The organism is Streptomyces sp. NPDC031474 (assembly GCF_055581185.1).
In genome coordinates this window covers 55961-109000 of record NZ_JBVIJX010000026.1, presented here as the reverse complement: position 1 = coordinate 109000, position 53040 = coordinate 55961, and the positions used below count along the sequence as shown (strand labels likewise).

At 69.1% G+C, this 53040-nt stretch carries 51 protein-coding genes and 5 pseudogenes (1 of these 56 running past the window's edge); 38 read left to right on the top strand and 18 right to left on the bottom strand.

The window, feature by feature from the left end; all coding sequences use genetic code 11:
- Positions 1-98: 98 nt before the first annotated feature.
- A pseudogene (locus tag ACZ5SK_RS41495) lies at positions 99-823 on the bottom strand (transposase); the annotation flags it as partial.
- Between the two features lie 385 nt (positions 824-1208).
- Here ACZ5SK_RS41495 and ACZ5SK_RS41490 point away from each other — a divergent pair.
- Entirely contained in the window at positions 1209-2456 is a 1248-nt protein-coding gene (locus ACZ5SK_RS41490; protein ID WP_457495748.1) for an MFS transporter, read from the top strand.
- 270 nt (positions 2457-2726) lie between these two features.
- Here the strand turns inward: ACZ5SK_RS41490 and ACZ5SK_RS41485 are convergent, their stop codons facing one another.
- Positions 2727-2912 carry a hypothetical protein gene (locus ACZ5SK_RS41485; protein WP_468577504.1) on the bottom strand — a complete coding sequence of 62 codons (186 nt, stop codon included), beginning with the start codon at positions 2910-2912 and terminating at the stop codon, positions 2727-2729.
- Positions 2913-3124: 212 nt separating this feature from the next.
- Here ACZ5SK_RS41485 and ACZ5SK_RS41480 point away from each other — a divergent pair, with 212 nt between their 5' ends.
- Together ACZ5SK_RS41480 and ACZ5SK_RS41475 are read left to right on the top strand one after the other, a co-directional pair.
- Entirely contained in the window at positions 3125-3823 is a 699-nt protein-coding gene (locus tag ACZ5SK_RS41480) for an SDR family oxidoreductase (RefSeq protein WP_468577502.1), read from the top strand.
- A gap of 327 nt (positions 3824-4150) precedes the next feature.
- Positions 4151-4981 carry an enoyl-CoA hydratase/isomerase family protein gene (locus tag ACZ5SK_RS41475; RefSeq protein WP_468577501.1) on the top strand — a complete coding sequence of 277 codons (831 nt, stop codon included), beginning with the start codon at positions 4151-4153 and terminating at the stop codon, positions 4979-4981.
- A 412-nt stretch (positions 4982-5393) separates the two neighbouring features.
- On the opposite strand, the gene ACZ5SK_RS41470 is transcribed toward ACZ5SK_RS41475, so the two are convergent.
- On the bottom strand, positions 5394-6008 hold the full coding sequence (locus tag ACZ5SK_RS41470) for a TetR/AcrR family transcriptional regulator (protein WP_334581656.1): 615 nt from the start codon (positions 6006-6008) through the stop codon (positions 5394-5396).
- 130 nt (positions 6009-6138) lie between these two features.
- On the opposite strand from ACZ5SK_RS41470, the gene ACZ5SK_RS41465 reads away from it, so the two are divergent.
- From ACZ5SK_RS41465 to ACZ5SK_RS41455, 3 genes and pseudogenes are all read left to right on the top strand, one after another.
- Positions 6139-6978 (top strand): alpha/beta fold hydrolase, encoded by an 840-nt coding sequence (locus tag ACZ5SK_RS41465; RefSeq protein WP_334581658.1) that lies wholly within the window; start codon positions 6139-6141, stop codon positions 6976-6978.
- A 1481-nt stretch (positions 6979-8459) separates the two neighbouring features.
- Entirely contained in the window at positions 8460-9110 is a 651-nt protein-coding gene (locus ACZ5SK_RS41460; RefSeq protein ID WP_457495750.1) for a TetR/AcrR family transcriptional regulator, read from the top strand.
- A 215-nt stretch (positions 9111-9325) separates the two neighbouring features.
- Positions 9326-9547: pseudogene (locus ACZ5SK_RS41455) on the top strand (MmyB family transcriptional regulator); the annotation flags it as partial.
- Positions 9548-9797: 250 nt separating this feature from the next.
- Here the strand turns inward: ACZ5SK_RS41455 and ACZ5SK_RS41450 are convergent.
- Positions 9798-10028: a hypothetical protein gene (locus ACZ5SK_RS41450; RefSeq protein ID WP_334581663.1), complete on the bottom strand. Its 231-nt coding sequence runs from the start codon at positions 10026-10028 to the stop codon at positions 9798-9800.
- A gap of 206 nt (positions 10029-10234) precedes the next feature.
- Here ACZ5SK_RS41450 and ACZ5SK_RS41445 point away from each other — a divergent pair, with 206 nt between their 5' ends.
- From ACZ5SK_RS41445 to ACZ5SK_RS41420, 6 genes and pseudogenes are all read left to right on the top strand, one after another.
- On the top strand, positions 10235-10942 hold the full coding sequence (locus tag ACZ5SK_RS41445; protein ID WP_334581664.1) for an alanyl-tRNA editing protein: 708 nt from the start codon (positions 10235-10237) through the stop codon (positions 10940-10942).
- On the top strand, positions 10939-11514 hold the full coding sequence (locus ACZ5SK_RS41440; RefSeq protein ID WP_468418874.1) for a helix-turn-helix domain-containing protein: 576 nt from the start codon (positions 10939-10941) through the stop codon (positions 11512-11514). The genes ACZ5SK_RS41445 and ACZ5SK_RS41440 overlap by 4 nt, the downstream gene beginning before the upstream one ends.
- Positions 11515-11529: 15 nt before the next feature.
- Positions 11530-12588 carry a threonine aldolase family protein gene (locus ACZ5SK_RS41435; protein ID WP_334581665.1) on the top strand — a complete coding sequence of 353 codons (1059 nt, stop codon included), beginning with the start codon at positions 11530-11532 and terminating at the stop codon, positions 12586-12588.
- Positions 12589-12629: 41 nt separating this feature from the next.
- Positions 12630-12959 (top strand): annotated as a pseudogene (locus ACZ5SK_RS41430) (hypothetical protein); the annotation flags it as partial.
- A gap of 244 nt (positions 12960-13203) precedes the next feature.
- Positions 13204-13521 (top strand): hypothetical protein, encoded by a 318-nt coding sequence (locus tag ACZ5SK_RS41425; RefSeq protein ID WP_334581667.1) that lies wholly within the window; start codon positions 13204-13206, stop codon positions 13519-13521.
- 225 nt (positions 13522-13746) lie between these two features.
- The gene (locus ACZ5SK_RS41420; RefSeq protein ID WP_334581668.1) at positions 13747-14073 is read left to right on the top strand and encodes a hypothetical protein; all 327 of its coding nucleotides are present in this window, start codon (positions 13747-13749) and stop codon (positions 14071-14073) included.
- Between the two features lie 161 nt (positions 14074-14234).
- Here ACZ5SK_RS41420 and ACZ5SK_RS41415 read toward each other — a convergent pair whose 3' ends face one another.
- Complete coding sequence (locus ACZ5SK_RS41415; protein ID WP_334581669.1) at positions 14235-18047, bottom strand: nSTAND1 domain-containing NTPase; 3813 nt, start codon at positions 18045-18047, stop codon at positions 14235-14237.
- 262 nt (positions 18048-18309) lie between these two features.
- On the opposite strand from ACZ5SK_RS41415, the gene ACZ5SK_RS41410 reads away from it, so the two are divergent.
- The 7 genes from ACZ5SK_RS41410 (at position 18310) to ACZ5SK_RS41380 (ending at position 24630) form a co-directional block, all read left to right on the top strand.
- A complete protein-coding gene (locus ACZ5SK_RS41410) occupies positions 18310-18816 on the top strand; it encodes a hypothetical protein (RefSeq protein ID WP_334581670.1) in 507 nt (168 codons plus the stop codon).
- A gap of 67 nt (positions 18817-18883) precedes the next feature.
- The gene (locus ACZ5SK_RS41405; protein ID WP_334581672.1) at positions 18884-19408 is read left to right on the top strand and encodes a hypothetical protein; all 525 of its coding nucleotides are present in this window, start codon (positions 18884-18886) and stop codon (positions 19406-19408) included.
- A gap of 155 nt (positions 19409-19563) precedes the next feature.
- Complete coding sequence (locus ACZ5SK_RS41400) at positions 19564-20148, top strand: SigE family RNA polymerase sigma factor (RefSeq protein ID WP_334583748.1); 585 nt, start codon at positions 19564-19566, stop codon at positions 20146-20148.
- 254 nt (positions 20149-20402) lie between these two features.
- On the top strand, positions 20403-21218 hold the full coding sequence (locus ACZ5SK_RS41395) for an oxidoreductase (protein ID WP_334581673.1): 816 nt from the start codon (positions 20403-20405) through the stop codon (positions 21216-21218).
- Between the two features lie 295 nt (positions 21219-21513).
- A complete protein-coding gene (locus tag ACZ5SK_RS41390; protein ID WP_334581674.1) occupies positions 21514-22596 on the top strand; it encodes an SMP-30/gluconolactonase/LRE family protein in 1083 nt (360 codons plus the stop codon).
- Positions 22597-22654: 58 nt separating this feature from the next.
- Positions 22655-23245 (top strand): TetR/AcrR family transcriptional regulator, encoded by a 591-nt coding sequence (locus tag ACZ5SK_RS41385; protein ID WP_334583749.1) that lies wholly within the window; start codon positions 22655-22657, stop codon positions 23243-23245.
- A 770-nt stretch (positions 23246-24015) separates the two neighbouring features.
- Positions 24016-24630, top strand: coding sequence for a hypothetical protein (locus tag ACZ5SK_RS41380; RefSeq protein ID WP_457495753.1), 615 nt, complete (start codon positions 24016-24018; stop codon positions 24628-24630).
- Here the strand turns inward: ACZ5SK_RS41380 and ACZ5SK_RS41375 are convergent.
- The 5 genes from ACZ5SK_RS41375 to ACZ5SK_RS41355 form a co-directional block, all read right to left on the bottom strand.
- On the bottom strand, positions 24605-25321 hold the full coding sequence (locus tag ACZ5SK_RS41375) for a TetR/AcrR family transcriptional regulator (RefSeq protein ID WP_457495754.1): 717 nt from the start codon (positions 25319-25321) through the stop codon (positions 24605-24607). The two genes, ACZ5SK_RS41380 and ACZ5SK_RS41375, sit on opposite strands and share 26 nt — an antisense overlap.
- A gap of 40 nt (positions 25322-25361) precedes the next feature.
- A complete protein-coding gene (locus ACZ5SK_RS41370) occupies positions 25362-26117 on the bottom strand; it encodes an SDR family oxidoreductase (RefSeq protein WP_334581677.1) in 756 nt (251 codons plus the stop codon).
- Positions 26118-26540: 423 nt separating this feature from the next.
- Complete coding sequence (locus tag ACZ5SK_RS41365) at positions 26541-27836, bottom strand: replication-associated recombination protein A (RefSeq protein ID WP_457496007.1); 1296 nt, start codon at positions 27834-27836, stop codon at positions 26541-26543.
- A 100-nt stretch (positions 27837-27936) separates the two neighbouring features.
- A complete protein-coding gene (locus tag ACZ5SK_RS41360; RefSeq protein ID WP_457496008.1) occupies positions 27937-28305 on the bottom strand; it encodes an MmcQ/YjbR family DNA-binding protein in 369 nt (122 codons plus the stop codon).
- On the bottom strand, positions 28302-28697 hold the full coding sequence (locus ACZ5SK_RS41355) for an MmcQ/YjbR family DNA-binding protein (protein WP_334581680.1): 396 nt from the start codon (positions 28695-28697) through the stop codon (positions 28302-28304). The genes ACZ5SK_RS41360 and ACZ5SK_RS41355 overlap by 4 nt, the downstream gene beginning before the upstream one ends.
- Before the next feature lie 128 nt (positions 28698-28825).
- Between ACZ5SK_RS41355 and ACZ5SK_RS41350 the strand changes: the two genes are divergently transcribed.
- Positions 28826-29761 carry a helix-turn-helix domain-containing protein gene (locus ACZ5SK_RS41350; RefSeq protein WP_334581681.1) on the top strand — a complete coding sequence of 312 codons (936 nt, stop codon included), beginning with the start codon at positions 28826-28828 and terminating at the stop codon, positions 29759-29761.
- A gap of 498 nt (positions 29762-30259) precedes the next feature.
- On the opposite strand, the gene ACZ5SK_RS41345 is transcribed toward ACZ5SK_RS41350, so the two are convergent.
- Positions 30260-31183, bottom strand: a complete 924-nt coding sequence (locus ACZ5SK_RS41345; protein WP_334581682.1) for a helix-turn-helix transcriptional regulator — start codon at positions 31181-31183, stop codon at positions 30260-30262.
- Between the two features lie 174 nt (positions 31184-31357).
- On the opposite strand from ACZ5SK_RS41345, the gene ACZ5SK_RS41340 reads away from it, so the two are divergent.
- Both ACZ5SK_RS41340 and ACZ5SK_RS41335 read left to right on the top strand, forming a co-directional pair.
- Positions 31358-32704, top strand: a complete 1347-nt coding sequence (locus ACZ5SK_RS41340) for an aldehyde dehydrogenase family protein (RefSeq protein ID WP_468418869.1) — start codon at positions 31358-31360, stop codon at positions 32702-32704.
- Between the two features lie 415 nt (positions 32705-33119).
- On the top strand, positions 33120-34232 hold the full coding sequence (locus ACZ5SK_RS41335; RefSeq protein WP_457495663.1) for an alkene reductase: 1113 nt from the start codon (positions 33120-33122) through the stop codon (positions 34230-34232).
- 185 nt (positions 34233-34417) lie between these two features.
- Here ACZ5SK_RS41335 and ACZ5SK_RS41330 read toward each other — a convergent pair whose 3' ends face one another.
- Together ACZ5SK_RS41330 and ACZ5SK_RS41325 are read right to left on the bottom strand one after the other, a co-directional pair.
- Positions 34418-35440 carry an alcohol dehydrogenase catalytic domain-containing protein gene (locus ACZ5SK_RS41330; RefSeq protein ID WP_334581686.1) on the bottom strand — a complete coding sequence of 341 codons (1023 nt, stop codon included), beginning with the start codon at positions 35438-35440 and terminating at the stop codon, positions 34418-34420.
- 53 nt (positions 35441-35493) lie between these two features.
- Positions 35494-36930, bottom strand: coding sequence for a carboxylesterase family protein (locus tag ACZ5SK_RS41325; protein WP_334581687.1), 1437 nt, complete (start codon positions 36928-36930; stop codon positions 35494-35496).
- A 423-nt stretch (positions 36931-37353) separates the two neighbouring features.
- Between ACZ5SK_RS41325 and ACZ5SK_RS41320 the strand changes: the two genes are divergently transcribed.
- The 5 genes and pseudogenes from ACZ5SK_RS41320 to ACZ5SK_RS41300 all read left to right on the top strand — a co-directional run bounded on the left by ACZ5SK_RS41320 (position 37354) and on the right by ACZ5SK_RS41300 (position 41068).
- On the top strand, positions 37354-37806 hold the full coding sequence (locus ACZ5SK_RS41320; protein WP_468418878.1) for a type 1 glutamine amidotransferase domain-containing protein: 453 nt from the start codon (positions 37354-37356) through the stop codon (positions 37804-37806).
- The gene (locus tag ACZ5SK_RS41315; protein WP_334581688.1) at positions 37803-38108 is read left to right on the top strand and encodes a DUF1330 domain-containing protein; all 306 of its coding nucleotides are present in this window, start codon (positions 37803-37805) and stop codon (positions 38106-38108) included. Before ACZ5SK_RS41320 ends, ACZ5SK_RS41315 begins: the two co-directional genes overlap by 4 nt.
- A 656-nt stretch (positions 38109-38764) precedes the next feature.
- Positions 38765-39834 (top strand): annotated as a pseudogene (locus ACZ5SK_RS41310) (YbfB/YjiJ family MFS transporter).
- A gap of 36 nt (positions 39835-39870) precedes the next feature.
- Positions 39871-40491 carry an OsmC family protein gene (locus ACZ5SK_RS41305; RefSeq protein ID WP_334581689.1) on the top strand — a complete coding sequence of 207 codons (621 nt, stop codon included), beginning with the start codon at positions 39871-39873 and terminating at the stop codon, positions 40489-40491.
- 289 nt (positions 40492-40780) lie between these two features.
- On the top strand, positions 40781-41068 hold the full coding sequence (locus ACZ5SK_RS41300; protein ID WP_468577490.1) for a hypothetical protein: 288 nt from the start codon (positions 40781-40783) through the stop codon (positions 41066-41068).
- Between the two features lie 318 nt (positions 41069-41386).
- Here the strand turns inward: ACZ5SK_RS41300 and ACZ5SK_RS41295 are convergent, their stop codons facing one another.
- Positions 41387-41959 (bottom strand): helix-turn-helix domain-containing protein, encoded by a 573-nt coding sequence (locus ACZ5SK_RS41295; protein ID WP_334581691.1) that lies wholly within the window; start codon positions 41957-41959, stop codon positions 41387-41389.
- 63 nt (positions 41960-42022) lie between these two features.
- Between ACZ5SK_RS41295 and ACZ5SK_RS41290 the strand changes: the two genes are divergently transcribed.
- Both ACZ5SK_RS41290 and ACZ5SK_RS41285 read left to right on the top strand, forming a co-directional pair.
- Positions 42023-42931 (top strand): ornithine cyclodeaminase family protein, encoded by a 909-nt coding sequence (locus ACZ5SK_RS41290; protein WP_468577488.1) that lies wholly within the window; start codon positions 42023-42025, stop codon positions 42929-42931.
- Positions 42931-44058, top strand: a complete 1128-nt coding sequence (locus tag ACZ5SK_RS41285) for an aminotransferase (RefSeq protein WP_468577486.1) — start codon at positions 42931-42933, stop codon at positions 44056-44058. Before ACZ5SK_RS41290 ends, ACZ5SK_RS41285 begins: the two co-directional genes overlap by 1 nt.
- Positions 44059-44412: 354 nt before the next feature.
- On the opposite strand, the gene ACZ5SK_RS41280 is transcribed toward ACZ5SK_RS41285, so the two are convergent.
- Positions 44413-44835: a WHG domain-containing protein gene (locus tag ACZ5SK_RS41280; RefSeq protein ID WP_468577484.1), complete on the bottom strand. Its 423-nt coding sequence runs from the start codon at positions 44833-44835 to the stop codon at positions 44413-44415.
- On the opposite strand from ACZ5SK_RS41280, the pseudogene ACZ5SK_RS41275 reads away from it, so the two are divergent.
- Together ACZ5SK_RS41275 and ACZ5SK_RS41270 are read left to right on the top strand one after the other, a co-directional pair.
- A pseudogene (locus ACZ5SK_RS41275) lies at positions 44798-45268 on the top strand (transposase); the annotation flags it as partial. The gene ACZ5SK_RS41280 and the pseudogene ACZ5SK_RS41275 sit on opposite strands and share 38 nt — an antisense overlap.
- Positions 45258-45551 carry a DUF302 domain-containing protein gene (locus ACZ5SK_RS41270; protein WP_468577482.1) on the top strand — a complete coding sequence of 98 codons (294 nt, stop codon included), beginning with the start codon at positions 45258-45260 and terminating at the stop codon, positions 45549-45551. The pseudogene ACZ5SK_RS41275 and the gene ACZ5SK_RS41270, both read left to right, overlap by 11 nt.
- Positions 45552-45825: 274 nt before the next feature.
- On the opposite strand, the gene ACZ5SK_RS41265 is transcribed toward ACZ5SK_RS41270, so the two are convergent.
- From ACZ5SK_RS41265 to ACZ5SK_RS41255, 3 genes are read right to left on the bottom strand one after another with little or no spacing between them, the layout of a single operon-like run.
- Positions 45826-46530, bottom strand: a complete 705-nt coding sequence (locus ACZ5SK_RS41265; protein WP_334581698.1) for a GntR family transcriptional regulator — start codon at positions 46528-46530, stop codon at positions 45826-45828.
- A 36-nt stretch (positions 46531-46566) separates the two neighbouring features.
- Positions 46567-47070, bottom strand: coding sequence for a flavin reductase family protein (locus ACZ5SK_RS41260; protein ID WP_334581700.1), 504 nt, complete (start codon positions 47068-47070; stop codon positions 46567-46569).
- A gap of 26 nt (positions 47071-47096) precedes the next feature.
- Complete coding sequence (locus ACZ5SK_RS41255; protein WP_457495668.1) at positions 47097-47537, bottom strand: ester cyclase; 441 nt, start codon at positions 47535-47537, stop codon at positions 47097-47099.
- 301 nt (positions 47538-47838) lie between these two features.
- Between ACZ5SK_RS41255 and ACZ5SK_RS41250 the strand changes: the two genes are divergently transcribed.
- From ACZ5SK_RS41250 to ACZ5SK_RS41220, 7 genes are all read left to right on the top strand, one after another.
- Positions 47839-48465, top strand: a complete 627-nt coding sequence (locus tag ACZ5SK_RS41250; RefSeq protein ID WP_334581702.1) for an amino acid synthesis family protein — start codon at positions 47839-47841, stop codon at positions 48463-48465.
- Positions 48462-49013 (top strand): amino acid synthesis family protein, encoded by a 552-nt coding sequence (locus tag ACZ5SK_RS41245; protein ID WP_334581703.1) that lies wholly within the window; start codon positions 48462-48464, stop codon positions 49011-49013. The genes ACZ5SK_RS41250 and ACZ5SK_RS41245 overlap by 4 nt, the downstream gene beginning before the upstream one ends.
- 7 nt (positions 49014-49020) lie before the next feature.
- Complete coding sequence (locus ACZ5SK_RS41240) at positions 49021-49752, top strand: alpha/beta fold hydrolase (RefSeq protein WP_334581704.1); 732 nt, start codon at positions 49021-49023, stop codon at positions 49750-49752.
- Positions 49745-51232, top strand: a complete 1488-nt coding sequence (locus ACZ5SK_RS41235) for an aldehyde dehydrogenase (protein WP_334581705.1) — start codon at positions 49745-49747, stop codon at positions 51230-51232. The genes ACZ5SK_RS41240 and ACZ5SK_RS41235 overlap by 8 nt, the downstream gene beginning before the upstream one ends.
- A gap of 1 nt (position 51233) precedes the next feature.
- Positions 51234-51452, top strand: coding sequence for a tautomerase family protein (locus ACZ5SK_RS41230; protein WP_334581706.1), 219 nt, complete (start codon positions 51234-51236; stop codon positions 51450-51452).
- Positions 51449-52492 carry an LLM class flavin-dependent oxidoreductase gene (locus ACZ5SK_RS41225; RefSeq protein WP_334581708.1) on the top strand — a complete coding sequence of 348 codons (1044 nt, stop codon included), beginning with the start codon at positions 51449-51451 and terminating at the stop codon, positions 52490-52492. Before ACZ5SK_RS41230 ends, ACZ5SK_RS41225 begins: the two co-directional genes overlap by 4 nt.
- Positions 52493-52704: 212 nt before the next feature.
- A protein-coding gene (locus ACZ5SK_RS41220) for a purine-cytosine permease family protein (protein WP_457495670.1) crosses the window boundary here: on the top strand, positions 52705-53040 show its 5' end (the start). It continues 1095 nt past the right edge of the window; the window shows 336 of its 1431 coding nt (coding positions 1-336); its start codon is at positions 52705-52707; its stop codon lies off the right edge, out of view.

Sequence of the window (53040 nt, the reverse complement as noted above, 5' to 3'; positions counted from 1 at the left end):
GGATACGATCTAGACACTCGCATCCTCGCAGGTCAACGGCACCTTTCTGCTATCGGGACGTCAGCCCGCCCAATTCCGCTGAATACCCAGGGTTAAAGGCGGTTGGCGCGGGACGAGTAGGCCTTGTCCGCGGCGACAGCGCCGGGCCGCGTTCGAGGCCGGCCGACAGGCAGACCGACCCGTATCTGGTGCAGCACGCGGAGGAACTGCGGGCTGTCGGCGGCCTGCCCTGCAGTCAGTACGAGGGGCAGCGGACGGCATGTGCGGTCAGCGGCCAGATGAATTTTGCTCGTCAGTCCGCCCCGGGATCTGCCGAGCAGGGCCTGGTTCAGGCGGAGCCTGCGCCGTCGCCTGATGCGCCGTCGCTCTTCCTGCTGGGGGGCGTCCCCGCCGTCCTGTCCGTTCCGTCCCGGCGGGCCGCCCCCCTTTTGCCGGGCCCGCTCCTGTTCGGCGGCGGCTTCCTCAAGAGCGTCCATGACCTCCCTGTCGATGCGTATCCCTGCTGCGTCGTGGTGGGCGCGAGCGGTGGTGGAGTCCACGCTGACCAGGGATAAGTCCGACCCCCGGCGGGCGGCCTGGGCAATCACGCCTTCGAGGAGAGCCGGGAAGACTCCGGCGTCCCTCCAGACACGAAAGCGCCCGTAGACCGTCGGCCATGGTCCGAACTCGGAGGGCATCTCACGCCACTGGGCGCTGGACCGGAACCGCCAGATCACCCCCTCGAACTGTTCCCGCAGCCGCTCGGGGTACGGACCGTACTCGCCTATAGGCAGGTACGGCTCGATGAACTCCCTTGCTCGTCGGTGAGTTGCCTACGTGTCACACCCAGCGTCCTACCAGGTCCCGCCACCGCACAGGACCAGAACCCGAGAATGATCACGACCTCATACAGGCCCTAGTCGGCGTCCTAGACAGCCCAGCACAGCAGGTGCTGCATGCTGTGTGGGCCGGTTTCCTCGGCCCACTCGGCGATCGTCCAGTAGTTCTTGCGCAGCAGGTCCAACAAGCAGGCCCAGTACCAACCGCCTCTCCCACAGACGCTGCCACGGCTCCGTTTCAGACCATCATCACGGCTAGAAAGCGCTTGTTCCGTCGAGGCGATCACGGAAGAATGCAACGCTGATCTCGGCAGGGAGGGAATTGTGCGGCGTTCCACGCAGAGTGCTGTCGAAGATCCCAAAATCGATGCATCCCGTCCGAAGTCGGTCTTGGCCCGCAACCGTGCCTTCCTCTTCCTGTGGTCCGGGGAGTCGATCAGCCTGTTGGGTAGTGAGATCAGCGTCGTGGCGCTGCCGTCGCTGGCGGTCCTCGTCCTGGGTACTGGTGCCGTCGGGGTGGGCGCGCTCATGGCACTGCAGTGGCTGCCGTTCGTACTGCTCGCCCCCATCATGGGCGTCTTCACCGACCGGCTGCGTCGGCGGCCGTTGATGCAGTTCGCCAACGCCGCCCGTTGCGTCATCCTCGGCTCGCTGCCAGTGGCCGCTGTCCTCGGTCACCTCACCCTGGTGCACCTGTATGCCGCCGCGTTGCTCAAGGGCGTCTTCGATGTGGTCTTCCAGCTGGCGTACCAGGCATATATACCGCAGGTCCTCGACCGCGCCGACCTCGTCGAGGGCAACGTCAAGACCCAGTTGAGCAAGTCGATCGCGATGACGGTGGGCAGGTCTGCCGGTGGTGGCCTGGTGAGCCTGATCGGCGCTGCCCGGGCCGTCGCGGCTGACGCGGCGTCCTACTTCATCGCCGCCGTATTGCTGTTGTTCATTCGCGAGAAAGAGCCTCGGCCGACGCCCGCAGAGCGAGGTCTCGTCGCCACGCTCAGGGACATCCGGGACAGCGTCGCGCTGACCCTCGGCAACCGCGTGCTGCGGTCCCTCACGCTGACGCTGGCCTTCGGCAACATGGCGGTCTCCTCGACGCTCGCGATGATCATCGTGTACGCCTACCAGGATCTGCACTTCTCCGCAGGGCAGCTCGGCCTCGCACTGAGCCTGGGCAGCGCCCCGGTCCTCGTCGGCGCGGCGCTGTCCCGGCGGATCACCGCGAGGTTGGGAATGGGGCGCACGCTCGTCCTGACGCACGCGCTGCTCGGCCTGGCGTTCGCGCTCCTACCGACCGCCACACTGGGCGGCAAGCTGTTCGCGCTCGCGGTCGTCGCGGTGTCCCAGGGCATCTCCAGCTTCACCGGACCGCTGACCAACGTGGCCGCCATCACGCTCATCCAGAAGGCAACGCCCATTCACGCGATGGGACGCGTCAATGGCATCACGCTGCCGTTCATCTGGGGAGCCAACGCGCTCGGCCCTGTCGTGGGTAGCGCTGTCGCCGCGATGACGGGCAACGCGGTTGCTTTCGTCCTCGCAGCCGCGCTGGCCTGGGCGGCCATCGGGTGGATCTTCAGGGGGGCCGTCCAACGGCTCACCGACGATGTGCCGGACCAGCTCCGGATTTCCGTCTGATTGAGACGATACGCCAACTACTGTCCCAGGCAGGGCAAACCTTGGTGTCCGTCACGACCGGCAGGCGACAGCAGGACCTTCCGACGGGGACTGACCGGACACGCACTCTGTCCCTCCCCTCGGAGTGAGGGTCCCGGCGGTGTCCGTCGGGAAGGGCGGCTGGGGTCCCGGCGCGGATTCCGATCCAGACGGGCGCGTGGTCCGCGGAGTAGCGGGCGCCGAAGCCGCCGTGTGGCAGGATCTCGTCGATCATGGCGAGGCCGGCCCCGGTCAGAGGCACATCGACGGCGCCAGCGTTCTCCTCGATGCGTTGGACGCTGCGGGTGCCGGGGATCGGCACGATGCGCTCGCCCCGGGTGAACAGCCAAGCAGGGCCAGCTGGGAGACGGTGATGCCCTTGGTCGGCCAGGTCGCCGAGACCTCCAGGCCCTGGCTGCCGAGTGTCCGGTGCCGCATGACGCGCTCCTCAGATCAAGCCCAAATGCCCCTGCGACGTTCTGTCAAGGCTTCGGCAAGGTGCCCGGCGCGGCGTCGTTCACCAGGCGGATCGGTTGCGATCACTGACTCAGCCTGCTTACTATTACGATCGTAAGCTAATGAACCTGGGCCACATCAGGCCACGCCATCAGCGCTCTGGTCATCTCCTCTCCACTTCACCGGGAACCTTCATGGACCTCTCCGCCAGCACCGCCCTTGTCACCGGAGCGAACCGGGGCTTCGGCCGGGCCCTCGCCGCCGAACTGCTCAGCCGCGGCGCCACCGTCTACGCCGGCGCCCGCAACCCCGACCAGGTCGACCTGCCCGGCGCCAAGCCGATCGCGCTCGACATCACCGACCCCGCCTCCGTCGCGGCCGCCGCCAAAGCCACCGGCGACGTGACCATCCTGGTCAACAACGCGGGCTCCTCCACCGGCGCCGACCTGCTCACCGCCGACCTGGACGACATCCGCCTGGAGATGAACACCCACTACCTCGGCACCCTGACGGTGGCCCGCGCCTTCGCGCCCCAGATCACGGCCAACGGCGGCGGGTCCATGCTGAACGTCCTGTCCGGCCTGTCCTGGGTCAGCTTCCCGGAACTCGGCGCCTACTGCGCCGCCAAGTCCGCGGAGTGGTCACTCACCAACACGCTGCGCGTGCAACTCGCCGACCAGGGCATCCGGGTGGCCGGTCTGCATGTGGGCTACATGGACACCGACATGGTCCGTACCGTCGACGCGGCCAAGTCCGACCCGGCCGACATCGCGCGCATCGCTGTGGACGGCATCGCCGCCGGCGCCTACGAGATCCTCGCCGACAACGCCGCCCGCCAGGCACAGGCAGCACTGTCCGGGGGCGTCTCGGCGCTCTACCCGCAGCTCCCCTGAGGAACGCCCGCCCCTACCGGCCAACCGCGAGACACGTCCGCCAAGGGAACCGGAACGTCACCACCGCCCCCCTTCCCTCCGCGAAGACCTCGCTCGAAAGCGAGGAGTTCGAGCGGTGGCTCGCCATCAGCTCGAACGAACCGGATCCCACACCAGGCCGCTCAGGTGCAGGCGGGCCCGGCACAGCCGATGCGGCTCCGACTGGCGAGTCGGCGGCACCCGCCCCTCACCCGGCGCAACACCTCCGTGGTCGCCGGACGCGATCACGGCCACGCAAGCCCAAGCCCAAGCCCAAGCCCAAGCTCCCTACGAAATGGAAACCACGCCATGAGCCAGCCCAGCACGATCCGCCTTGAGCGGACGACTCCGCGGACCGCGAGGATCACGTTCTCGAATCCTCCCGTGAACCTGGTGGTTCCCGAGTCGGTCGTGACGCTGCACAAGATCGTCGCGGAGCTGGAGAGCGACCCGGACATCCAGGTCGTCGTCTTCGCCAGCGAACTTCCCGACTTCTTCATCAACCACTTCGACGGCGCCGCGGCCGCCGACCTTCCCTTGCCCCAGCACGAGGACGACAACCCGGTCTGGACGGACATGGTCCTGCGGCTGAGCAAGGCTCCGTTCGTCAGCATCGCGGCCATCCGGGGCCGTACCCGTGGCGCCGGCAACGAGCTGGCCCTCGCCTGCGACCTGCGCTACGCCAGCCGTGAGAAGGCGTTCTTCGGCCAGCCCGAGGTCGGCATCGGCATCGTCCCCGGCGGAGGCGGCGCAGAGCGGCTCCCGCGCTCCATCGGCCGCGACCGCGCACTGGAGGCGATCCTGACCAGCGCCGACTACGACGCCGAGCTGGCCGAGCGCTGGGGATGGGTCACCCGCACCCTGCCCGACGCCGAACTCGACGCCTTCGTCGATGCGACCGTCGCCCGTCTCGCCTCCTTCGACCGGCAGGCACTGGCTACCGCCAAGTCCCAGGTCAACCGGGCGACACTGCCGCCGGACGCCCACCTCGTCGCCGCTTTCGGCGAATTCGCGGGCACCCTGACGCAGCCGGGATTCGCCGCGCGTGCGGTCGGGCTCGGTGCACTGGCCGCCGAAAAGGGCCTCGACGTCGAATACCAGCTGGGCGACTACATCGGCCGGGTCAACGAAGCCCTCTGATCGCCCCGGCCGCGCCCACGACCGACCGCAGCGCCCCACAGGGCGCCCGTCGGCGCCGCGAGACCCTGGGCGGGTTCCATCCCCGGCCCACCAGGGTTTCCGCGGCGGCCGGGCACGCCTCGCCGGCAGCCCGGCCGTCGGCTCCCGGCCGGAAGGCCGCCGCACCCGCCGGGCTCCGACATGGAAGACGTGGCGGCTAATGCCCCACCGCGCACGGTCGTGACGTGCGATTCGACCGTTCTCGCGTCCGGTGCGGCGACTTCGTCGACGGCACATGAACAGCTCTCGGCAGCGGTGCAGACCATCTTTTGAGAGGGCTTCTACTGTGCTGCCGCACCGACGGCTCGGAATCGCAGGCTGTTGCCTCAGTGCCTGACCCCCGGGTGGTCGGCCCTGCGTCGGTCGGCTGTGGTCAGGCTTCTGGGCTCAGTGCCGCCGGCTGGTCACTGCTGCCGTGCGCCAGCGAGACGAGGATTTCCTTGCGGCAGACATCGAGGATTTCGTCCGCCAGCGGAGAATCGTCGGGGCATGCCCGCGACAGCATGATCGCTCCGATCGAATGGGCGAGCATGTCGATCACCATGGTGCGGGCCGCGCGTTGGTCCTGGTCCGCATCCCCCGGTGTGTCGCTCGGGGTCTGAAGGGCCGTCAGCAGATTCTCGATCCCGGCCGCGAACTCCGTCTTGATGTCCGCGGGCTGACGTGCGGCGTCGCCGCTGAGGGCCGCGATGGTGCAGCCGTCGCTGCGCCCATCGCGATGCTCCCGGGAGACGTAGCTCTCGACGAACTCGGCGGGGTCCACACCTTCTGCCCGTGCCGCGGTCTGCGAGAGCCCGCTCGCGGACGCTTCTGCCATCAGGCCCGCCTTGGAGCGGAAGTGCTTGTAGAACCCGCCATGGGTGAAGCCGGCGGTTGCCATCAGTTCCGCCACGCCGACACCGTCATAGCCGCGCTCGCGAAACAGCCTGGCGGCTGTCGCGACGATGTGCGCACGGTTCTGCTCTGCCTGTGCCCTGGTGACCCGCATGTCCAGCCCCCCTTCCACGGTCGACGCTCGACGGTCAAGCATACATAGATGTCGATCGACATCTATGAGGTTGACTTTTTAAATGACGATCGTCATCGTATTGTTCATCCCCACCAGAAAGGCTCAGGCCATGAGCGACACCCATGCGACCGCACCCACTCGGTACATCGAGGTCGACGGCGACCGATTCGCCTACCGCCGCTGGGGCAAGCCCTCCGGCGTCCCGATCTTCCTCGTCCAGCACCTCCGCGGGGGAATGGACCACTGGGACCCCCTGCTCACCGACGGCCTGGCCGAAGGCCGCGAGGTCATCCTGTTCAACGGGCGCGGCATCGCCTCCTCATCCGGCACGCCGCGCAATCGGATGGAGGACATGGCCGACGACATCGCCGCCGTCATCCGGGCGCTGGGGCTGGAGCAGGTCGATCTGCTCGGCTTCTCGATCGGCGGCTGGCAGGCAGAGGAAGTGACGCTGCGCCACCCCCAGCTGGTGCGCAAGCTCCTCCTGCTCGGCACCGGCCTGCGAGGCGGGGACCCGACGATGGACCCCAAGGTGCCCGAGGTGGCGCTGAATCCGGTCCCCACCGTGGATGACTTCCTCTTCTTGTTCTTCGGCCGCTCGGAAGCCGCCGTCGAAGCGGGCCGGGCCTTCTGGGAGCGACGCCACCAGCGGGCCGACCAGGACCCGCCGAGCTCGCTCGCCGTCGCGCAGGCTCAGCTCGAAGCGGCTACCGCCTACGGGGAACCGCTGCCGGGCGAGAATCCCTATGCCTACCTGAACGCGATCACCCAGCCGACGCTGGTCCTCAACGGCGAGAACGACGTGATGATCGCCTCGATCAACTCCTGGCACCTCGCCCAGAACATCCCCAACGCCCAACTGCTGATCTACCCCGACGCCGGGCACGGAGCGCACTTCCAGTACCCCGAGCGGTTCCTGAAGCACGCCCTTCAGTTCCTCGACGAGTAAGCAGCGGCGCGCGAAAGGCGAACGGCACGTCCTCGGCCTACGGTCTCGCGGCCATCGGCCTTCGGCGGCGAAGAAGTCAATCCGCACGGGCAGCAGTCGCGCTCGCCGAAGCCGGCCCGACCAGCACTCCCGGGGCCATGCCCCATCACCTGGGCGCCCCCGCACCCAAAGGTCGAGCGCGTACGAGCAGGCGCACCCCTGAACACCCCGGCCCCCGCCACCTTCTACGGCGGCGGCGCGGCCGGCCACCTTCGCCGACGGCCATGCCGGTCGAGACCGGCGAGTCGTGGCCGTCCGGCCCCGGACCGATGACGGCCGACGATCAGTACGACGGTCAGGACATCAATGCCTGGCATGAGGACGACGCCTGACTGCGCCCCGGATTCCAGGACGGGGGCTGGGCCGTAGCCCGCACCGCGGACTACGACAACGCCCAACCTCAGCCCCGACCCCGCGCCACCGGTACGGCGCACCGCCCACTTGCATCCGCAGCCGACCTGGCGCAACGCTTCCGGCGCCCTTCTTCTCAACTTCGGGCAGAACATCGTGGGCCGACACAAGCTCCGCGCGCGGAGTGGTCGGGACGGTCGTCACGGCGCGGCTCGCCGAGGTCCTCGAGGGCGGCGGGCTGTAGATACGGCACCTGCGTGCGGCCCTGGCAACCGACCACTTCACCTTGAGCGGCGGCGACATCTTCGCACCGACCATGACCTCCGCGGGTTCCGCTACGCCGAACTCACGGGCCGGCCGGAAGGCCTCCCGGTCGATGACGCGGCGAACGCCGTCGACATCAACGTCCGACCCACCCTCAACCTCGAACTGTCGCAGCGTTCACTCGTACTCCTGCACAACACCGGAATGCTGCCGCTGGACAAAGGGGGCAACCCCTGGCGGCGCCGTGCCGGCTTCCTCGGCGAGAGCACGCACGATCGCCGCCCTCAGCGCGCTCGCCGACGACCCACATGCCCAGCTGGGCAACTGGGCGGGCGCACCCGGACAGGTGGACTGGCCGCCCGACGAGCACCCCCCGCGAATCGACCACAACCGTGCTCGACATTTCAACGAACTCGCACCCGATGACCGAACCGCCGCCCGCCGTCGCGGTGGGCAGATCGGCCGGCTGATCCCCGATCCAGTCGGCCCTGCCCGCCGAGGCCGAACTGGCTGAGGCTGTGACGGTCGTATCCCAGGCGGACTACGTCGTCGCGGTCGTCGGCGACACGGTCGCCCTGACAGGGGAAGGCCGCTCCACGGCTCCACTGGAGCTCATGGGCAGTTCGATCGCGCTCCTCGACCTCCAGAAGCTCGACCGACCCCTCGTCGTCTGGGCCCGCGGGGCCGCGCCCTTGGCCGGCGCTCGCAACTGGGCCCCGGCCGCGAGAGCGCCAGAGTTCGAGGTCATTGAATTACGTTCACAATACAATACACTGGAGGAGCCGCTGGAGGGCGAGTGGCCCACCCGGCACGTAGAGGAGTGTGCGGTGCGATACGGGAGAGAGCACAAGCAGGCCACCAGGCAGAGGATCATCAAGACGGCCGGCCGCCGCTTCAAGGAGGACGGCATCGACAGCTCTGGCATCGCGGCACTCATGAGGGACGCCGGGCTGACCAACGGCGCCTTCTACGCCCACTTCACGTCCAAGGACGACCTGGTGGCCACCACGATCGCCGACCAGCTGGAGGCTCAGAACGCGAGCATCGTCGCGCACGCGGAACCAGGCCGCGCGGGCCTCGAACAGATCGTGCGCTGGTACCTGTCCCCCTGGCACCGTGACAGCCGCGACACCGGCTGCCCCTCCGCCGCCCTGCTCGACGAAATAGGGCGCTGCACGCACCCGACCAAGCAGGCGTACACCGACGGCGTACTGGGGGTCGCCGACGGCATCGCCGCCCGCCTGGCGCCGAACGACCCACTCTCGGTCCGCCCCATGGCACTCAGCTCGTACGCCATGATGGCGGGCACGCTCCAACTCGCGCGGGCCCTCGCCGACCCGCAGCTGGCCGATCAAGTCCTCGAACAGGGCATCCACAACGCTCTCACGCTGCTGGGCATCGAGCACACGGGTACGCCACAGCCCCGAACCGACCTGGCCAGAACGCACCCGTCACTGCGGGCCGCCCGTTGCGCCTGAGCAGCGCACCGCTTGACCCCACCGCGCCAGTTGCCCGCGCCAGAAGCCGACCCCCGCGCGACCTCACAGGCTGCCGCTCGGCGGACCGCCGGGGCCTGGCCGGTCTGCCCCGCGTCCACCATGGGCGAAGCGCCCCGAGAGGAAGGAGCCTGCTTGCGGTCTACCGACCGACCATTCGGCATTATGACCATAATTTCATTGCTGGCAGCCGCCCTCGGGAGGCCCGGGCGGAAATTCGGCGCCTGCACCACCCGCTCGTCGGCGAACTCGATCTCCGCATCGAGTCGTTCCACCCGGCCGACGCCCATGAACGGATGCTGCTGACGTACCACGCCGAGCCGGGCTCCCCGCCCGCGGAGGCCCTACGACTGCTGGCCAACTGCGGCACCGACGCCACAAGGGCGGGAGCGGGGATGCCGCCGTCACGCACAGCTTGAGGAACTTCCCTTGATCATCGGCAGTTGGCTGCGCGCCACGCCCAGCGTCCTTTCGCACACCAGACGCCTCCGCGGGCGGTGTCGGATTCAGGACGGCGCGGGTGGCGCGAGCGTGCTGCGGTTGGGCAGGGGAATGACGGCGGCGCCACTGCGCAGGGCGTCGTTTTTCCGTTTGTGCGCAGTGCCGCGAGCCGGAGTGCAACGTCACCCCAGCGGTCTCGGGCCGCAGATCGACTCGCGGGCTCGTCGGTCAGTCGGGTGCCTCGCCCGAGTCAGGGGGCTGGGAGTCGTTGGCCGGCGCGGACCGCTCGATGTCGTCGTTGCGCTGCGACGCACGTTCGACCAGACAGGGATCACACCACGCGAGATATGGAGGGACCGGGTACTGGATGAAGCCCGGCACACCGCCGATCCGGTCCACCTGGTGCACCTGGTGCACCTGTTCGGCATTCACCCCGGAACCGCCGTGCGTTACGTCCACGCCGCCCACCCTGACAAGGCCCCGCCTCCCATCCGCTGAGCCAGCACACACCATCAGCCCACGTAGACACCTGTTCCTGGTCCGCCCGCGACATAAGCGGCCACTTACACGCTCCCGCCACCCGCCCTCGGGCCTTGAGGGCCAGCCTCGGCTCGGGCTGGATGCAGAATGCATCGTTCGTTATAGTGAACGTATAGTTCGTCAATTTGAGCGAGGGTGTCATGCAGGTCCCCGCCTACTACGCGGATACATACGAGGAGCAGGCCCAGAGCCGAGTCGCTGCCATGGGAGAGCGCGACAGCACGCCGTGGGTGGCGGTCGAGCACTGTCTGTTCCACCCCCAGGGCGGCGGTCAGCCGGCCGACCGCGGTTGGGTGGACGGTCACGAGATCGCCCCTGTGCGGGATCCCGACTCCGGCCTGGTCGTGGCCGTGGCCTGCGGCGAGACGGCGCTGCCGGTCTTTTCGGTCGGGCAGTCGGTCGAGGTCCGCATCGACCTCTCAGTGCGCCTCGCGCATGCCGCCCTGCACACCGCCGGTCACCTGATCGAGGCGGCCGGACGGGCACAGGGCTGGGTGCTGGCCGCCAACAACCACTTCCCCGGCCAGGCTCGGATCGAGTTCACCGCGCCGACGCCCGACGCTCGCCTGGACACCCCGGAGGGCCGGGAGGAGGCCACTGAGGCCCTGCGGACGGAGGTCGCCAAGGCCATTGCCGAAGACCTGCCCGTGACCTGGGAGAACGACGCCGACGGTCGTCGCATCGTTCACCTTGCTCATCTGCACTCGGCTCCGTGCGGGGGAACCCACGTGCGCAGCCTCGGCGACCTCGCCGACGTCGTGCTGCCGACGCTGAAGGTCAAGAAGGGCCGCATCCGCGTTTCCTACAGCGCCAGCCACCGGGAGCGCTCATGATGCCGCCGCCAGAAGAGCGCCGGCCCGCCAGCAGCACTGCGATCGCGGTCGGAGCTCAGATCCGCCGGCGCCGCGAGCAGCGTGGCATGAGCAGCGCCGAGCTGGCCCGCAGGGCGGGCCTGGGCAAGGCGACGCTGTCGAAGCTGGAGGCCGGGCGGGGAAACCCGACGATCGAGACCCTCGACGCGCTCGCGATCGCCCTGCGCATCCCATTGACCGACCTCCTGGCCCGCGACACCGACCCGGGGCCGGTGTTCGTACCCGGCAGCGATCTGGCCGACGGCGAGGTGGGACGCGAACTGCTGCGCCGTATCAGCAGCGGCAACAGCCTGGAGATCTGGCGGCTGCGCATGCCCCCCGGAACACACCTGGACGGCGTGCCGCACGCGACCGGCACCATCGAGCACCTGCTCGTCTCCTCCGGTCACCTCACTGCCGGGCCTGCCGACGCCCCCACCGACCTGCGCCCCGGAGACCTGCTCGCCTTTGCGGGAGATGCCCCGCACGTCTACCGCACAGGCCCCGAGCCGGCCGACGTCACTGTCGTCATCGCCTCCCCCATCATCAGCTGAAAGACATCCCCGAACATGAGCATCGCCGCCCCCACCGCGCCCCAGCGGATATTCACCAGCGACAACACCGCAGGCGCCTCGCCCGAGATCGTCCAAGCCGTCACCGCCGCGGCCGCCGACCAGGATCTGCCCTACGGCGCCGACCGGTTCACCGCCAGCACTCGCGCCCGCTTCGCCGAGATCTTCGAACGCGACGTCGACGTCCTGCCCGTCTCCACCGGGTCCGCGGCCAACGCCCTGAGCCTGGCCGCCCTCACCCCGCCCTGGGGCAGCGTGCTGTGCCACCGCGACAGCCACATCAACACCGACGAATGCGGCGCACCGGAGTTCTTCACAGGCGGGGCCAAGCTCGTTTCCCTGTCCGGCGACGACGCACGGATCGACCCCGCCCATCTGCACGCGGCCGCGACGCGGAAAGCCGGCGACGTGCACAGCGTGCAGCCCTCCGTGCTCAGCATCACCCAGGCCACCGAGACCGGCGCCCTCTACACGCCTGACGAGATCCGCGATCTGGCCCGCATCGCCAAGGACTCGGGTCTGCGCGTCCACATGGACGGAGCCCGCTTCGCCAACGCGGTCGCTGCCCTGGGCTGCACCCCGGCCGAGCTGACCTGGCAGGCCGGCATCGACGTCCTCTCCTTCGGAGCGACCAAAAACGGCGCCATGACCGCCGACGCCATCGTCGTCTTCGACCGTGCCCTGACCCCGGAACTGTCCTTCAGGGCCAAGCGCGCCGGCCAGCTCACCTCCAAGATGCGCTTCCAGTCCGCCCAGCTGGGCGCCTACCTCACCGACGGCCTGTGGCTGCGCAACGCCGTCCACGCCAACACGATGGCCGAACGCCTGGGCACCGGGCTCAAGGCCATTCCCGGCACCGATCTCCTGCACGCCGTCGAGGCCAACATCCTCTTCTGCCGCCTCCCCCAGACGGTCATCGACCAGCTCCTGGCGGAAGGATTCACCTTCTACCACGACCGCTGGGAGCCGGGCGTCTGCCGCTTCGTCACCTCCTTCTCCACCACCGAACACGACGTCGACACTCTCCTTGAGGCCGTACGCCGCCTCGCCCTCTGACACTTGGCAGAGCGGAGGCGCCGGGTCACCATCGTGCCGGCATGCGAGGCGGTGATGATCACCAAGCCCGCACCGTTCCTTGCCGAGTCCGTGCCGGACAAACCCGCCGCCGAACCAGCACAATGCGGCCGCTGGCGCGCGGGTTCATCCTCCCAGACGACCCAGATCCTGAGATCCCGCCCGCTTTCGCGTTCGATCTGCTGCGGCTGTCCGGTACGGGCACCACCTCCTGGCCGTATCAGCGGCGCAGGGCCGCGCTGGAGTCCGTGTTCGCAGCCCGCCGGCTGTCGGCGCCGTGGGCGCTGTGTCCGTCGACCACCGACGTCGCACGCGAGTGGCTGACGTGGGCGTCGGTCGGGATGGAGGGTGTGGTCTTCAAGAGGCTCAATGACGCCTACCGCCCGTCAGCAAGGGGCTGGCAGAAATACAAGATCCGCGAGACGAGCGAGGCCATCGTCGGTGCGATCACCGGCTCTCCGGCCGCTCCCCGCACGCTGCTGCTCGGCAGGTGCGGCGGTCGCCGGCCTGCTCGCTCCGGGGCGGCGCGGTCATCCGTGGACAGGCTGGTCGTTCTCCGCCGGGTGGGGCAGCCAGGAAAAACTGAACGTCACGCTGGTGGAACCCGAGCTGGTGGTGGAAGTCGGCGTCGACGTCGCCCGCGACGCCTCCGGCCGGTGGCGGCATCCCGCCCGCTGGCACCATTCCCGCCCCGACCTCTCCCCCGCCGACGTCCCCCGCCTGACGTCACCGCCCCACCGACGGCGACCGGGCGCGGCGGCCGCCGACGCGCAACACGAAGAGCGCGCCCCGCTCCCCGGCTGCGTCCGCGCCGCCCATCCCGCCCTCCCCCATCCTCAACTCCAGCCAGGGCATGGTCGAAGGGGGTCGCAACGGGGATATCAGCGGCCCGACCACGCCGTACGCCCCTGGTGACCTGCGCGGACTCCAGGGCGCTGCGGAGGCCGGCGCAACGCCTACCGCAACACTCAGCGCAACACGGCGCCTTACGGGGTGAAGCGGCTGCCGGGCGGGCTCTTCACCGTGTCGCCCCGCGACCGGGTGCCCAGGGTCTGGAGCTGGTCGCCGGTCGCGCGCACGACCAGGTCCAGGACGTCGTCCAGGGCGAGCGGCAGTTCGGCGATCTCGCCACCAAGCTCCGTGAGGCCATGGCCCGGCTGCTGGCCGGCGAGCCTCGCCCGAGAAGCCCAGGCCAGCCACGCCACCGTCCACCGCGCCGACGACATCCTCACCGAATGGAACGCCAAGGTCGCCCGCCCCGTACTCCGCACCCCCGGCGAGGTCGCCCGGGACGAGACGATCGCCCAGCTCCGCAAGCAACTTCGTGCAGCCAGAGCCGAGATCACTCAGCTCAACGGCAAACTCGACGCCCTCGCGACGGTGACCGCGAACCTCTACCACGAGAACCTGGCCCTGAAGAAGCGCGGCAGCGACCGGATACTCGCCCCACTTCCCTCTTGCGCGTGAGCACGCTCACTGGCCGGGGCAGGTAGCGGTGCATCGAACAGCGTGAGCAGGCCCACGCGGACGCTGGGGGCAATGCCGGTACGACCCCGACGAGGAAGAAGAGCTCAAGCGCTGTCTGAGCCAGAACTTCAGGACACAGGGGCGGGCCTCCCGGCTTCGGGCTAGCAGACACTCCGGTAGGGGACATCTGCCAGGTACATGCGCCATTCGTCGCGTGACAACGTGCCCCCGGCACGTCGGCATGCCGACCTGGAGACATCTGCCGGGGCCAGGTCGAAGTGCTGCACCGGCACATGCGTACCCGCTGCGTACAGGCTGCCGCCGTCGCCACTGAAGGCGAGGGAGACGATCTCGTCACCGGCGGTGGGCAGGTCGGTGCCCAATCGCTGGCGGGAAGTGACGTCCCACAACCGCAAGGTGCCATGGGATCCGGCCGCGGCCAGCGTGCTCCCGTCGGGAGAGAAGGCCAGCACGGTCGGCTCCTCGTCTTCGCCCGTGGAATTCCCGAAGAAGCCGCCGGGCATTACTCCCAGGGAGGTGGCACGCCGTGCATCCCACAGCGTGATGCCGCCGTCCGTGTCCGCGAAGGCGACGCGGCTGCCGTCCGGGCTCAGGGCACTGACGCACGGGCAGTCCTGCATGGTCCATCGGCGGCCCTGTCCATCGGCGGGCAGCAGCGTACCGGCGTCGGTCAGCAGAACACCGCCGTCGCCGGAGACGGCGCTGATGTAATCGCCGGTTCCGGCCCCGTCGCCCGTGTCAGGCCGGTGGACGACCCGGAGTTTCCTGCCGTTGTCGGCGTCCCAGACCGTCACGGAGGCGTCCGCGGCGTCGGTGGTCATCAGCTCCCGGCCGTCGGGACTGAGGATCAGTCCCGCGAGGAACCGGTCACCGTGGTAGGGCCTGATGTCGGCGAGCCGCCGGTTGCGCACGGTGTCCCACACGGTGATGTGCGTCGGGTCTCCGAGCGGGTCGGCCGGTCCCGACCCGAAGGCAAGGCGACGGCCGTCGGCGCTCAGTGACATCACCGTCGGGTCGTTGCCCTCGAAGGTGGCGGAGGTCGGAGGCGGCCCGGCGGCGGCGACCTCGTACCTGAGCCGGCCGGTGCGGCCGTCGAAGACGCGAGGGCCCGACGCCGCCTTCCCGCGGCTGTTCAGCACGGCCAGCACGGCGCCGTTCGCACTCAGGGTCGCCGTGGCCACGGCGTGATCGTTCCACCGGGGTTCGCTCGCGGTGGCGATGTCGAGACTGTGGACGACCGTCCGTGCCCCGGATTCCTGGGTGGTGTAGCGCAGGACACGAGCTGCGGTGTCGATGCGCAGATCGCTGGGCCGGACGTCGGTCAACGGGTGGCTGAAGACGGGAGCTTCGGGGTGGTCGAGCCGCCACAGCCGGATATCGTCGCTTCCCCACCCCGCCAGCAGCTTGCCGTCCTCGCTGAACGCGTAGCCGAGTGGCGATACCTGCCGGAGTCGCGGCAGTTGCCTGCCGGTACCGACCGTGAGCCGCCGCAGCCCGGTCGCGTCCAGCAGCGCCAGAGTACGGCCGTCGGGGGCGAACTGGAGGTCGGCCTCGTTCCCGCAGGCGGTCCGGCTGTGCCAGGCCGTGTCGGTCCGGTGGTGCGAGCCGACGTCCCAGACACTGACGCTGCCCTGCGTGCACAGGGCCACCAGTCGGTGGTCCGGGCTGATGTCACCACCGGTGGACCCGCTCAGCACGGGGGACGTGAGAGTGAACAGGCGCCGCCCGCTCTCGCCGCTCCACACCTCCAGACGGTCGCCCACGGCGAAGAACATGTCGTGGCCATCGGCACTGAAACCGGACCAGCCGCGCGTGTCTTCCACCGGGGCATCGGGTCCCTCGTCGCTGTGCCAGGGCATGGAAGGCAGGGCCGACAGGAACGAGCCGGAGGGGCCCAGGGCGGAGCCGTGGTATTGATGCGTGCGGGTGTCCCACAGACGCACGCGCATGTCCATGGTGTCGTCGTGCGTGACCGGTACGGCCACGTAGCGTCCATCTGGGCTGATGTCGGCCGCGCCCAGGGGATCGTCCGCGCCATCGGGCAGCCGGTGGCTGTCGGTCCGTCGCCGGGTCCCCAGATCCCAGCGGCTGATCGTGCCCGCTCCGGACCTGATGAGCGTCCGGCCGTCCGGACTCAGCTGATCGACGTCCGCGGCGCCGGGAGGCGTGAACGTGGGCAGGTCGTGCTGGGCGAGGGCGCCGATGAGGGCCGAGCGGGTCTCCGGGGTGTGGCTGAGCCGCCAGGCGGCGACGCTCAGCCGCAGCGCCGTTCTCGGGTCGGTCGTACGCAGACCGGCGGCTGCGGTGGCCGCGCGTCGTGCGGCGGCAGCGAGGTGCTGCTGCTCGCTCGTACGGTGCTGTTGCCAGGCCACCGCGCCGGCCACCAGAGCCAGCACCAGGAGCACGGACATGGAACTCACCAGTCCCCTCAGCCGACGGCGTTCACGGGTGCGCGCATCCATGCTGGTGGTGAGAAAGTCGCTTTCCACGGCTGTCAGTTCACGGGTGCGCTCGGCATTCGGGAACGCCTCGGTGGCCTCGGCCAGCCGCGTTCCGCGGTACAACGCCCCTGGATCGCGGCCCAGTTCACGCCAGGCCGCGGCGGCCTCGGTGAGCTGGCGCAGCACCCGCAGTCGGTGCCGATCGTCTTCGATCCAGCCGCGCAGCCGGGGCCAGGCGGTGATGAGCACCTCGTGAGCGAGGTCGACCCGGTCGTCGTCCAGAGTGAGCAGCCGGGCGCGGGCCAGTTGCTCGATGACTGTCGCGGTGTCCGTCGGGCTGCCGAAGTCGAACTCCTGACGGTGGGCAGGTCTGCGGGTGTCAGGGGCGCCGTCGCCAGGGGTGACCAGGCGCAGCAGGATCCGGCGGGCGAGGCCGGCCTGGGCCGGTGTGAGGCAGGTGTGGATGTCTTCGGCGGTGCGGGCGATGGCGCCGTGCAGGCCCCCGGCCGACTCGTATGCGTCACGGGTGAGGGCGCGGCCTCTGCGGCGCCGCCACGTTTCCAGCAGGGCATGCGACATCAGCGGCAGTGCCCCGGGTTCCCCTTGGACCTCGTCGAGAATGCGGGTCGTCAGTTCACGTTCCACGATCAGCCCGGCGGCCTGTGCGGGTTTGACGATGGCCTGGCGCAGGTCGTCGCGGCTCATCGGCCCGGCAAGCACGGTCCCGTCCTGCAGGGCCTCGGTCAGGGCCGGGTGTTCGGCGCAGCGACCGAGGAAGTCGGCCCGCACGGCGATGACGACGCGCAGTCTGCTCCCGGGATCGGTGGCGGTCAGGAGGTGGTCGATGAACTGGTCGCGTTCGGCTGGGTCGTGGCAGAGGGTGTAGAGCTCTTCGAACTGGTCCACGATCAGCCACGTGTCCCCGTCGCCGTCCTTGGGGGCCAGCCGCTGTTCATGGGTGCGCAGGGGGTGCTCGCCAGGGGTGAGGACGCGCAGCGCGGCCGGCTGTGGGATGGCCTGGTCCGGGTTGCGGAGGCGGGGGATGAGGCCGGCGCGCAGCAGGGAGGATTTTCCGCTGCCTGAGGGGCCGAACACCGCGCTGAATCGGCGGGAGCGGGTCAGCGCGAGCAGGCGGTCGGTGAGCTCATCGCGGCCGAAGAACAGATCGGCGTCGCCCGGTTCGAAACGGGCCAGACCCCGGTACGGAGGCTCGACGTCCTCATCCTCAGCCCGGGGTTCCGCCGCGACGTCAGCGGCCGCCTGCCGCCAACGCTCCTCCCACTCCTCCGGATCACCGCCGCACGCCCTCACATAGGCCAGCACGACAGGCAAGGTCGGCAGCCGCTCGCCGCCGGCGGCCTGCGACAGGGTGCTTGTCCCCTGACCCGCGCGCTGCGCCATCACCCGGTAGGTCGGACTCCCGGCCGCCGCCCGGAGTTTGCGTAACTCGGCCGCGAACCGCGCCACCGGCCCCGCACTCGGATCGAGTGGGCTCTCAGGACGTCCTGCCATCGACGGCTCACCCCTCTGGCCGCCCGCTTCCCCCGTGGACGCGGCGCGAGGCCGGACAAGGTACGCAACCCCGTGGCAGGAGCGCAATCCGAAGGCGCCTCCTTTGGCCAACGCCGCGACACCGTGCCCGTGACCTGCAGCGAGTCCATTGTTCAGGGCGGCAAGACCGGCTCCCCATTCAATTCCGTGGACGGAAAAGTCGAGGTCAGACGGCACGGACAGCCGCCTCTGGCCCGTCCGGCCGGCAGAAGGGAATCGGATCATGAACCTGGACAAGCGGCTCGCGCTCGCAACTGCCGTGATGGCGCTGGGCGTCGGGCTGGCCGGGCCGGCACAGGCCGACCAGCCCTCGGTCTCCACTGCAACGGTCACACCCGGTGGTGGGCTCGCTCTCGCCTCTCCGGCCCATGCAACGCGCCCGGAGATGGCTGGCACGAAGTCCGTATCCACCGCTGCCAGTAGCGATTGGCAACGGGCCTGGTACGACAGCCACACGCCCACCAAGCACTGGTCGACCGCGAACGTCTCTCTGGGCCCGCACGGATCAGCCGTCGGCGCCCGGGTGCGCTGCACCGGTGGCGGCAGCTTCAAGGTCGACATACGCAAAGCCCCGACCGCAGTCAGCGTCGGGCACACCCGCTGGGTGAAGTGCAACGGCACCTACTGGATCTCCGCCGGCGGTCTCAGCCGCCGCTGGGCCTACTACTTCCACATCGACGTCACAGCCAAACGACCGCTCCAGGTCGAGGCCTATCGCCGCACCTGGTGAGCGCCCTGCCCTGTCCCTGGGCCAGGCCGCGACGGAACACGGCAATCCCACAACAGAAGGAGTAACGATGATCATTCCAAGGCGCGCGGCGCTCGCCGCAACCACTGTCGGGCTGTGCGGAAGCCTTGCCCTGGGCACGGCGGCAAGCGCCGCCAGCACCCCCAGCACGATCCGCCCCCACCACACCACGGCTACAGCCAGTGCTGTCGACCTGCGACCCGCAACTGGCGGCGCCGCCGTGGACACCATCCAGGTCAAGCGCGGCTACGAGGCACAGGCGAGTTCGTGCATCCGGCTGTGGATCCCCTACGGCCAGAAGATCGGCGGCAAGTGGTATGTGGTCGCCGGCGGCCGCCTGGCCAACTGCGGCCAGACCTACTTCAAGGTCACACTCCAGCAGAAGCGCTGGTGGGGATGGGACGACCGGTCCTCCAAGACCATCACCCGCAGCGGCGACGCCAACCCACGCGCCAAGTGCAAGACCTTCGGCACCTACAAGTGGCGCACCCTCGGCATCTGGTACCGCATCACCCCCCGTGGACAAGAACAGCTCGGCCGGCTGATCACCAAGTCCTGGAAAACCCGCTGCTGACTAGACGTCACAGAACCCGGGCCTGAAGCATTTCAACGGCGGGTCGGCGGCTGTACGTCGGCCCGCCCCGGGCGGGCCGGCCACTGAGGGAGTCGCCACCACCATCCACCCATGAAAGGAAACCCACCGTGAGCGGACACAAGCCCCGTCAGGAGATGCCGGACTTCGAGGAGCACATCCGTACACGGCAAGCCGCTCTGCTGCGCAGCGCCCAGCGCCTGGTTGCCGACCCGCTTGACGCCCAGGACCTGCTCCAGACCGCGCTCGCACGAACGTACCTCCGCTGGGAGCGCATAGCGGACAAGCGACTCGCAGACGCATACCTGCGCCGCGTCATGATCAACACCCGCACCGAGTGGTGGCGCGCCCGCAAGCTCACCGAGGTCCCCACCGAACACCTCCCGGTCACATACGTCGCCGACTGCGCCGAGCAGTACGCGGACCGTGTCGAGCTAATGGACGCCATCAAGGGGCTCGCCCCCATGCAGCGCAGCGTCGTCCTACTGCGGCATTGGGAGCAGCTGTCTACCGACGAGACGGCCGCCGCCCTCGGCATAGCGCCCGGAACCGTCAAGAGCACATTGCACCGAGCGCTCGCCCAGCTGCGCCAGGAGCTGCAGCACCGCAACCCCGACTTGGCTTCAACACCTGCAGCCTGCAGTGTGAGCCCAGCCGCTGGGCGCAATGATGTGCCGGACGCGCCGCGTCCCCGCTGCGTACGGGCACGGAGCGCTGGTTGACGCACTTCGTCAACGAGCGCTGTCGGCTCCGCCACCAAGGGATGAAGCTGCTCAACACTTTCTGGGACAGATCACTCGGTCGTCCAGTCGGTGCCTATGCCTCTACACCGTTGTCTCAACTGAGACGGCCCAAGCTCTGAGACAGTCCCGGACGCGACCACTTGCCGTCGACTGACGACCCCCGTATGGTCGTATGAACGTAAGCCATACGGACGTACGACATACGGGCGTACTCTAAATCAAGGGAGTTTGTGATGGCGGCAAATCGGCCGGTAGTGCTCGTGACAGGTGCCTCATCCGGGGTCGGCAAGGAGACGGCCCGCGCCTTCGCCGCGGCGGGCTTCGAGGTGATCGGAACCGCTCGCAACACCTCGCGGGTCACCGCGCCCGCCGGGGTGACCTACCTCGACCTCGACGTGACCAGCGACGAATCGGTCGCCTCCGTGGTCAAGCAGGTGATCGACCGGTTCGGGCGCATCGACGTCCTGGTCAACAATGCCGGCGTCGGCGCCAACGGCGCCGCCGAGGAGTTCTCCGTCGCCCGGACGCACGAGGTCTTCGACGTCAACGTCTACGGCATCATGCGGATGACCAAGGCGGTTCTGCCGCACATGCGCGCTCAGCGGAGTGGACGTGTCATCAACGTCTCCTCCCTCAGCGGGTTCGTCCCCAGCCCGTTCATGGCCATCTACACCTCGACCAAGCACGCGGTCGAGGGCTACTCCGGGTCGCTGGACCACGAGGTCCGCGAGCACGGCGTCCGGATCCTGCTCGTCGAGCCCGGCCCCATCAACACCCCCTTCGGGGACCACAGCGTGCAGGGCGACACCCCGTTGGCGCTCTACGCGTCGGGACGGCGCACCTTCGACGAGGTGCTGGCGAAGAACCTCAGCGGCGGCGACGATCCCGCCACCGTCGCCAAGGTGATCGTCGCGGCGGCCACCGACCGGAACCCGAAACTGCGGCGCACTGCCGGCTCGACGGCCGCAGGCATCAGCGTGTTCCACCGCGTCCTCCCGCCCCGGATCTTCGACCGCATCGTCCGCAGGTTCAACCGGATGCCCAACTGACACCCACCCTTCCGCGTCCCCGACCCCGTCCGGAAACGACGGCGCGTCTTCGACGAGGTGACAGCGGATGCGGTGAAGGACGGCGACGCCCCCGCCGTCTTCACCAAAACGATCGTCACCGCGGCCGCCGTTCGACAAGCAGATCCGCAAGAACAACCGTCTGCCCGCCTGGCATCCGGGTCCGGCTTCACGGGCGCCATTCCGCACGAACCTCCCCGATCCACCCGACATCTCCGATGTCCCCGTGTCTCCCAAATGCCATTGATCAGCCACTCGTTGATTCACCTGGAGAGTCATGCAGCAGCAACACGAGCACACGGTCCGGCGCAGTACATCCAGCGCACAGCGTTTTCTGAGGAGGAACGTCGGCGTCGCGCTGGCGGTCACCGCGACGGCGGCCGTGCTGGTCTCGGCGCCGTCCGCGTCCGCAGGGACGGGAGGTTCGTACGGCGGGTCCGTGGTCACTGACGTAGGGACCGCGGCGACGTTCGACTTCGCCGCCGGCGAGATCCCCGAGAACATCACCGCCAACCCCGACGGCTCGGTGACCCTGTCCATGCTCGGCAGCTGCGCGGTGTGCGAACGCACCCACGGACCGGAACTGATGCGCATCTCCGCCTCCGGAGAGCGCACGGTGCTCGTCACCGGGCAGGTGGGTGAGGCGATCAGCGGCAACGCCCGCGGCAGTGACGGCACCGTCTACTACGCGTTGTGGGCCCCGGGCAACGCGGCCAGGAACGGCGTGTACAGGCTGCTTGGCGACGGCACCCCTCAGCGCGTCGCCGCCCTGCCCGCCGACTCGGGCCCCAACGGGCTGGCCGTCGACCCGGCCACAGGCACCCTCTACATCGCGGACAGCCTCAAGGGCACCATCTGGTCCGTTCCGGTCTCGGGCGGAGGGGTAACCCCGTGGCTGACCGACGCCGCTCTCGCGCCGGTACCGACCGAGGCACTGCCGATCGGCGCCAACGGGCTCAGGTTCCACAACGGCGCCCTATGGGTCAGCAACTTCAACAAGGGCACCCTGCTGCGCGTGCCGATCACCCCCGCCGGCGCGCCCGGCCCGATCCGCCAGGTCGCGGGCGGCCTGCCCAACATCGACGACCTCAGCTTCCTGACGCCCTTCTCCGACGTGGTGTTCGCCGCGCAGAACGGCTCCTCCTCGAACAACGGCCCGGACAGGGTCGTGGTCATCTACCCCAACGGCACCTACAAGCCCGTCCTGACCAGCGCGGACGGCCTAGCCTCACCCTCCGCCACCGCGGTCCGCGGCGACCGTCTGTACATCACCGACGGCGGGGTCCCCGAGCCCCACGACCCGAAACTGCAGACCGCCAGGATCAACTTCCCCGCGCTCCTTGCAGGCGTAGCCCACTGACCCGACCAGGACAGCAGCCGGGGCACCCGCCCCGGCTGCCGCCGCGATGGAGGAACGCATCGTGCGGTACCCGAAAGAACACAAACACCAGACACGGCAGCGGATCATCACGACGGCCGGTCGCAGGCTCAAGCAGGACGGCATCGACGGCTCCGGAGTCGCGACCCTCATGAAGGACGCGGGGCTGACCAACGGCACCCTCTACGCCTACTTCACGTCCAAGGACGACCTCGTCGCCACCGCGGTCGCCGACCAGATGCGCGCCCAGCACGAGAACATCGTCGCGCAGGCGGCACCCGGCCGCGCCGGACTCGAACAGATCATCCGCTGGTACTTCTCCACCGACCAGCGCGACGACATCGAGGACGGCTGCCCCAACGCCGCCCTCCTCGACGAGATCGCACGCTCCACGGACACCACCAGGCAGGCATACACCAAGGGCGCATTGACCCTCATCGACGGCTTCGCCGCCCGCCTGGCACCCCACGACCCGCCCTCGGCACGCCTGAAAGCACTCAGCCTCCTCGGCATGATGGCCGGCACGCTGCAGCTCTCCCGTGCCCTCACCGACCGGCAGCTCGCCGACCAACTCCTCGAACAGGGCAGCCGCAACGCCCTCGCACTGATAGATGCCGAACAGCACAACTGAGACGCCATCCGCGTACCGATCAGAAGCTGATCAGGTCGGCACCCAGGATCTCTTCCACGACGAAGACGTCGAGTACGCGCCGGCTCAGCGACAGCGACGTCCCCTGCCACCTCGACGTCATCCCCGGCGCCTTCCACGGCTTCGACCTCGTGTTCCCCAAAGCCGAAATCGCGCGGGAGTTCTGGCGCCGACAGGCACGAGCGCTGAAGAACGCGATGTGAGACCGCCCGAAACTGAAGGCAGTCCGACACGCAGATCACGGAGAGGTTTTCGTCCTCACGGCGGCAGCAACGGGACCGGGCGGCAGGTGGTGCCCGGACGACATCTGCGGAGTCGTCGAGGCCGTCGGTACCAAAGGCACCCCGTTCAAACCGGGTGACGAAGCCTTCGGCATGCTGCCCCGGGCCTGACAGAGACTGCTCCGGGCACCCCGATCAGTCGACCGAGTTCAACGGCGCCGTCTGGCCCCGCCTGGGCTTCGGTGTCTGGGTACATCCTGGCCCATCCTGCGGCGGGCTTCCCCGAGATGCGGCCGCGTCCGTACGTGGAGCGCCGCCAGGTCCTCCTGGAAGTGCTCGCCGACGTCCGTGCGCCGATCGTGCCGGTGTGGTCGACCACGGGCCTGGACGAGGCGCTGCTCTGGTTCGAGACGCTCGAAGGCACCGGTTGTTTACGCACAACTGCCGTGTCTCATAGGGCATGTTGGAGCGGCCTATCGAACGCATTTGTTGGGTGTTCTGCACTGTGTCCCGTCCGTACCGTCGGTGGGCATGGAGCTAGCGTTCTACTCCAGTGAGGGCTGGGAGTCCTGGGGGTTGTCGGGGAAGCCGACGATTCCCGAGGGGATGGCGTTCCTTGTCGACGATGACCTGCTGTTCGAGGACGGACGGGGGTTACGTGCAACGGCAGTGGCCAACGAGTGGTTGCGGTTGCGGCCGACGGAGAACTGTCCGGCGCCGTCCTCATGGGGGACGTACGCGCGGATCCTGCGGGACTGGATCGCGGCGGCCCAGCTGCACGAGATCGAGGTCTTCGACACCCGGGATCGGCTGAAGGCCCTGCTCAGTACCTATGCGGTGGACCGGGCTACCGGGGCCCCCAAGCGGCGGCTGGGGGCGGTTACGTGGAACCAGCACATGAGCGTGCTGGGGATGTTCTACCGGTGGGCGATGGCCGAGCAGCACGCCGCCTGCCCGCCACCCGCCCCGGAACGGCCCCGTACGGATCCTGCAGCTGAGCCTGACGTCTACCAGCGGTTCGAGAGGGAACCCGTCGGCGAGACCCCCTTATTCATTCATCTGGGTTTCAACTACACATGGGCTCCGCCGTCCTGGCAGCGTGAGCTGGTGAGGCCGGGGTTCAGGATCCGGTGCGGTAGCGGCTGAGCATGAGGGCGACGGCTTCGTCCACGATCGCGGCGTCGGTGGGGTCGGGCGGCACGAAGTCGGTCCGTACGAGTTGAGGCCACAGGAGCTGGCTGCAGATCATGCCGAGGAACTGTTCGGCCACTGCGGATACCGGCTGTGTCTGTCCGTCGGCCGAACCGAAGTCGAGTGTGCCGGCCTGTGCTTCGGCGTCCAGGTAGTCGCGGAGCCGGTCGAAGAAGGGTCCGCGGTCGATGGCGAAGCCGGTGCCGACGATGTCGGCGAGCTCCGGCATCTGGGGGAGTTCGGTGATGATGAGGCGGCACAGCGCCGCCGTACCGGGCCGCGCGACCAGGCAGGCGTAGTCGCGGCCGATGTGGTCCAGACCATACCGGGGATCGCCCGGCGGGGGCGGTGCGGCGTACTCCACGTCCAGTTGCCACTGTTCGGAGGTGACGGCCGCGAACAGCGCAGCCTTGGAGGGGTACCGCTTGAAGAGGGTACCGGTGGAGACGCGGGCCTCCCTGGCGATCTGGGCCAGGGAGGTCTTGTCGTATCCCCGGGCGAGGAAGAGGTCGCGGGCGGCGCGGATGATGCGCGCGCGGTTCTCCGCTTTGATCTGCGCGTGATACCCGGCTTTGGTCGGCGCGTGATACCCGGCCTGGCAGGTATCGCCACCGGTTTCCGCTCGGTCACGGTCCGCCACCGACATACCCACGCCCTTCGCCCGTCTCCCAGCCGCATCCTCGCTGTCAGAGGACGGTCTGGCCACCGTCCAGGATAAGGTCCTGGCCCACGGCGAAGGCGGAGGCATCGGAGGCCAGGTACACGACGGCTTCCGCGACCTCCTCGGGCATACCCATGCGGCCCAGGGGAATGCCGGAGCTGATCGCCTCCAAAACCGCCGTCTGCTGTGCGGGATCCTCGATCCCGAGCTTTGAGTACAGCGGGGTGTCCACCGGGCCGGGGCTTACCGCGTTGAACCGGATGCCGTGCGACCTGAGCAGGTCCGCGTTCCACGAGCGCATCAGGGAGCCGACAGCCGCCTTCGTCGCGGCGTAGGCGTTCGACTGCCCGTAGCCGCCGTGCGCGCTGTTGGAGGCGTTGAGGATGACCGATGACGGGTTGGCCAGCACAGGCACCAGGGCCTGGGTGAGGAAGAAGACGCTCTTGACGTTGATGTCGAAGAGCCGGTCGAAGCTGTCCTCCGTGTGGTCCTCGAACGGCCGCCAGTCCGATACGCCGGCGTTCATGAACGCCACGTCCAGCTCCCCGAAGTGCTCACGCACCCGCTCCGCCAGGCCGCGTTGCGCATCGAGATCGCGTGCATCGGCCTGCACCACCGGCACCTTGTCCCCGAGGATCTGCCGCGCCTTGTCGATGCTGGCCGGGGTGACCCCTGTGACCAGCACATCGGCGCCCTCCGCGATAAAACGCTGCGCGGTCTCCAGACCGATCCCGCTCGTGCCGCCGGTGATGAGGGCGCGCTTGCCCGCAAGACGATTCATGTTCATTGTTCCTTACCGAGACGTTAGGTAAGTCGATGGACTCACCATTTGAAGGTAGCCGCCGCAGCGCCCGTAAGGCAAGTCGGTCCACTTACCATCGGCGCCTGGGGCGGTTCGGTAACGCCGGAGCAGGCGGCAGACGTCGGCTCGAAGACCATGTCGCTGCCGTCCGCGTCGACCTGGGGCAAGGAGTGCCCTGGGGTCCGGTTCCCGCCCGGAGAACCCGTCGGCCAGCTGCCGCCGGGCTCGCAGGGGTCTCTTCCGACAAGGTCGGAAGAGCAGCACTCAGCGCCTCCTCGACGGGCGCGAGCTCCGGGTCGAACGGGGCCGGGTGGTCAGGGCACCGAAAGGCCTGCTGCTGTCCGGCCTGCCGTCTTTCTCTCCTTCGGAAAGGACGTCGCGGGCGTCGGCCGGTCAGCCGCGTTACCGACGGGCGCGCAGAGCGGCCCAGTGGCGCAGACGCTCGGTGATCTGGGCTTCGTAGCCGTTGGGGGTGGGCTGGTAGTACGTCTCGCGATTCATGTCGTCGGGGAAGTAGTCGTCACCGGAGAAGCCGTCGGCTGTGTCCGGGTCGTACTGGTAGACCTTGCCGTAGCCGAGGTCTTTCATCAGTCGGGTCGGGGCGTTGAGGATGTGGGCGGGGGGCATGAGTGAGCCGGTGTGCCGGGCTGATCGGTGTGCGGCGTTGAAGCCGCGGTAGACGGCGATCGACTTGGGGGCGGTGGCGAGATAGACGACGGCCTGGGCGATCGCCAACTCGCCCTCGGGGGAGCCGAGTCGCTCGTACACGTCCCAGGCGGCGAGGGCCTGCTGGATGGCGTGCGGGTCGGCCATGCCGATGTCCTCGTTCGCGAAGCGGACCAGGCGGCGGGCTACGAACAGCGGGTCCTCGCCGCCGTCGAGCATGCGGGCGAGCCAGTACAGGGCTGCGTCCGGGTCGGAGCCGCGCATCGACTTGTGCAGTGCGGAGATCAGGTTGTAGTGGCCCTCCTGCGCCTTGTCGTACAGCGGGGCCCGCTGCTGGATGTGATGGGCGAGCCCGGCGGTGTCCAGGGTGGTTTCGGTGTCCGGGAGGGCTTGGAGCTGTTCGGCCATGTTGAGGAGGTAGCGGCCGTCTCCGTCCGCCATGGCGATCAGGGCGCGGCGGGCGTCGTCGTCCAGGGGCAGATGGTGGCCGGTGAGCTGCTCGGCGCGGGCGAGGAGCGCGGACAGTGCGGCTTCGTCGAGGCGTTTGAGGACGAGGACCTGGGTGCGGGAGAGGAGGGCGCCGTTGAGTTCGAAGCTCGGGTTCTCCGTGGTGGCGCCGATCAGGGTGACTGTGCCGTCCTCGATGTAGGGCAGGAAGCTGTCCTGCTGGGCACGGTTGAAGCGGTGGATCTCGTCGACGAACAGCAGGGTGCCCTGGCCGATGTCGCGTCGGCTTCGTGCGGTGGCGAAGACCTTGCGCAGATCGGCCACGCCGGAGAAGGTGGCCGACACCGCTTCGAAGGCCAGGTTGCCGGCGTTCGCGAGGAGCCGGGCGATGGTCGTTTTCCCGACGCCGGGCGGGCCCCACAGGATGGCGGAGCTGAGGCGCTGCTGGGCGACCAAGCGGCCCAGCGGGGCGTCCGGGGCAAGGAGGTGGTCCTGCCCGACGACCTCTTCCAGCTGGGTGGGGCGCAGGCGGTCGGCGAGGGGCCGGGCGGGCTCCTCGTCGAAGAGCGGCAGGGTCGGTTCCATCGGTCTCTCGGGTCGGAAGCGGACGTATCCGGACGTGGCGAGCCGTGCACGGCGCACTGACAGGCGTCGGCTCAGCCTCTCGCGGGGAAGCTCGCGGCGCTCATCGGGCACCGGGGCGGTCGCGTCGCGGCAGTCGCTCGGCGACCAGGTCGTAGGAATCCTCGACCGCGTCGGTGACCAGCCGCTCAGTGACACCGGGACCCGGCCCCAGCGAGATCCAGTGCCTCTTGTCGAGATAGCGGCCCGGGGTGATCGAGGCGTAGCCGCGCTCCAGTGCCCGCGCGTGCTCGGGTTCGCACTTGACCGTGATGATCTGTTCGTCCGGGTCGTCGGTGACGATCAGGAACACCTTGCCCGCGACCTTGTACACGTCGAGTCCCGGGGTGAAGGGGTATCCGCGGCTGACGTCGGGGAGGGCCAGGGCCGCCCGGCGAGCGGTGTCCTGGAGCCGGTCACCGGCCACGTTCACCGGGCCGCACGCGTGCCGGTGCCGTAGGTGCGCGGGTCCACGGGCCGCTCGGCCTTGGGCAGATGGGCGACGACGAGCCGGTAGGAGTCGGTGACGAGCTCCCTGACGAGCTCCTCGTCGACGCCCTCCCCGCTCTCCAGGGTGATCCAGTGCTTCTTGTTCATGTGGTAGCCAGGGGTGACGTGGCTGTACTGCTCCCGCAGGGCCTGGGCCTCGCCGGGGTCCGCCTTGAGGATCACCACGGGCCGCCCCGGGACTTCGGTCATCAGCATGAACACCTTGCCGCCCACCTTGTAGACCTCCCAGTCGGGGCCGAAGGGATGCTCCAGCCGGGCTCCGGGGAGTTCCTCCGCGCAGTCGGCGGCGGTCGCGTGCAGGGCCGATCCGTTCATCGGGCGTTGCCTTCCTCAGGTCGTGACGGGGTGCGGCATCGAAGGACGCGGAGGGCTGACGCGCGGTCGAGGCGGCACGTCTCATCCTTCCCTCGAAGCCGACAAAGAGGGCGGTAGACTGCGGACACATGATGGTCGACAAGCGACACTCCGGGTCGAGCAGGCAGGCCGGACCCGCTGCGGTTCCGCTCTACGGTTTCCAGCCCCCGGTCGGTACTCCCTACGGCCTCGAGGTGAGCACCGTCGAGGACTTCTTCGCCCAGCACGACGACTGGCCGTGGAACCCGCCCCGCCCGGGCCGTGCCACGTTCCACTACCTCATCGCCGTCACCGAGGGCGAGCTGCTGCACGACGTCGACCACGTCACGCGGACCATCGCCCCCGGCCAGTGGCTGTGGGTGCGTCCCGGGCACGCGCAGTGCTGGCATCCGCCCGGCGCGGCCCGCGGCCCGTTCATCCTGTTCGAACCGGACGTGCTGCGGCCCGACCTCGCCCGTCTCCTGGCCCCGCTCACCGCGCACGAGGCCCCCGCCGTGCTCACACCGCACCCCGACGACACCGCCTGGCTCCAGCAGACGGCACTCCAGCTCCTGGACGAACACCGCGCACTGGGACGCCGCCCCCTAGACATCCACCACGCCCTGCGCCGCAGCCTGCTCGAATCGCTGCTGCTGCGCCTGGCCGACTCCCCGGGCATCGCCCCCGCCGGCACGGCCACGGCCGCCTCGGGCCGCGCCGACAGGTACGGGTGCTTCCTGGACGTCTTGGAGCTGCACTTTCGCGAGTTGCACCAAGCCGCGGACTACGCCGAGTTGCTCGGCTGCTCGGTCCGCACCCTCAGCCGCGCCGCCCGGGACGCCACCGGCAAGGGAGTACGCGAACTCATCGACGAGCGGCGCCTGTTGGAAGCCCGGCGCCTGCTGGGAGCTGCCCGGTGGGACGCCCGGACTGTGGCCGTCCACCTCGGCTTCACCGACCCCGCGAACTTCGGCCGCTTCTTCCGCGACCGCACCGGTCTCACCCCGGCCGCCTTCGCGGCCCGCGCAGCGAGCGCTCACGTGTGACGGAAACGCGGCGCAGGCCCCGTGCCCGTCGGAGGCGACCCCCGTCGCGATCTGCTTGAACGCCCGATGGGAGCACGGGTGGAGTGCCGGTGTTCGAGAGCTGCAGTATTCGTCCGCAGGGCGAGTGTCGAGTCGGCACCCACCATGTCCCAGTCGATCTGCCCGGCGGCATCGGCCCGGACGAATTACAGGATCCCCGCCCGCGCCCGGAAGAGAACTGCGTTGATCGCTCTCCGGTGAACAGCCCACCGCTCTTCTCGGAGCCCACTTACGGGCGGGTGCGGCTCCGGACGGTGCCATTCCTCATCTGTCAGATCTCCACGCTCCAGGACCGACTGCACGGCTGACGACGCTCTGCGCAGCGGCGCCGCCGTTCTTCCACTGCCTACCCGCAGCACGGCCGCGCCGTCCTGAATCCGACACCGGCCCCGGAGGCGTCCGGCGTGCGAAAGGACGCTGGGCGTGGCGCGCAGCCAACTATCGATGATCAACTGTTCATCAAGCCGTGCGTGCCGGCGGCATCCCGGCTCCCGCCCTTGTCGCGTCGGTGCCCCAGCTGGCCAGCAGTCGTAGTGCCTCCGCGGACGGGGAACCGGGTTCGGCGTGGTACGTCGCCAGTGTCTGTTCGTGGTCGTCGGCCAGGTGGAACGACTCGAGGCGGAGTTCGAGTTCGCCGACGAGCGGGTGGTGCAGGCGCTGGATGCCGTGACACTTGTCCTTGACGTCGTGGGCGGCCCACAACCGCCTGAACTCCTCGCTCTTCACGGAGAGTTCGCCCACCAGCGGGGACAGCCGGGGGTCGTTGGGATGGGAGCCGGCGTCCATGCGCAGCTGAGAGACGACGTCGTTGGCCTTTTGCTCCCAGTCCACGAACAGGTCGCGGTACTCGGGCCTGAGGAACACCAGCCGCGCCCAGTTCCGCTCGTGCGCGGGCAGCTCGGCCCAGTCGCCGAAGACCGCCGCGGCCATCCGGTTCCAGGCAAGGATGTCCGAGCGCCGCCCCACGAGGATCGCCGGGCCGCCTTCCATGGTGTCCAGCAGCGTCCACAGGGGGCCCCGCACCTGCTGGGTGCGGCCGGCCGGCTTCTTCTTCTGCTGTTTCGGCTTCGCCAGGTGTGTGAGGTGGGCGTGCTCGGCGTCGCTCAGCCTGAGCGCGCGGGCGATGGCGTCGAGGACCTCCGCCGACACGTGCTGCCCGTTGCCCTGCTCCAGGCGCGTGTAGTACCCCACCGACACCCCGGCCAGCTGCGCCAGCTCCTCGCGGCGCAGCCCCGGCACCCGCCGGTGCCGCCCGAAGTCCGGCAGGCCCACGTCCTCCGGCTTCAGCCGGGCCCGCCGGGTGCGCAGGAACTCACTGAGCTCGGCACGCGGGTCCAGAGCACCGTCGGCGGGCTCGTGCACCGGTTGGGGGTATTCGTCCATGCCTCCGAGTATCCACGGTCGGACGCACACCAGCCTGCACCAGCCAGTGGTAGGCACAGCGGATGTACACAAGGCCGTGACCTGGGTGAATACCGGATCGTCCAGCACGCTGGAGACCGTGCCCGGCTGGAAGGCAGCCGGGGCGTGGCTTGCATCAAGAACGGAGCACACCCCATGACCGCAACGCAGGGGACCGAGTCGAGGACCCACCAGACGGAAACGGCCGCGGAGGTGGTCGGCCGCCTTCGTGCGACGTTCAACACCGGCGTCACCCGCCCACTGGACTGGCGCGTCAACCAGCTGCAGCGGCTGCGGGCCCTGCTGGTCGAGAACGAGCAGGAACTGATCGAAGCCCTCTGGGCGGACCTGAGGAAGAACCCCGCCGAGGCGAAGACGCAGGAGATCGACTTCACCGTCGCCGACATCGACGAGACGCTGGCGAATCTCGAGAGCTGGCTTCAGCCTCGCCCGGTGGAGGTTCCCGCCCACTTCGGCCCCACGACAACGGCCTACACCACGTACGACCCGCTCGGGGTCGTCCTGGTGATCGCTCCCTGGAACTTCCCGCTGCACCTTCTCATCGACCCCATCATCGGCGCACTGGCCGCCGGAAACACCGTGGTGGCCAAACCGAGCGAGATGTCGGTGCACACCTCGGCACTCGCTTCACGCCTCCTGCGACAGTACTTCGACGCCGACGTGCTCACCGTCGTCGAAGGGGGCGCCGAGGAGACCACGGCCCTCCTGGCACAACGCTTCGACCACATCTTCTACACCGGCAACGGCACAGTCGGCCGGATCGTCATGGCCGCAGCCGCCAAACACCTCACCCCCGTCACGCTCGAACTCGGAGGCAAGTCACCGGTCTTCGTGGCACCCGACGCCGACGTGGACGAGACCGCCAAGCGGCTGGTCGGCGCCAAGTTCGGCAACGCGGGCCAGCAGTGCATAGCCCCCGACTACGTCCTGGCCCATCCTGCCACCGCCGCCGCACTGGTCCCCGCCCTGCGCGCGGCGGTCGACGCCCAGTTCGGCACCAGCCCGCAGACCTCAGCCGACTTCGGCCGGATCATCAACGAGCGGCACTTCGACCGGCTCACCCGTCTGCTGGACTCCGGCCGGGCGGCGGTGGGAGGCCGGCACGACCGCGACGACCTGTTCATCGCACCGACCGTACTCACCGATGTCGACCCCGCATCACCGGTCATGCAGGAGGAGATCTTCGGTCCGATCCTCCCCGTCGTCGAAGTCGAAGACCTCGACGCAGCCATCGCCTTCATCAACGAACGCGACAAGCCCCTCGCCCTCTACGCCTTCACCACCTCCGAGGCCACCAAGTCGCGCCTGGTGAACGAGACGTCCTCCGGCGGCATCGCCTGGGGCCAGCCGGTAATGCAACTGCTCATGCCCGGCCTGCCTTTCGGCGGCGTCGGCGAAAGCGGCATGGGCCGGTACCACGGCCAGTACTCCCTCGAGACGTTCAGCCACCTCAAGGCCGTCGCGGACGTCCCGCTCAGCTAGCCTCGCGCCTCGTGAAGCAGGCTGTCCGATGGGCGATCGGCCGGCGGAAGTGCCTCAGGGCGGTGGGAGTGAGGATCGCTGAGATCGCCGTTCCCGCCACCGCCGCAATCGCGTTCCGGGTGAAGCCGTGTATCGGTCCTCTTCGCGGGGGCGCGTCGAGGTAGTCGGTCGCGGCACGGCCTGCAGACACCGATCCGTACCGACTCCGGCGGCGGCACCCATGACTTCGTCACCTGGCTGACTGCTGATCGTACGCAAGGAGTGAACGCCCTACTCCTGCGGGCAGGTGCGCTTGACCGGCGTCGACGCCGACGCCGATGGCATGCGGCTCACCGCGTTCGCCGCCAACACCACCACCCTCTGCGTCGCAGACCTTCATCCCGTATTCCTCCGTATTGCAGAAAGAAAGAAACCCATGACTGTCAATATTTCAGAAGTTTCTCCCGTTCCATCGCTTTTCTCCCCCATCTCCCTCGGGAAGATCGAGCTCGCCAACCGCATCGTCATGGCACCGATAACCCGGGTCCGGGCCGGTTCCTCCGGCATTCCCGGGGACCTGATGGTCGAGTACTACCGGCAGCGGGCGAGCGTCGGAATGATCATCACCGAGGGCACCTACCCCGACCACGCGTCGCAGGGGTATGTCGGTGAGCCGGGCATCGCCACCGACGAGCAGGCGGCCGGCTGGCAACGAGTGTTCGAGGCGGTACACGCCGAGGGCGGCCGCATCGTCCTGCAGATCATGCACGCCGGCCGCGGCACCCACCCCGACATCAACGGCGGACGCCGCATCCTCGCCCCCAGCGCGATCGCCATCGACAACAAGACGTTCACCGAGAAGGGTGAGCAGCCCTACCCCGTACCGGAAGCGATGACCACCGCAGAGATCCGGGCAGCCCTGGAGGACTTCGTCACCGCGGCCCGCCGGGCCATCGACGCGGGAGCGGACGGCGTGGAAATCCACGGCGCCAACGGCTACCTGCTCCAGGAGTTCCTCTCCCCGGCGGCCAACCAGCGCACCGATGGATACGGCGGCTCGCCGCAGAACCGCGCCCGCTTCGTCGTCGAGGTCGTCACGGCGGTCGCCCAGGCCGTCGGTGCCGAGCGGGTCGGGCTGCGGATCTCGCCGGAGGTCGACCTCGGGGACGTCTTCGAGACCGACCGGGACGACGTCCTGGCCACCTACGGCACCCTGCTCGACCAACTGCGCCCGCTGAGCCTGGCCTACCTCTCCGTACTGCACATCGAGCCGGGCGGCGACCTGGTACAGGAGCTGCGGCGGCGCTTCGACGGCAAGCTGATCGTCAACAACGGCCCCTTCGGGGGGCAGACCACCCGCGAGCAGGCGCTTCAGCACATCGAGGCCGACCACGCCGACGCCGTGGTCGTGGGCCGGGCCCTTATCGCCAACCCCGACCTGGTCGAGCGCTGGCAGGACGGCCACCCGGAGAACGAGCCGCGACCGGAACTGTTCTACGGGCCAGGCGCCGAAGGCTACACCGACTACCCCTTCCTCGAAACGGCTTGACGCCCACGGTCACGCCTGTCCATGCGGCAGCCCCACTCACCCATGGACAGGCGCCCGACCGGCGACACTGTGCCCACCCTTTTGAGCCCGCGGTCACACCGGCGATCACCGGCTCGAGGACCGTCGGGCCCGGACTTCTCCAACTCCAGGATGGTCGCGCTGCCCGGGTCTCAAGGGACCGGGTCTCAGTCGTCCAGGACCACGACGTGCTTGCCCGGTGTGGCGCCGGATTCGAGGTCGGCCTGGGCGTCGCGAACCTGTTCCAGGCCGTGGTAAGCCTTCGCGACCGGGACGTTGAGACGTCCGGCGGCGATGGCCTGGAGCTGGCGGGCGAGGACATCGGCCGGGAGGTCGGCGGCCTCACCGCCGTAGGAGGTCAGCCGCACTCCGCCCGGGATCATGAACGGGCTGAAGTCGGGGATCATCCACTGGCCCGCCAGGGCTCCGGTGAAGCAGACCGTGCCGTGGCGGCGGACGGTGCGCAGGGTGTCGGGGAGGACCGAGCAGCCGACCAGTTCCAGGGCGGCGTCGACGCCGTCCGGGATCAGCTCGCGCACCTGGTCGGCGAGGGTGCCGTTGTCGACGAGGGGGTGGTCGACGCCCGCGGCCCGCAGTTCCCCTGACCTCGACTCGCTGCGGGTGGTGGACAGCACGGTCGCTCCGAGATCCTTCGCGATCGTGGCCGCGCTCAGCCCGACCGTGGAGGTGCCGCCGCGGATCAGCAACGTCTGCCCGGCCCTGAGGTCCAGGCCACGGGTCAGGGACCCGTAAGCGGTCTGGAACATCTCTGGCAGCGCGCCGACGACATCCCACGGCAGGCTGGTCTCGAACGGGATGACCTGTGCCGCGGGTACGGTCACGTACTGGGCGTAGGCACCGTCGTAGGCGCGGCCCATGCCGCCCATCATCGTGGCCACCTGCTGGCCCGGCCGCAGGCCGCTGTCCTCGTCGGCCTCGTCGACCACGCCGACGCCCTCGATGCCGGGCACACGCGGGTAGGTGACCTCCGCGTCCGACTCTCCCTTGCGGGTGGTGACCTCGGATTCGTTGACGCCGAACGCCTTGACCTTGATCCGCACCCAGCCGGGCTTGCGGACGGGCACCGGGACGTCCTTGATCTCCAGTGCCTCCAGGTCGCCGGGCCGGGTGACGACGACGGCCCTCATCGTCGCCGGTGCGGCGTCGCCGGCTGCTGTCGGTTGACTCATGTCGAGTACCTCACTCCCTGTTGTCCCCTGCGTCGTCCGTATCGCGCCGGCCGTCAGGGGCGGTCGATGCCTTCCCACAGGTCGAGGACCTGCTGGTAGTGGGCGGTGCCCTCGAAGGGAGAGTCGCCGACGGTTTCCGAGGTGGGCTTGTCCGTGACGGCGGGCCACAGACGGGAGTGCTCGCCGGTGGCGAAGTCGAGGACGATGTCGCGGATACGGGTGTCCCGCTCGGCCTGTTCTGCGCTGCGGCCCGGCTTTTCCTGGCCGACCAGGGCGTACATCTCGGTGCCGTGCACGGCGGGCGCGCCCTCGGCGGGGCCGATCAGGAGGAGGTGGGCGTTGCCGCCGGCGGCGGCGTGGGCCAGGGCGCCGCGGGCGGCGGGGATCGCGAAGAGGTAGTCCGCCATGACGGCGGCGCGGACCTCGGCCGGGGTACGGCCGCCCTGGTCGTAGGCGTCGACGATCTTCTGCGCGCGGGAGCGGGAGATGCGCCACCCCGCGACCTCGTCGACGACGCGGTCGACGGTGCCCGGGTCGAACCGGTCGAGGTCGTTCGCCACCCACCAGCCCATGTCGTCGCTGGCCATGCTCAGCAGGATGTCGACGTCGCGGTGCGCGCCCGAGGCGAGGACGTCCATGGGGTGGGCGTGCACCACCGCGCCGGGCTGCCCGATGTCCAGGACGACGCCGGTGGCCTTGTTGTCCACCCCGCCGCGGACTCCGAGGTCCGTCGGGGCGACCTTGCGCAGGGCGTCCCTCAGGGAGAGCGGGTCGAGGTCCAGCAGCTTCTCCGGGTTGTCCGCTACGCCGAGTTCGGTGACGAACAGGTGCGCGAGTTCCTCGGCCCACCAGGCCGGGATGGAGCGGGCGGGCCCGCCGGAGAACCCGGCCAGGCGCCGGTACAGGCCGTCGGCGGAAGAGGCGCCGAGCAGTCCGAGGGATGAGTAGGCGCCGCCGCTGTGGCCGTAGACGGTGACGTTGTCGGGGTCGCCGCCGAAGTGGGCGATGTTCCGCTGGACCCAGGTGAGCGCGGCGATGATGTCCTGGAGGAAGAGGTTGCTGGCCTCGGCGAGCTTCCCGCCGTATTGCGAGAGCGAGAGCGGACCCAGGGCGCCGAGCCGGTAGTTGATGGACACGCCCACCACGCGCCCCGTCGCGGCGAGACCGGCGGCATTCGAGGTGATCTGTGTGTTCGCGCCGTACTCGAATCCGCCGCCGTGGATGTACACGGTCACCGGGAGCGCCTTGTCGGCCGGCTGCTCGGGGGCCCACACGTTCAGGTTCAGGCAGTCCTCGCCCATCCCGCTGTCCGCTTCGAGCCAGTCGCCGCTGTCGGGCTGGATCGCGACGACGCCCTTCCGGTCGTACGGGAGGCTCGGATCGAAGTCCGCGACTACGGGGCGGCGGTACCGCTCGGCGGTGGCGTACGGGATTCCCCACCAGGACCGCACCCCTGGTGCAGTCGGAGCCTTGGGCACGGTCTCGGTCATGGCGTGAAATTCCTTCCGGTGGGTTCGGGTGCTTCACACGGCGTATCGGCGGCTTTCGCTCGCGGCGACGCTCCCCAGCATTCCCTGGCCCCCGGCAGATCGCCCGGTGGACAGCAGTCACCCGATGGTCGCTAGGCGACACTTGCCTGATCCCCCTTCTCCTCGTGGCCCGCCGCCGCCCCGGCAGGCAAGGGCGGCCCGAGGCCCTGCCATCAGCGGTTCCCTGGCTCGACTCGCTCACTTTCCTACGAAAGCCGGTGCCACTCACGGGCCCGAGCATGCATGCCGATGACCCTGCCGCATCGGGCAGTGGCTTTCCCGGCCCCACCCAGGAGCGCGAGCCGGCTGCAGAAGGCGACAGGTGTCGTGTGACGCGGCGCAGGAGGGCCTCGTTGATAGACCGACCCGGAGGCGACCGAGGCACTGGCGGACACCGTACGCCTGGACTCCGTCTCGGCCGGCGACTTCGACGCGGTCTTCTACCCCGGCGGCCACGGACCGCTGTGGGACCTGGCCGAGGACACCGACTCCGCCCGGCTGATCGAAACCACCCTCCGCTCCGGCAAGCCCGTGGGACTGGTCTGCCACGCACCCGGCGTGCTGCGGCACACCGTCAACGAGGACGGCACCCCGCTGGTCTCGGGCAAGAACGTCACCGGCTTCGCCAACACCGAGGAGGAGGCCGTCCAGCTCACCGACGTCGTCCCCTTCCTCGTCGAGGACGAACTCACCAAGCTCGGCGGCCTCTACTCCAAGACCGACGACTGGCACCCCTACGTCCTCAAGGACGGTCTGCTGATCACCGGACAGAACCCGGCCTCCTCGGCACCCGCAGCCGACGCCCTGATCGAGCTGGTCACCAAGGCCGGCCGATGAGCGCCTACGTCGTCATGCTCCGCGAGCGCGTGACCGACCCGGCCGAGCTGGCTCTCTACGCCGACTCGGCCCGGGCGGCCCGGGCCGGCCACCAGCTGACACCCGTCGTCGGATACGGGGCGATCGAAACCCTGGAGGGCACGGCGTTCGACGGTGTGCTCATCCACCGCTTCCCGAGCGTTGAGGACGCCCGGGCCTGGTACGAGAGCCCGGCCTACCAGGCAGCGCTCCCCCACCGCCTGGCCGGTGCGGACTACCGCGTATTCATCGTCGAAGGGGTCGACGACACCCAGGGCCGCTGAGACCGCTCTGCCGGCAGCCCCCGCCCTCCCCCACCGGCGGCAGCTCGCTGCCCGCGGGCGACAAGGTGACCGGTCTGCGCAACGCGGCGCAGACCGGCACCGCCCGAGCCGCACCCGCCACACCGGTCAGCGGCGACCTGTTCGCCGACTCCGTCGGGGAACACACATCAAGGCAGCCGGCCACGACACAGTCGTCTTCTCCGCCGGTGCCCATGACACGGGAGCCGACCAGACAGCACTCGTCGACGGCTGGAGCCCGCAGAGGCGGTCCAGTACGGCGATGTGCCCACGTGATGGTCGAACTCGCCGACGGCGACACCCCCTCACCGCCGTCGCCTCAGGGGTGACGCTCCGGCCCGGATGTCGGACACCCCGCTTATTCCACCCTGCTGAGGCCGCCCATGGGCCGCGAAGGGGCTCCGTGGCGATTCCGCCGCGGACCTGGCGCCTGAGATGCCGCCGCCGATCCGGCCCCCGTGCCAGGAACTTCCAGAAAGGACCCTCCCGTGACTCTCGCCCTCGAACGAGTCTCGGCCGAACGCCGGGAACGCCGGCCTCTCGGACCCGCACCCTGGGTCACAGCGGCCCAGGGAGCCGCAGCGCTGGCCGCCAGCAACGGGGTCGGCCGCTTCGTCTACACCCCGATCCTGCCGCTGATGCACGACCAGGCCCACCTCTCGGCCACCAGCGGGGCAAACCTGGCGACAGCCGACTATGTCGGCTACCTGATCGGCGCGCTGACCGGCAGCTTCGCGCCCCAGCTGGTCCGCTCGCGCCCGGTGATGCGCGCCTCGATGATCGCGATGGCCGCGTCTCTCGCCCTGATGCCGCTCACCCAAACGTCACACTCTGGTCCGGGCTGCGCCTCATCGCCGGGTTCACCAGCGCACTCGCCTTCGTCTACGCGGTCGGAGCGCTCCTGTCCGGACTGCGCCGCTCGGCCCCGCACCTGATCGGCTGGGGATTCGGCGGTATCGGCGCCGGCATCGTGTTCTCGGGACTGCTGGTCCTGGCCGTCCGCGAAGTGGCGACATGGCGTACGGCGTGGTGGATCGCCACCGTCCTCACGCTGCTGCTGACCGCGGCCTCATGGAAACTCACCCCGCCCGCCCCGCAGGCGGCCGGCGCGGCGAAGATCCGCACCCGCACCCGTACACACCGCTGGTTCGCCGCGCTGGCGCTCAGCTACACCCTCGAAGGCGTCGGCTACATCATCGCCGGCACCTTCCTCGTCGCCTCGATCACCCAGAACGCCCCCAGCTGGGTTGGCGCAGGGGCGTGGGTCGTCGTCGGGCTGGCCGCGATCCCCGGTTCGGCACTGTGGACGGCCCTGGCCCGGCGGTGGAGCCGCCCCACCCTGCTGGCATCGGCCCTGCTGCTCCAGGCCGCCGGTATCGCCCTGACCGCACTGGTACCCGGCAACGCCAGCGCGCTCGTCGCAGCGGCTGCCTTCGGCGGCACCTTCGTAGGCATCACCTCCCTGGCACTGGCCCTCGGTGAGCACCTCCAAGTGCCGCGAGCCGTCGCGCTGTTGACGGCCGGCTACGGCATCGGACAGATCATCGGCCCCCTGATCTCCCGGCCTCTGCTGGGAACCGGCTACTCGGCACCCCTGCTGCTGGGGAGCGTCGTCCTGGCTGCCGCGACTGTGGCGGCCACAGCGCTGAGAATCCGCTACCCACACCGGCTGGGCCACATGATCGAACCGTCCCGCATGGCACGGTAACTGCCCAACCGGATCAACCGGTGAGGAACATCGGCTATGGCCGAATCCAGGAAGTCCCCTCAACGCGGCGGGCGTTGCCCGCGGCGGGCAGCCCACTGGGGCTGCCCGCCCGCCTTTAACGAGATCGACGTCGAAGCACTGCACGACACCATCGACGCCGTCCGGGCCACTCCCAGGCTCGGCCAGGTCACCTTCGCGATCGACGGTTCGTGGCAGGGCGGCTGCCGGCTCGATGCGCAGACCGGCGCCGTGACACAGGGTGGCGAGCGCGACGAGAAGCGCGTCGCGAAGTACACGATGAGCAGTGACGAGCCGATCGCGCTGCTGGGAACCGACACCGCGGTCTCGCCCGGGGAGTACGTGCTGCACGCGCTCGCCGGCTGTTACACCGTCACGCTCGCCGCCCATGCCGCCGCACAGGGCATCGAGCTCAAGAGTGTGCGCCTGGAACTCGAAGGCGATGTCGACCTGCGCGGCTTCCTCGGCATCGATGCTTCGATCCGTCCGGGCCTGCCGGAGATCCGGGTCCGCGCCCACATCGAGGCCCCCGGCACCACCCGTGAGCAACTTGAGGAGCTCATCGCCCTCGTCGAGAGCCGTTCGCCCATCCGCGACACCCTCGTCAACCCGGTGAACGTCCTCACCACGCTTGCCTGATCAAGGCAGCCGACACTTATCCGGGGAGAGCGGTCTGGACGACACGGGGCAGCCGCCTCCTCCCCGTCCCCGCCGTTCGAGGGCGCGGACCGTGGGACTGTCCGCATCAGAATCCTTGTTGCCTGATGCGGGACTGGCTGCGGAAGCATGAACAGCGGTGAGGGGCCGGGGAAGTCTCCCCGGCCCCTCACTTTCGACGCCGCGGTGGTCCTTCGCCGACTCCACCCGGCGCCGGCGTCCAGTCACCCAGGTAGCCCGCTGTCTCGTATCGCGGGTCGGCTTTCCCGCGGTGAACGTCGGGGCCACTCACGACGTCCACGACAGCGAACACGGCCTCGCCTCCGGTCTGGTCAACACCAGCCTCCAGATCGGCGGAGCAGTCTCCCTCGCCCTCATCACTGCGGTACTGAGCAGCGCACATGCAACAGCTGAGCACGGCCAGCTCCTGCCCAACCTGAAGCCCGCCATGCTCACCATCGCCGGGCTCACTCTGCTGGGCGCCCTCCTCGCATGCCGCGCCTGCGACCAAAGTCGGTGCGCGACAACACCTGACGACCCATGGTCGCCTATTGAGTGAGCGCCAGGCCCGAGCCGGGGCGGAAACCCGGCTTCCCACCTGCCTGGCCGGCCCCGGCGCAGGTCGCGGCCAGATGCCGGATGCCAATCGGGGGGGGCCAACACGCCTGGTTGCTCGACCTCCGGCTCGCCTCGGCCCGGGATGTCCTCGGCCCTCGCCCCGACCACCGTCTGATGGCCGATGACCTGTTGTCCGCCGACGGCCAGCCCATAGGCGTAGGGCCGTCCCGATGGCGACCGCGCGTGCTCCGAGGGCGAGAACTTTGATCACGTCGGGAGCTGCGCAGGCAGGTCCGGTGTGCTCTGGCCAGTCAGCAGATCAGGCGCCGGTGACGACCCGCATGAAGACGACCGGTTCCGTACCGTCGTTGCGGTAGGTGTAGTGCTGGTCGCTGGCGATGACAGCACTCTGCCCGGGGGTCAGCTTGTGGGAGCCGGTTTCCAGTGCCAGAGTCAGGCGGCCGGAGAGCACATGGTGGATTTCCTGTGCGCCGACGCGGTCGGCTTCGGCGTCATAGTGACCCCCCGGGGCCAGGGTCCAGCGCCACAGTTCGGCCCGCGGGCCCTGCGTCGCCCCGAGGAGGAGCGCCTGGCTGCCATCGGGGGCCCGCCATACGACCGTTCCCTCGATTTGCTCGTTTGCCGTGTCGTGTTCGGGGAGGGCCAGGGCCGCGAAGTCGGTGTCCAGAGCACGGGCGACGCGGTCGACAGTGGCAAGGCTCGGGTTGGCATGCCCCAGCTCGATGTCGGTGAGCATCCTCCGGCTGAGCTCGCCGGCCTCGGCCAGTTGCTGCACGCTCCAGCCACGCTGCTTGCGCAGCGCTCGAATCCGCCCACCGATGCGGGTGACGAACTCCGGAGTGCTGTTTCCGACGGCGCCTTCACTGCCCATGGTGAGCATTATAGTGCACAAAATAGCTTGCCCATCGACCGAGTGGGCAATATATTGCTCACCATGCGAGTGATCACCACTCCCCATGTCTGCGAGCAGGCCGTGCTGGCCGCGCTGCGCGAGGCATTCGAGGAGCTTCCCCACAGTGAGTCGGCCGCTCCCGGCCAGTTCGTCATCGACCTGCCCGGCGGCGGTGACGTCATCCACTACCCGGCCGTGCTGCCCGCCGCCGGTCTGTACGCGGTCAAAGTCTCCCCGTATCTGCCGCAGCCGGTCGGTCCCGCGGCGGTCACCGCCTGGACGATGCTCATGAGCCTGTCCACCGGGCAGCCGGTCGCACTGCTGGACGCCTCCGCCCTGACCGTGGAACGCACGGCGGCCACCACCGCGCTCGCCGCCGACCTGCTGCTCACCTCCGACGCCCGCACCGCGGCGGTCATCGGCTACGGCCGCGTCGGCCGCGCGCACGCCCGCTACCTGCGTCACGTACGTCCCGGCATGACCATGCGCGCCTTCTCCCCGAACGGCATCGACGATGCCGGACCTGACCTGCAGGTCGCCTCCGGCATCGAGGAGGCTGTCGCCGGGGCGGACCTGGTGATGCTGTGCACCTCTGCGGCCGACGACGTCTTCGACCCGCGCGACCTGCCCGCAGGAGTGGTCGTCACCTCGATCTCCACCAACGCCCCCGGCGCACGTGAGATCCCACCCGCCGCGGTGCCAGAGCTCGATGTGTACGTGGATGCGCGCACCAGCCTGCGAGTCGCCACCGAACTGGTGCAGGCAGCCGCATCCGGCTGGGATCCCGAGACGGTCAGCGGTGACCTGGCCGACCTCGTCGCCGGCCGCGCCGCCCTCCCGAGCGGCAAACGCCCGGTGTACTTCCGGTCCGTCGGACTGGGCATCGAGGACGCCGCGGTCGCATGGGCGGCCTACCAGAACGACAACGCCACGACCGAGGGACGGCCTTGATGAAGATCCGCGAGTTCGAGGTCGAGCGCTGGATGAACGACCACGAGGAGACCTGCCGCTACAACCTGGCCGAGACCTGCGTCCGTTCACTCACCACCGCAGAGCTGCTGGAAATATCCGGCCGTCGCGAAGAGGTACTCGCCGAGCTGGACGCCACCCCGCTCACCTACGGGCCGATCCCGGGCAGCCCTCGTCTGCGCGCCCTGGTCGCCGGCCTCTACAGCGGCCAGGGACCGGACAACGTCCTCGTCACCCACGGAGCCATCGGCGCGAACGCCCTCGTGCACGCGACCCTCGTGGAGCCGGGCGACCACATCGTGGCCGTGGTCCCCACCTACCAGCAGCACTACTCCATCCCCGACAGCTACGGCGCCCGCGTCGACCACCTGCCGCTGCGCGAGGAGCACGGATGGCTGCCCGATCTCGACGCACTCGACCGGCTCATCACCCCGGACACCAAGCTCATCGCCCTCAACAATCCCAACAACCCCACCGGCGCCCTCATCGACGAAGCGGGCCTGACCCGCATCGCCAAGATCGCCGACCGGGTCGGCGCATGGATCCTGTGCGACGAGGTCTACCGCGGCGTGGACCAGAACGGTGACGGCTTCACCACCTCGATCGCCGACCTGTACGAGCGCGGCATTTCCACCGGCAGCATGTCCAAGCCCTACTCCCTGGCAGGGCTGCGCCTGGGCTGGGTCGTCGGCCCCACCCCCCTGCTGGCAGACATCTCCACACATCGCGACTACACCACCATCAGCGTCGGACGCATCGACGACCTGCTGGCCTGCGTCGCGCTGGAGAACAAGGACAAGATTCTGGCCCGCTCCCACCACATCACCCGCACCAACCTCGCCGTCCTGGACGAATGGGTCCACACCCGCGACGACATCAGCTACGTGAAGCCGGCCTCCGGCACCACCGCCCTGCTGCGCTACCGCACACCGATCGGCTCCTACGAGTTCTGCACCCGCCTGCTGGAGCAGACCGGCGTCATGTTCACCCCCGGTGCCGCCTTCGGCATCGAACACACCGTGCGCATCGGCTTCGCCGACGACACCGAAACCCTGCGTACCGGCCTGCACCTGGTCGGACAGTTCCTCGACCGCCTGGCCCAGGCGTAACACCCCCCCCCCGCTGCCGGGCGGCATGGCACCACCATCGTCTCCTCGGGAAGGAATCTTCTGCCAGCCCCCTCCCGAGGGGATGCCCCTGGACGGGCCACAGCCCCTCACATGACGCTCTCGCGCTTCCACGTCCTGCCCCTGGTGTCCTGATCGCGCTGCCGCGCCTGCGGCGAAAGTTGGTGCGCGACAACACCTGCGCTCCATGGTGGCCTACTCGATGTAGCGCATGCCCGCGCTGGGGCGGAAGGCCGATCCTTTTCCGGGCTCACCGACCTGGCCAGTCTCGACACAGGTCGCGGCCGGATGCCGGAAGGCCAGGCTGAGCACCTTCAGACGTCGGGCGCCTCCTGCTCAGGGGCGGCAACGTTGGGCTTGCCGAACTGAACCGCCTGCCGCAGAGGAAATATTCAGGAAGTAACGGTCACGATGACGATGCAGCCGGTCGGCACGCCAGGACAGGCCGAGGATGCCGTTCATGGCGGCCCACAGCGCGGTGGCCGCCGTTCGGGGGTCGATATCAGGCGTGATGGTGCCGTCGGCGATGCCGTCACTCAGGGCTGCGGCAAGTTTGGTGTTCTGCTCGTCGACGAGGTCGGCGACCCGTTCGAGTGCGGCCGGTTCGTCGGGCGGATCGGCGAGCAGGCGGAACTGGTGGGGGCGTTCGGCGGCGAAGCGTACGTAGGCGGCCGAGGCGGCGCGGATGCGTCGCAGGGGGGTGCCGGAAGCGGCGTAGGCGCGCGCGATGCCCGCCGACTTCCCGCCTTGGCGGACCATCTACGGCTTTGCACGGCGTTGGGCGGTAGCCGGGGTCATCAATGTCATCCGCGACCAGCTCCGGCGCAGCATCCGTCTCGCCGCTGGCAAGACACCCCGCGCAGCCTCGGTGATCGTGGACTCCCAGTCGGTGAAGGCATCCGAGACGGTCGGCAAGGACACGAGAGGGTACGACGCCGGGAAGCAGATCAACGGCCGCAAAAGGCACCTGATCTGCGACCATCGCGGTCTCGTGCTGATGGTGATGGTCACGGCCGCGGACGTCACTGACCGGGACGCGGCCAAGGAACTGTTTTTCCGGCTCGCCCTCACGCACCCCGAGATCGCCATCATCTGGGCGGACTCGGCCTACGCGGCGAAGCTGGTGGACTGGGCGAAGAAGTATCTCGACATCACGATCAAGACGGTGCCGCGCCCCCCTGATGATGCGGGTGGCCGGGCACGACCGCCGCTGCACGACCTACCTCATGGGGAACCACATCGTCGCCGAGCGCATGTATCGCCACAACCCTGGCGTCATTCTCTACGCGCCACTGCGCACCATCGTCTACGAGGACCAGGACGACCAACTGTGGTTCTCCGTCGATCAGCCCAGCCCCCGTTTCTCGAGTTTTGGCGATCCGGGGATCGCCGCCGTCGGCGCGGAACTGGACGGCAAGCTGGACGACCTGTTCACCGCGCTCGACATCGCCGTTCCCGCCGAGCTGACACGGTGAACGGGGACCGGATGAAGCGCTCGTGACCATCCCTGCGGCGGGTGAACTCGACAAGGTCGCCAATTCCTCCCCGCCGTGCCCATGCGGCCCATCGGAACCGGGCCGGCCGGCGTGGTGCCTACGGAGGTCTTGTCCGTCCGGTTGAGCATCTCCCACGCATAGGCGGTCGGGACGGGGCGGCGGGGCCGGGGAGCAGGGCATAGAGCCGGATATCCGTAACGCGCCCGCTCGACGGCCGACGACATGGTCATTGCGATGCACCACCCCTGGGCCGTCAGGAACTGGCCTCGCCGAACCCTTCGGGCCGATCGTCGATGGGCAGGCCGGCCAGCAGGGCGCGCCTGCTGGCCCTGACATGCTCGCGCATGACGCGCTCGGCGCTGTCGCCGTCCTTTTCCATGATCAGTTCCAGGACGAGGTGGTGCTCCCGGTCGGACTGGCTGACGCGGCCCGGCTGGCTCAGCGAGGTGGTCACCAGCCGGGCGTACGCGAGCTGGTTCATCAGCACCTGGTAGTGGGCCTGCAACTTGCTGTTGTCGGAGCCGGCTATGAGCAGGTCGTGGAACTCCTGGACCAGCGCCGCGTACCGTTCCCGGTCGTCCTGCTCCACTGCCGCGTCGGCCTCGCGCAGATTGCGCTGGAGAGCGTCGGTCTCCGGGACCCGGCCGCGCTGGGCCAGGAGCCGCGCGGCCGCGCCTTCCATGAGTTCCTTCATCTCGAAGAGTTCCGTGATCTCACGGCGGGAGGGGATGGTGACGAACGTCCCGACACGGGGCCGGATCTGGACGAGACCTTCCGTCTGCAGCTGCTTCAGGGCCTCGCGCACCGGCGTACGGCTCACACCGAACTCGTCCGCGAGAGCGGCCTCCGAGAGTGAGGCTCCGGGTTCGACGTCGCCCTTGATGATGCGCCTGCGCATTTCTGCGATCACCGTGGCCTGCATCGATCCGTTCTTCGGTTCGCTCTTCGCGCGATTCACCGAGTGCTCCTCCCTGACCTGTATCTACCCGCCGGATCATCCCAGAGACGTGAGTGCCCCGGCGTCGAAGAACTTGCCCGCGCTGTAGATCATGGGAGAGAGGTCAGTGACTGCGGCGTGCACCACTCGGCAGATGAAGATGGTGTGGGTACTGGCCTGGAGCCGCTCACGGATCCGCACTTCCATCTGCGCGCTGCTCCGGGCGATCAGAGGGCTGCCGAACGGGCCGCTCTCCCAGTCCAGGCCCTCGAACTTGTCGGCGGCCTTGCTCGCGAACGTGCCGACTACGTCGAGCTGGTCGGTGGACAGGATGTTGATCGCGAGGTGATCCGCTCGGAACAGACAGTCATGGGTGGACGAGGTGTGCTGGACGCACACCATCACCGTGGGAGGGTCGAGAGAGATGCTCGAGAACGCGTTGACGGCCAGCCCTTTGGGGGTCTCTCCATCCATCGCGGTCACGACCGTGACACCGGTGACGAACTGCCGGTTCACCTGCCTCATCACATCGATGTCTGGGGTGGAGGCGAGCGCGGCCATGCGGGTGCTCCTTGTCATCTCGGTCGTCAGTCCTGTCCCACGCTGATGATGCCCAGCGCCGCGAGCAGAGCCCGGGGATCCCACGTCACGTGCTCCTCAACGATCCGGTCCCCCTCAAAGCGGGCGAACGTGGCGCCGCTGATGTCGACGCGCCGCTTGGTGGGTGGGACACCGAGGAAGGAATTCACATGAGTTCCGCTGCTGTGCCAGCGGATCGCGGCCCTGTCACCTTCGATCACGATGTCGTCGATGACGGTGCTCAGGTCGGGGAACGCCGCACGTGTGGAGACGATCGCCGCCTTGAAGGCGTCCAGGTTCTGCGGGTGCGGGTCGCTTCCGTGGCGCAGGTAGGCTGGGTCCAGCAGCGCATCGAGCGCGTCGGCGTCGCCCTGCTCCCAGGCCTCGGTCCATACCTTCTCGATGAGTTCTCGACGGCCATCAGTGTGCGCCATCTCTTCCCCTTCCACAGTTGCTGCTTTCTGGAGCGCGCGGTCGGTCGGCGCAAACGGGAGCGCTCTCGGGTCGACCGCTGAGTCCACAAGGCCGCCCCCTGGGGCAGCACTGGCATACAAGAAGCAGTAAGGCATGCCGCGTAGGGAGCGTCAAGGGTTCGGGGGTTCCGGATCGGGCCCCTACTCCTACATATCGCCGGAATGCCCAGGTCAAGCCCACTCAATAACTGAGAACCGCCGGATCCGGAAGACGCGTGAAAGCCGTTGGGGTGGAACCCTTGACCGGTTTGCGCGTGTGTGCCTATCGTCCTGTGCCATGCAAGAGAGCTTGGAACACCCTGACGAGAGCATCGGTCTCCGCAAGCTCGCGCTCTACCGTGACGTCGTCCTGACCGAGGCGGGCGAGGCGCCCGCGCGGCCCACGTGGCGAGCCAGCGTCGCCGCGGTCATACGGAATCCGTGGCTGGGCTCCGGTCCTTCGACCGACCTCGCCCTGGAGCAGGAGCGGATCGCACCGGTACTCGCAAAGCTGCTGACCGACCGGCTCATCACTTCGCTGGGCGGTGCGGACGAAATCGAGTCGTTCGGCAAGGCCGCCATCGTCGGCACGGCGGGTGAGATCGAGCACGCCGGAGCACTCATCCACACCCCGTACTTCGGCAACCTGGTGCGAGAGTTCCTCCAGGGCGAGTCCATCATCTGTTTCGCCGACACGCGTGCCGAGGCCGGGGAGTCGCTGGTCATCCCCCTCTGGCACAAGAACCACGCGGCGACGCGCAGTCACTACCAGACCGTCAGCGCCCGGGTGTCCGACGGGCCGCGCGCGGAGGAGATCGTCGTCATCGCGGCCGCGTCGACGGGGCCGCGCCCGCACCCCCGGATCGGGGACCGCATGACCGACCCCGTCGTCACCACCGAAACACTGGAGGTTGTTCCCTCATGAACGTCCGCAGGATCGTGACCGTCGTCGAGGAGATCCACGCCGAGGGTGGCCGGGAGCTCGGCCGACCCGCCCGGATCGCCGTCGTCGCTGCAGTGATCGAGAATCCCTGGGCCGGCCAGGGCTTCGTGGAGGATCTGGCCCCCGGCATCGAGGCGAACGCCTCCGACCTCGGCGCGCTGCTGGCTCCGGCGGTCCTCGACGCTCTCGGGTCGCCTGCCGAGGCGTACGGCAAGGCCGCCATCGTCGGTCTGGACGGGGAGATCGAGCACGGCTCGGCGCTGATCCACACCCTCAAGTTCGGAGACCACTTCCGCAAGGCGGCCAATGCCACCACCCTGCTGCCCGCGGTCGAGAAGCGCGGACCCGCCGGCGTGGTCTTCGACATCCCGCTGAAGCACATCACCGACGCCACGATCCGCTCGCACCACCAGAGCTTCGAGGTCCGCGTCAGCGACGCCCCGCACCCGAACGAGATCGTCATCGCGCTCGCCGCCGCCGCTCAGGGGCGCCCCCAGCAGCGCCTCGCCTCGCTCTCGACCGAACAGTAGGTACTCCATGAGCAAGCCGACCGTGGTCCTGCTGCACGGTGTCGGACTCGACCACACGATGTGGGAGCCGACCGCCGCGCTCCTGGCCGACCGCTTCACCGTGATCACCCCCGACCTGCCGGGGCACGGCACCCGCCCGCCGGTGAGCGGCACCGTGACGCTCGCGGACCTGGCCGACGGCGTGACCGGTGAGATCCCGGCCGGCTCGCACCTGGTCGGATTCTCCCTGGGGGCCCTGGTCGCCCAGCACCTGGCTCTGTTCCGGCCCGAGCTGGTGGCCACCCTGACCTCGGTCAGCTCGGTGTGCGACCGCACGGCCGAGGAGCGGGCCTCGGTCCTCACCCGCCTGCGCACCGCGGAGGACGACTTCACGGCAAGCACGACCGCGAGTCTGAAGCGGTGGTACGACGGTACGGACGTGGCGTCCGACCGGGTGGCCCGCACCAAGGCCACGCTGCTCGCCAACGACATCGACTCCTTCCTCGGCTGCTACCGCGTGTTCGCCACGGCAGACGTCGAACTCGGGCCGGAGCTGGGCCGGATCGCCGTACCCGCGCTGGCTGTGACGGGTGCGGACGACCCGGGGTCCACCCCCGAGATGACCCGCCGGCTCGCCGCTGCGCTGCCCGACTGCCGGGCGGTGGTCGTCCCCGGTGCGCGTCACATGCTGCCCGTCGAGCGTCCCCGGGAGCTGGCCGGCTCCCTCACTGCATTCCTCGGAGAGTGTGCTCATGTCTGACCTCACCACGTTGCAGCACTTCATCGGCGGAGCGCCGGTCGAGCCCGCGTCGGGCGAGTACTTCGAGAGCACCAACCCGGCCACTCGCGAGGTCCTCTACCGGGCCGCGCGCGGCGACGCCACCGACATCGACCGGGCCGTCGCCGCCGCGAAGAGTGCCTTCGAGGACCCGCGCTGGCGCGACCTCAGCCAGACGCGCCGGGGTCATCTGCTGCGCCGCCTGGGCGAGCTGATCGCCGAGAACGCCGAAGAACTGGCCCGGATGGAGACCCTGGACAACGGCAAGCTGCTGCGCGAGATGCGGGGACAGCTGGCCACGCTGCCGGAGTACTACCACTACTACGCGGGCCTCGCCGACAAGATCCACGGCGACTTCATCCCCACCTCCGACCGCCAGGTACTGAACTACACGGCCCGGGAGCCGCTCGGCGTCGTAGGGGCGATCACGCCCTGGAACTCGCCGCTGACCCTGACCAGCAGCAAGCTCGCTCCCGCTCTCTGCGCCGGCAACACCGTCGTGATCAAGCCCTCCGAGTACACCTCGGCCACCGTCGTCAGGCTCGCCGAGCTGGCCCTGGAGGCAGGCTTCCCGCCGGGCGCGGTCAACGTCGTCACCGGGTTCGGGGCCGAGGCCGGACAGGCCCTGGTCGACCACCGCGACCTCGCGAAGATCTCCTTCACCGGCTCCACCACCACCGGGGCGCGGATCGCGGCGGCGACCGCCAGCCGGTTCATCGGCTCCACACTCGAACTCGGCGGCAAGTCCCCCAACATCGTCTTCGAGGACGCGAACATCCCGAACGCGGCGATGGGCGTCGTGGCCGGTATCTTCGCCGCCGCCGGACAGACCTGCATCGCGGGCAGCCGCGTCTTCGCCCACCGGTCGGTCTACGACGAACTCCTGGAGCGAGTCGCCGAACGCGCCAAGTCCATCCGCATCGGCGACCCTCTGGACGCGCAGACCGAACTCGGCCCGCTGGCCTTCGCGGCCCAGCGCGACAAGGTGGCCGGATACGTCGACCTCGGACGCAGCGAAGGCGCCCGGGTGCTGACCGGCGGGCAGCCCACCGACGGCGGGCTCGGCGGCTACTTCTACGAGCCCACCATCCTCGTGGACGTCGACAACGACATGCGCGTCGTCCGGGAGGAGATCTTCGGACCGGTGCTGGCCGTCATGCCGTTCGACACCGAGGAAGAAGTCGTACGGCTGGCCAACGACACCGACTACGGGCTCGCGGCCGGCGTCTGGACGACCAGCCTCTCCCGCGGGCACCGGATGGCGGCGCGCCTCGACGCCGGGACCATCTGGGTCAACACCTACCGGGCCATGTCCCCGATGTCGCCGCGGCAGGGCTTCAAGACCAGCGGCGTCGGCGTCGAACACGGCACCGAGACGGTGAAGGAGTACACGCGCCTCAAGAGCGTGTGGATCAACACCAGCGAAGAGCCGGTGGCCGACCCGTTCACGATGCGGAGCTGACATGCCACAGGTAGCCATCACCCTCGCCGAGGGCCGCACCCCGGACCAGATCCGGGACCTGCTGCACGAAGTGCACGCCGCGGTCCTCCGCACCACGAACACCCGTCCCGAGTACATCCGTGTCGTCGTCCACGAGGTGCCCCGGTCCCACTGGGCCACCGGCGACATCACCCTCACCGAGATGGACGCGGCCGGCCCGCAAGACGAGGAGCAGTCATGAGGTTTTCGTTGTTCGTCCACATGGAGCGCTGGGACGAGGAGGTCAGCCACCGCGAACTCTTCGAGAATCTCACCGACCTGACCCAGATGGCCGAGGCCGGCGGCTTCGGCACCGTGTGGATCGGCGAGCACCACTCGATGGAGTACACCATCTCCCCGAGCCCCATCCCGCTCCTCGCCCACCTGGCCGCGCAGACCTCGACCATCCGGCTCGGCGCCGGAACCATCGTCGCCCCGTTCTGGAACCCGATCCGCGCCGCCGGCGAGTGCGCGCTCCTCGACGTCATCAGCAACGGCCGGATGGAGGTAGGCATCGCCCGCGGCGCCTACCAGTTCGAGTTCGACCGGCTGGCGGGCGGTCTTTCGGCCCGCGACGGCGGCAAGCACCTGCGCGAACTCGTGCCCGCCATACGGGCGTTGTGGCAGGGCGACTATGCCCACGACGGCGAGATCTGGAAGTTCCCGACGTCGACCAGCGTGCCCAAGCCGGTGCAGCAGCCCACCCCGCCCATGTGGATCGCCGCCCGCGACCCCGACTCGCACGACTTCGCCGTGGCCCAGGGCTGCAACGTCATGGTGACTCCGCTGATGAAGGGCGACGAGGAAGTCGTCGACCTGAAGCGGAAGTTCGACACCGCGGTGGCCAACCACCCGGAGGTCTCACGCCCCGAGCTGATGGTGCTGCGGCACACCCACGTCCACTCCCCCGACGAACCCGAGGGATGGCGGCCCGCAGCGGAGGCCATCAACCGGTTCTACCGGACCTTCGACGCCTGGTTCGGCAACCAGACCACCCCTGTGAACGGGTTCCTCGACCCCAGCCCGGAGTCGAAGTTCGAAGGCCGCCCCGAGTTCGCGCCGGAGGCGCTGCACAAGACGGCGATGATCGGCACTCCCGCCGAGGTCATCGAGCGGCTGCGCGCCTACCAGGAGCTCGGCGTCGACGAGTACAGCTTCTGGATCGACACCGGCCTGTCGCACGAGGAGAAGCGTGCCTCCTTGGAGCTGTTCATCAAGGAGGTCGTACCGGCGTTCCAGTAGGCCGGCGCCGTCCCGCGGAGCAGTCACCCCTTCCTCAAACCCTGATCCACGGATCGCGCGGTGGGTCGTCTCCACCAACCGCATGACCTCGCCCGCTCGTAGGCAGCGGCAGAGCGTTCGACTCCTCACGGATGGCCCCGGCCATGGTGAGACTCCACAGCCCCACGCCCCCACGGAAGCAGCCTCCTTTTCCCCGTCCCCAGGAGTACGCCATGTCCCCAGATGCTTCAGCGCCGGTGTACGGCAGCGCGGTCACCAAAGTCGAACCCTTCGGCGTCGACCACATCCCCGACAACGAGCGGCACGGCAAGCCCAGCTCGCAGTTCTTCGTCTGGTTCGCCGCCGGCCTCAACTTCCCGATCATCCTGCTCGGCTTCAGCGCGGCCTGGTTCGGGCTGAGCTTCTCCGCCGCCGTCACCGCCATCGTCATCGGTGCGGCCGTCGGCTCGGTGCTGATGGCCGTGATGTCCAAGATGGGCGTACGGCTCGGCGTGCCGCAGCAGATCCAGGCGCGCGGCCCGCTCGGCTTCTTCGGCAACTTCCTGCCC

Excerpts from the sequence above, each read along its gene's own strand:
- ACZ5SK_RS41485 (WP_468577504.1), bottom strand. The coding sequence starts at position 2,912 with ATGCGGCACCGGACACTCGGCAGCCAGGGCCTGGAGGTCTCGGCGACC.
- ACZ5SK_RS41480 (WP_468577502.1), top strand. The coding sequence starts at position 3,125 with ATGGACCTCTCCGCCAGCACCGCCCTTGTCACCGGAGCGAACCGGGGC.
- ACZ5SK_RS41475 (WP_468577501.1), top strand. The coding sequence starts at position 4,151 with ATGAGCCAGCCCAGCACGATCCGCCTTGAGCGGACGACTCCGCGGACC.
- ACZ5SK_RS41470 (WP_334581656.1), bottom strand. The coding sequence starts at position 6,008 with ATGCGGGTCACCAGGGCACAGGCAGAGCAGAACCGTGCGCACATCGTC.
- ACZ5SK_RS41465 (WP_334581658.1), top strand. The coding sequence starts at position 6,139 with ATGAGCGACACCCATGCGACCGCACCCACTCGGTACATCGAGGTCGAC.
- ACZ5SK_RS41440 (WP_468418874.1), top strand. The coding sequence starts at position 10,939 with ATGATGCCGCCGCCAGAAGAGCGCCGGCCCGCCAGCAGCACTGCGATC.
- ACZ5SK_RS41435 (WP_334581665.1), top strand. The coding sequence starts at position 11,530 with ATGAGCATCGCCGCCCCCACCGCGCCCCAGCGGATATTCACCAGCGAC.
- ACZ5SK_RS41415 (WP_334581669.1), bottom strand. The coding sequence starts at position 18,047 with ATGGCAGGACGTCCTGAGAGCCCACTCGATCCGAGTGCGGGGCCGGTG.
- ACZ5SK_RS41410 (WP_334581670.1), top strand. The coding sequence starts at position 18,310 with ATGAACCTGGACAAGCGGCTCGCGCTCGCAACTGCCGTGATGGCGCTG.
- ACZ5SK_RS41405 (WP_334581672.1), top strand. The coding sequence starts at position 18,884 with ATGATCATTCCAAGGCGCGCGGCGCTCGCCGCAACCACTGTCGGGCTG.
- ACZ5SK_RS41400 (WP_334583748.1), top strand. The coding sequence starts at position 19,564 with ATGCCGGACTTCGAGGAGCACATCCGTACACGGCAAGCCGCTCTGCTG.
- ACZ5SK_RS41395 (WP_334581673.1), top strand. The coding sequence starts at position 20,403 with ATGGCGGCAAATCGGCCGGTAGTGCTCGTGACAGGTGCCTCATCCGGG.
- ACZ5SK_RS41390 (WP_334581674.1), top strand. The coding sequence starts at position 21,514 with ATGCAGCAGCAACACGAGCACACGGTCCGGCGCAGTACATCCAGCGCA.
- ACZ5SK_RS41380 (WP_457495753.1), top strand. The coding sequence starts at position 24,016 with ATGGAGCTAGCGTTCTACTCCAGTGAGGGCTGGGAGTCCTGGGGGTTG.
- ACZ5SK_RS41375 (WP_457495754.1), bottom strand. The coding sequence starts at position 25,321 with ATGTCGGTGGCGGACCGTGACCGAGCGGAAACCGGTGGCGATACCTGC.
- ACZ5SK_RS41370 (WP_334581677.1), bottom strand. The coding sequence starts at position 26,117 with ATGAATCGTCTTGCGGGCAAGCGCGCCCTCATCACCGGCGGCACGAGC.
- ACZ5SK_RS41365 (WP_457496007.1), bottom strand. The coding sequence starts at position 27,836 with ATGGAACCGACCCTGCCGCTCTTCGACGAGGAGCCCGCCCGGCCCCTC.
- ACZ5SK_RS41355 (WP_334581680.1), bottom strand. The coding sequence starts at position 28,697 with ATGAACGGATCGGCCCTGCACGCGACCGCCGCCGACTGCGCGGAGGAA.
- ACZ5SK_RS41350 (WP_334581681.1), top strand. The coding sequence starts at position 28,826 with ATGATGGTCGACAAGCGACACTCCGGGTCGAGCAGGCAGGCCGGACCC.
- ACZ5SK_RS41345 (WP_334581682.1), bottom strand. The coding sequence starts at position 31,183 with ATGGACGAATACCCCCAACCGGTGCACGAGCCCGCCGACGGTGCTCTG.
- ACZ5SK_RS41340 (WP_468418869.1), top strand. The coding sequence starts at position 31,358 with ATGACCGCAACGCAGGGGACCGAGTCGAGGACCCACCAGACGGAAACG.
- ACZ5SK_RS41335 (WP_457495663.1), top strand. The coding sequence starts at position 33,120 with ATGACTGTCAATATTTCAGAAGTTTCTCCCGTTCCATCGCTTTTCTCC.
- ACZ5SK_RS41330 (WP_334581686.1), bottom strand. The coding sequence starts at position 35,440 with ATGAGTCAACCGACAGCAGCCGGCGACGCCGCACCGGCGACGATGAGG.
- ACZ5SK_RS41325 (WP_334581687.1), bottom strand. The coding sequence starts at position 36,930 with ATGACCGAGACCGTGCCCAAGGCTCCGACTGCACCAGGGGTGCGGTCC.
- ACZ5SK_RS41315 (WP_334581688.1), top strand. The coding sequence starts at position 37,803 with ATGAGCGCCTACGTCGTCATGCTCCGCGAGCGCGTGACCGACCCGGCC.
- ACZ5SK_RS41305 (WP_334581689.1), top strand. The coding sequence starts at position 39,871 with ATGGCCGAATCCAGGAAGTCCCCTCAACGCGGCGGGCGTTGCCCGCGG.
- ACZ5SK_RS41295 (WP_334581691.1), bottom strand. The coding sequence starts at position 41,959 with ATGGGCAGTGAAGGCGCCGTCGGAAACAGCACTCCGGAGTTCGTCACC.
- ACZ5SK_RS41290 (WP_468577488.1), top strand. The coding sequence starts at position 42,023 with ATGCGAGTGATCACCACTCCCCATGTCTGCGAGCAGGCCGTGCTGGCC.
- ACZ5SK_RS41285 (WP_468577486.1), top strand. The coding sequence starts at position 42,931 with ATGAAGATCCGCGAGTTCGAGGTCGAGCGCTGGATGAACGACCACGAG.
- ACZ5SK_RS41280 (WP_468577484.1), bottom strand. The coding sequence starts at position 44,835 with ATGGTCCGCCAAGGCGGGAAGTCGGCGGGCATCGCGCGCGCCTACGCC.
- ACZ5SK_RS41270 (WP_468577482.1), top strand. The coding sequence starts at position 45,258 with ATGATGCGGGTGGCCGGGCACGACCGCCGCTGCACGACCTACCTCATG.
- ACZ5SK_RS41260 (WP_334581700.1), bottom strand. The coding sequence starts at position 47,070 with ATGGCCGCGCTCGCCTCCACCCCAGACATCGATGTGATGAGGCAGGTG.
- ACZ5SK_RS41250 (WP_334581702.1), top strand. The coding sequence starts at position 47,839 with ATGCAAGAGAGCTTGGAACACCCTGACGAGAGCATCGGTCTCCGCAAG.
- ACZ5SK_RS41245 (WP_334581703.1), top strand. The coding sequence starts at position 48,462 with ATGAACGTCCGCAGGATCGTGACCGTCGTCGAGGAGATCCACGCCGAG.
- ACZ5SK_RS41240 (WP_334581704.1), top strand. The coding sequence starts at position 49,021 with ATGAGCAAGCCGACCGTGGTCCTGCTGCACGGTGTCGGACTCGACCAC.
- ACZ5SK_RS41235 (WP_334581705.1), top strand. The coding sequence starts at position 49,745 with ATGTCTGACCTCACCACGTTGCAGCACTTCATCGGCGGAGCGCCGGTC.
- ACZ5SK_RS41230 (WP_334581706.1), top strand. The coding sequence starts at position 51,234 with ATGCCACAGGTAGCCATCACCCTCGCCGAGGGCCGCACCCCGGACCAG.
- ACZ5SK_RS41225 (WP_334581708.1), top strand. The coding sequence starts at position 51,449 with ATGAGGTTTTCGTTGTTCGTCCACATGGAGCGCTGGGACGAGGAGGTC.